General features: G+C 35.1%; 44 protein-coding genes. 15 read left to right on the top strand and 29 right to left on the bottom strand.

Annotated elements, in window-relative coordinates; genetic code table 11:
• The first annotated feature begins 389 nt into the window (after positions 1-389).
• The 4 genes from PL77_RS14015 (at position 390) to PL77_RS14000 (ending at position 9,565) form a co-directional block, all read left to right on the top strand.
• The gene (locus PL77_RS14015; RefSeq protein ID WP_044206376.1) at positions 390-4,259 is read left to right on the top strand and encodes a helix-turn-helix domain-containing protein; all 3,870 of its coding nucleotides are present in this window, start codon (positions 390-392) and stop codon (positions 4,257-4,259) included.
• Between the two features lie 236 nt (positions 4,260-4,495).
• Positions 4,496-5,647: a hypothetical protein gene (locus PL77_RS14010; RefSeq protein WP_044206374.1), complete on the top strand. Its 1,152-nt coding sequence runs from the start codon at positions 4,496-4,498 to the stop codon at positions 5,645-5,647.
• A 353-nt stretch (positions 5,648-6,000) separates the two neighbouring features.
• Positions 6,001-7,161, top strand: a complete 1,161-nt coding sequence (locus PL77_RS14005; protein ID WP_172665854.1) for an RHS repeat domain-containing protein — start codon at positions 6,001-6,003, stop codon at positions 7,159-7,161.
• Between the two features lie 196 nt (positions 7,162-7,357).
• Entirely contained in the window at positions 7,358-9,565 is a 2,208-nt protein-coding gene (locus PL77_RS14000; RefSeq protein ID WP_082026535.1) for a glycoside hydrolase family 3 C-terminal domain-containing protein, read from the top strand.
• A gap of 268 nt (positions 9,566-9,833) precedes the next feature.
• On the opposite strand, the gene PL77_RS13995 is transcribed toward PL77_RS14000, so the two are convergent.
• From PL77_RS13995 to PL77_RS13980, 4 genes are all read right to left on the bottom strand, one after another.
• Entirely contained in the window at positions 9,834-10,289 is a 456-nt protein-coding gene (locus PL77_RS13995; RefSeq protein ID WP_044206370.1) for a hypothetical protein, read from the bottom strand.
• Positions 10,290-10,480: 191 nt separating this feature from the next.
• The gene (locus PL77_RS13990; RefSeq protein ID WP_044206367.1) at positions 10,481-11,461 is read right to left on the bottom strand and encodes a polyprenyl synthetase family protein; all 981 of its coding nucleotides are present in this window, start codon (positions 11,459-11,461) and stop codon (positions 10,481-10,483) included.
• A gap of 9 nt (positions 11,462-11,470) precedes the next feature.
• The gene (gldF, locus tag PL77_RS13985) at positions 11,471-12,202 is read right to left on the bottom strand and encodes a gliding motility-associated ABC transporter permease subunit GldF (protein ID WP_044206362.1); all 732 of its coding nucleotides are present in this window, start codon (positions 12,200-12,202) and stop codon (positions 11,471-11,473) included.
• A gap of 77 nt (positions 12,203-12,279) precedes the next feature.
• Positions 12,280-12,906 (bottom strand): DUF4251 domain-containing protein, encoded by a 627-nt coding sequence (locus PL77_RS13980; RefSeq protein WP_044206359.1) that lies wholly within the window; start codon positions 12,904-12,906, stop codon positions 12,280-12,282.
• 277 nt (positions 12,907-13,183) lie between these two features.
• Between PL77_RS13980 and PL77_RS30575 the strand changes: the two genes are divergently transcribed.
• The 5 genes from PL77_RS30575 (at position 13,184) to PL77_RS13955 (ending at position 17,996) form a co-directional block, all read left to right on the top strand.
• On the top strand, positions 13,184-13,792 hold the full coding sequence (locus PL77_RS30575; protein WP_052444408.1) for a TetR/AcrR family transcriptional regulator: 609 nt from the start codon (positions 13,184-13,186) through the stop codon (positions 13,790-13,792).
• Between the two features lie 63 nt (positions 13,793-13,855).
• Positions 13,856-14,575 (top strand): TMEM175 family protein, encoded by a 720-nt coding sequence (locus tag PL77_RS13970; protein ID WP_044206356.1) that lies wholly within the window; start codon positions 13,856-13,858, stop codon positions 14,573-14,575.
• 63 nt (positions 14,576-14,638) lie between these two features.
• The gene (locus tag PL77_RS13965; protein WP_044206353.1) at positions 14,639-15,406 is read left to right on the top strand and encodes a ParA family protein; all 768 of its coding nucleotides are present in this window, start codon (positions 14,639-14,641) and stop codon (positions 15,404-15,406) included.
• Positions 15,407-15,426: 20 nt separating this feature from the next.
• Entirely contained in the window at positions 15,427-15,687 is a 261-nt protein-coding gene (locus PL77_RS13960) for a ribbon-helix-helix domain-containing protein (protein WP_044206350.1), read from the top strand.
• A 155-nt stretch (positions 15,688-15,842) separates the two neighbouring features.
• On the top strand, positions 15,843-17,996 hold the full coding sequence (locus PL77_RS13955) for an FG-GAP-like repeat-containing protein (protein WP_044206347.1): 2,154 nt from the start codon (positions 15,843-15,845) through the stop codon (positions 17,994-17,996).
• A 95-nt stretch (positions 17,997-18,091) separates the two neighbouring features.
• Here the strand turns inward: PL77_RS13955 and PL77_RS13950 are convergent, their stop codons facing one another.
• From PL77_RS13950 to PL77_RS13935, 4 genes are all read right to left on the bottom strand, one after another.
• Positions 18,092-18,343, bottom strand: a complete 252-nt coding sequence (locus PL77_RS13950) for a hypothetical protein (protein WP_044206344.1) — start codon at positions 18,341-18,343, stop codon at positions 18,092-18,094.
• A gap of 290 nt (positions 18,344-18,633) precedes the next feature.
• The gene (locus tag PL77_RS13945) at positions 18,634-19,275 is read right to left on the bottom strand and encodes a hypothetical protein (protein WP_044206342.1); all 642 of its coding nucleotides are present in this window, start codon (positions 19,273-19,275) and stop codon (positions 18,634-18,636) included.
• 221 nt (positions 19,276-19,496) lie between these two features.
• Positions 19,497-20,060, bottom strand: coding sequence for a DUF2911 domain-containing protein (locus PL77_RS13940; protein ID WP_044206400.1), 564 nt, complete (start codon positions 20,058-20,060; stop codon positions 19,497-19,499).
• A gap of 553 nt (positions 20,061-20,613) precedes the next feature.
• Positions 20,614-21,867 (bottom strand): NAD(P)/FAD-dependent oxidoreductase, encoded by a 1,254-nt coding sequence (locus PL77_RS13935; protein ID WP_044206339.1) that lies wholly within the window; start codon positions 21,865-21,867, stop codon positions 20,614-20,616.
• 210 nt (positions 21,868-22,077) lie between these two features.
• Here PL77_RS13935 and PL77_RS30570 point away from each other — a divergent pair, with 210 nt between their 5' ends.
• The gene (locus PL77_RS30570; protein ID WP_052444406.1) at positions 22,078-22,824 is read left to right on the top strand and encodes an STAS/SEC14 domain-containing protein; all 747 of its coding nucleotides are present in this window, start codon (positions 22,078-22,080) and stop codon (positions 22,822-22,824) included.
• A gap of 273 nt (positions 22,825-23,097) precedes the next feature.
• On the opposite strand, the gene PL77_RS13925 is transcribed toward PL77_RS30570, so the two are convergent.
• The 20 genes from PL77_RS13925 to PL77_RS13840 form a co-directional block, all read right to left on the bottom strand.
• A complete protein-coding gene (locus PL77_RS13925) occupies positions 23,098-24,495 on the bottom strand; it encodes a TolC family protein (protein ID WP_044206336.1) in 1,398 nt (465 codons plus the stop codon).
• On the bottom strand, positions 24,482-27,637 hold the full coding sequence (locus tag PL77_RS13920) for an efflux RND transporter permease subunit (RefSeq protein WP_044206333.1): 3,156 nt from the start codon (positions 27,635-27,637) through the stop codon (positions 24,482-24,484). The genes PL77_RS13925 and PL77_RS13920 overlap by 14 nt, the downstream gene beginning before the upstream one ends.
• 16 nt (positions 27,638-27,653) lie before the next feature.
• On the bottom strand, positions 27,654-28,766 hold the full coding sequence (locus PL77_RS13915; RefSeq protein WP_044206329.1) for an efflux RND transporter periplasmic adaptor subunit: 1,113 nt from the start codon (positions 28,764-28,766) through the stop codon (positions 27,654-27,656).
• A gap of 375 nt (positions 28,767-29,141) precedes the next feature.
• A complete protein-coding gene (locus PL77_RS13910) occupies positions 29,142-30,860 on the bottom strand; it encodes an AIPR family protein (protein WP_044206326.1) in 1,719 nt (572 codons plus the stop codon).
• Between the two features lie 108 nt (positions 30,861-30,968).
• Positions 30,969-31,700 carry a hypothetical protein gene (locus PL77_RS13905; RefSeq protein ID WP_156152368.1) on the bottom strand — a complete coding sequence of 244 codons (732 nt, stop codon included), beginning with the start codon at positions 31,698-31,700 and terminating at the stop codon, positions 30,969-30,971.
• Between the two features lie 293 nt (positions 31,701-31,993).
• Entirely contained in the window at positions 31,994-32,215 is a 222-nt protein-coding gene (locus PL77_RS13900; RefSeq protein WP_052444404.1) for a CPCC family cysteine-rich protein, read from the bottom strand.
• Positions 32,216-32,257: 42 nt separating this feature from the next.
• On the bottom strand, positions 32,258-33,670 hold the full coding sequence (locus PL77_RS13895; protein ID WP_044206321.1) for a hypothetical protein: 1,413 nt from the start codon (positions 33,668-33,670) through the stop codon (positions 32,258-32,260).
• Positions 33,671-33,856: 186 nt separating this feature from the next.
• Complete coding sequence (locus tag PL77_RS13890; RefSeq protein WP_044206318.1) at positions 33,857-35,305, bottom strand: hypothetical protein; 1,449 nt, start codon at positions 35,303-35,305, stop codon at positions 33,857-33,859.
• Positions 35,298-36,881, bottom strand: coding sequence for a hypothetical protein (locus PL77_RS13885; RefSeq protein WP_156152367.1), 1,584 nt, complete (start codon positions 36,879-36,881; stop codon positions 35,298-35,300). The genes PL77_RS13890 and PL77_RS13885 overlap by 8 nt, the downstream gene beginning before the upstream one ends.
• Positions 36,882-37,239: 358 nt before the next feature.
• Entirely contained in the window at positions 37,240-39,612 is a 2,373-nt protein-coding gene (locus PL77_RS13880; RefSeq protein WP_044206312.1) for an outer membrane beta-barrel family protein, read from the bottom strand.
• 663 nt (positions 39,613-40,275) lie between these two features.
• Positions 40,276-40,467, bottom strand: a complete 192-nt coding sequence (locus PL77_RS13875; protein WP_044206309.1) for a cold-shock protein — start codon at positions 40,465-40,467, stop codon at positions 40,276-40,278.
• Between the two features lie 164 nt (positions 40,468-40,631).
• Positions 40,632-41,093 carry a cold-shock protein gene (locus PL77_RS13870; protein WP_044206306.1) on the bottom strand — a complete coding sequence of 154 codons (462 nt, stop codon included), beginning with the start codon at positions 41,091-41,093 and terminating at the stop codon, positions 40,632-40,634.
• A 299-nt stretch (positions 41,094-41,392) separates the two neighbouring features.
• Positions 41,393-41,854, bottom strand: coding sequence for a hypothetical protein (locus tag PL77_RS13865; protein ID WP_156152366.1), 462 nt, complete (start codon positions 41,852-41,854; stop codon positions 41,393-41,395).
• Between the two features lie 189 nt (positions 41,855-42,043).
• The gene (locus PL77_RS31775) at positions 42,044-42,196 is read right to left on the bottom strand and encodes a hypothetical protein (protein ID WP_156152365.1); all 153 of its coding nucleotides are present in this window, start codon (positions 42,194-42,196) and stop codon (positions 42,044-42,046) included.
• 231 nt (positions 42,197-42,427) lie between these two features.
• Positions 42,428-42,580 carry a hypothetical protein gene (locus PL77_RS31770; RefSeq protein ID WP_156152364.1) on the bottom strand — a complete coding sequence of 51 codons (153 nt, stop codon included), beginning with the start codon at positions 42,578-42,580 and terminating at the stop codon, positions 42,428-42,430.
• A 244-nt stretch (positions 42,581-42,824) separates the two neighbouring features.
• Positions 42,825-43,712, bottom strand: a complete 888-nt coding sequence (locus tag PL77_RS13860) for a ChaN family lipoprotein (protein ID WP_044206301.1) — start codon at positions 43,710-43,712, stop codon at positions 42,825-42,827.
• A 504-nt stretch (positions 43,713-44,216) separates the two neighbouring features.
• Positions 44,217-44,960, bottom strand: a complete 744-nt coding sequence (locus PL77_RS13855) for an HmuY family protein (RefSeq protein ID WP_044206299.1) — start codon at positions 44,958-44,960, stop codon at positions 44,217-44,219.
• Between the two features lie 30 nt (positions 44,961-44,990).
• Positions 44,991-47,237 carry a TonB-dependent receptor gene (locus PL77_RS13850; RefSeq protein WP_044206296.1) on the bottom strand — a complete coding sequence of 749 codons (2,247 nt, stop codon included), beginning with the start codon at positions 47,235-47,237 and terminating at the stop codon, positions 44,991-44,993.
• 105 nt (positions 47,238-47,342) lie between these two features.
• The gene (locus tag PL77_RS13845; protein ID WP_044206294.1) at positions 47,343-48,773 is read right to left on the bottom strand and encodes an FMN-binding protein; all 1,431 of its coding nucleotides are present in this window, start codon (positions 48,771-48,773) and stop codon (positions 47,343-47,345) included.
• A 261-nt stretch (positions 48,774-49,034) separates the two neighbouring features.
• Complete coding sequence (locus PL77_RS13840) at positions 49,035-49,943, bottom strand: sirohydrochlorin chelatase (RefSeq protein WP_063769019.1); 909 nt, start codon at positions 49,941-49,943, stop codon at positions 49,035-49,037.
• Positions 49,944-50,324: 381 nt separating this feature from the next.
• On the opposite strand from PL77_RS13840, the gene PL77_RS30565 reads away from it, so the two are divergent.
• The 3 genes from PL77_RS30565 to PL77_RS13825 all read left to right on the top strand — a co-directional run bounded on the left by PL77_RS30565 (position 50,325) and on the right by PL77_RS13825 (position 55,104).
• Positions 50,325-51,272 (top strand): AraC family transcriptional regulator, encoded by a 948-nt coding sequence (locus PL77_RS30565; protein WP_052444403.1) that lies wholly within the window; start codon positions 50,325-50,327, stop codon positions 51,270-51,272.
• A 126-nt stretch (positions 51,273-51,398) separates the two neighbouring features.
• Positions 51,399-53,726, top strand: a complete 2,328-nt coding sequence (locus PL77_RS13830; protein ID WP_044206290.1) for a TonB-dependent receptor — start codon at positions 51,399-51,401, stop codon at positions 53,724-53,726.
• Between the two features lie 64 nt (positions 53,727-53,790).
• Positions 53,791-55,104 carry a PepSY domain-containing protein gene (locus tag PL77_RS13825; protein ID WP_052444401.1) on the top strand — a complete coding sequence of 438 codons (1,314 nt, stop codon included), beginning with the start codon at positions 53,791-53,793 and terminating at the stop codon, positions 55,102-55,104.
• A 150-nt stretch (positions 55,105-55,254) separates the two neighbouring features.
• On the opposite strand, the gene PL77_RS13820 is transcribed toward PL77_RS13825, so the two are convergent.
• Positions 55,255-55,581 (bottom strand): DUF6686 family protein, encoded by a 327-nt coding sequence (locus PL77_RS13820; RefSeq protein WP_044206289.1) that lies wholly within the window; start codon positions 55,579-55,581, stop codon positions 55,255-55,257.
• A 164-nt stretch (positions 55,582-55,745) separates the two neighbouring features.
• Between PL77_RS13820 and PL77_RS13815 the strand changes: the two genes are divergently transcribed.
• Both PL77_RS13815 and PL77_RS13810 read left to right on the top strand, forming a co-directional pair.
• Positions 55,746-56,048, top strand: a complete 303-nt coding sequence (locus PL77_RS13815) for a DUF6787 family protein (protein ID WP_044206286.1) — start codon at positions 55,746-55,748, stop codon at positions 56,046-56,048.
• A 64-nt stretch (positions 56,049-56,112) separates the two neighbouring features.
• Positions 56,113-57,603: a PP2C family protein-serine/threonine phosphatase gene (locus tag PL77_RS13810; protein WP_044206283.1), complete on the top strand. Its 1,491-nt coding sequence runs from the start codon at positions 56,113-56,115 to the stop codon at positions 57,601-57,603.
• Positions 57,604-57,671: the final 68 nt, after the last annotated feature.

Here is a 57,671-nt window from a genome sequence, read left to right as displayed (position 1 = left end):
TTTCATGAATTGAGCCGTTAAAAATGATTTTGTTGTCTGAGCGCAGCGAGTTTAAAATCATTTAGGCGAGAGGAATGAAATTTAGCTTTTGACTTCTAAGCCTAGATTTTTTGCTTCGTTTTTCATCAATGGAAAAATGAAGAAGAAGGAAGCTTGAAAGTAGATCCTATAAATGCTTGCAGAAAGGTTGATGATAATTTAGTTTACAATGTACTTAGTCTCCTGATTTCGAAATAAAGTATCACTATCGCTTAACACTATAGAAAATGGTGTTAGTTGCAATTAAATCAACCGATTCGTTGATTCCTTTTACTTAAATACTAACTTTACTAACCTAGATTAAATACTTGTTGGTCACTTACTCCATTAATTTTTACATCATTTCGAGTATGAATTTGAAGAGAACATTACTTATTTCTTTTATCCTTTTTATCAATTCTTTTATTGCATTGGCACAATGGGATGAAAACTTACTTTTTGACAACTATAATGTTCAAGATGGATTAAGTAGTCATATTGTCTATGATATTGCCAATGATGAAGATGACTTTACATGGGTCATATCACCCAATGGTATTCAACGTTTTGATGGGAAAAACTTTAAAAATTATACAATAAAAAACCCTGCAGGAGAAGATATTATTTTCTACAAAAACAACTCAGGGCTTTACATCGATCAACTCAAAAAATTATGGGTCTATTGTCAATTTGGACTCTACACCTACAACCCTACAGTTGACGCTTTTGAACCTTTTGAAATTCAAGGCATCAATAACAAAAGAGCTTTTACATCCATCACTGAACACAACGGGTTTTATTATTTTCTTTCTTGGAAAATGCTCGTTCGATGGGATCCTAAAAAAGATGCCTTCAAGAAGATATTTATCAAAAAAAGAATTACAGCCACCACTCCTTACGGTGCACAAGGACTTTTGATCGCCAGCCCTAATGGTCTTCAAATTATCAAAAAAGGAGAAGTCAAAGAGTTTCAGCTTTATGGTATCAACTTAAAAGGTGCAGGTATTACATGTCTTTATAAAAGTTCTGACAATGCGGTATGGGTAGGTACTTACAATAGAGGAATTTACTTGATCAAAGACAATAAAATTCAGCATATCAAGCAAAATGTAGATTATAAAATCAGTAAATTCAGTACTTACAAAAATAAAATTATTGCAGGGACAGATGGGCATGGTATTATGGTTTTTGATCATGACGGCCATGAAGTCAGCGGTAATAATTTAAAAGGCATTAATGGCTTACCAATTAACAGCTTGACAGTTGATCAGCACCAACGGCTATGGATTGCTACTTACGGAAAAGGGCTTTTCTTGCACAACCCTCACAAACCTTATTTAAGAAAAATCAATACCGATCCTGATCCCAATATGATTGCCGATCATGGCTACAGTTCTTTTAAAGATTCTAAGAAAAGAATCTTGTTGGGAACGAACAAAGGGATGGTTATCAAAGATAAAAACGGCAAAAAAAGATATTTAAGACCCAATCATTTTATTCAAAAATTTGATCGCAATGAGAGTTTTGTTATCAATAATATTGTAGAAGACAGGCATCACAATTTCTGGGTTTCAAGCTATGGTTTTGGTTTATTTTACTTGGATGGTAAAAACTTTAAAGTGTTGAAATCGATCAAAAATTTCCAAGTGAAAGATCAATACTACAATTGCAAATTTATTCTTCAACTAGAGCTTTACGGAGATAAATTGTGGTTTAGATTGGTAAAAGGGACTGTTTTTGAGATGAATATCAATGATCAATTGTTTAGTAAATATCCACTAAGCAGTACCTCCTATATTTATTACAGTCCTCAGCAAGGGAAAATGTATGCTGCTAACCATGATGGCATTCATGAAATAGATCAAGAGCAACCAAAACTGATTATAAAATCCTCAGATCTGTCTGTCAGTGCGATTATGCCGATTGACGAGAAAAATTTTATGTTGGGGACAGAATCTAAAGGAGTACTGATTTTTGATGTAATCAAAAAAAGCATTTCTCCAATCCAAGACAATCAAAAGAATTTATTACCTAGACGCATCAAACAGATCTTAAAAACAGATCTGAATAAATATGTGATTATTGGTGACAATGGGTTGTTTACTTTCCACTACAACAAAGGGAAAATTGCAGATATCCACGAACCGCTTCAGAAATTTGAATCCCATCAAGGAGCCTCTATTCTAAATAACAATCATATCATTCTAGGATCATACGATGGTTTTTATCAATTCCCTCTTCATTTTGAGGACAACATTACCACTGCTCCAAAAATCACTTTCAACCATTTTACAGTAGATGGAAAGAAGATTACAGCACTCAATTCTAAAATACTGGACAAAGACATCAACCTAGTAAAAGAAGTTATTCTTGACCACCCAGACCGTGGTTTTTCTTTGAATGTCATCTCCCCTGAATACAGAGGTGACCCCAACTTTTTTAGTTGGAAACTAGAAGGGTATGAAAACAACTTTAGTAAGAAAAGTACACTACAAGACATCAATTACCAAAACCTCCCTTATGGTAGTTATGTACTAAAAATCAAAATGTATTCTGGTAGAAATACAAGAGAAGAAGTGGAAAGAAGTTTAAAAATTTCCGTTGCTCCCCCAATCTGGGCTACCGTTTGGGCGAAGGTTTTGTATACTATTGGTGCTCTGATTTTACTTTGGTTGATTTATAAATCTTATGCCGATTATATTCAACAAAAGCACTTGCAGGCGCGAAATACTGTTTTTGCAGAGATAGCTCATGAGCTAAGAACGCCACTCACATTGATACAAGGTCCACTTCAAAAACTAGAAGAAGATACCGATTTGGACGCCTCAGCAACAAGATTAATCGGTATGATCCGAAGCAATTTGACAAGACTGAATAAACGTATCACGCAGTTATTGGATTATGAACGTATCAATCAAGTCAATGAAGAATTGGTGGTCAAAGAGTTTGATTTTGTACACCTCATCAAAGTGCTGATCCGTGATTTTGATCCACTATTACAGAAGAAAAATATTGAAGTACAGATCGATTCCTCCAAAGAACAAATCATGGTGGAATTAGATTTTGATAAGATTGAAAAAATCATCTATAACCTGGTTTCCAATGCTATCAAATACTCTAAAGAGAATGACAAAATCTTTATTGATATTAAAAAAGTGGAGGATCAAATCAAGTTCACCATTACTGATCATGGTTTAGGAATTCCGAAAGGGAATCAAAAACACATTTTCAAGCGTTTCTACAGAGCTGAAAACGTCATTAAGAATAAGAAAATTGGGAGCGGAATCGGTTTGGTCCTTTCTTATAAGTACACTTCCATGATGAACGGTAAACTCTTTTTTGAAAGCGAAGAAAACAAACAAACCACTTTCTTCTTAGAGCTTCCACTGAAAGTAAAAGGTATTAGAAATGATGCCGTTCCTCAAGAAATATCACATTATGGTGATGAGTTTGTGGAGAAAGATAAGGAAAAGTACGATTATCGAATTGCGGTGGCGGAAGATAATGAAGAGTTGAGAGCATTTATTAAAACCTCCCTTTCTGACAGTTTCGAAGTCGAAGTTTTTGAAAATGGCAAAGAATGTTTTGATGCTTTATTGGAGAAGGATTTCCACCTTGTACTCTCTGATGTCATGATGCCTGTCATGAATGGTTATGAGCTTTGTAATCAAATCAAAAGTAATGTGGCCACTTCCCACCTTCCGATCATTATGCTGACAGCACTCAACGCCTCTATGTACAAAGCGGAAGGCTATATGCACGGAGCAGACCACTATGTAATCAAGCCTTTTGACATCAGAATGCTGAAATATAGAATCATCAGTTTGATTGAAAATAGAAAGGCCCTAAGTCAGTTGTACAGAAAGCAAATTCATGAAGATGAACCGACCAAAGTACAGCCGGTGGTAGAAGAAACAATTGACAGTAAATTCCTCACTGAATTCAAACAGTTAATTGAAACCAACTTAACAGACTCTAACTACAATGTCTCTGAAATTTGTAAAGACATTGGGATGAGTAGACCCGTTTTATATCGAAAAATAAAGGCACTTACCGACCTCTCTCCAAAAGAGTATATTCAGACAAAACGTCTCAATCATGCCAAGAAGATGTTGATGGAATCAGATGAAAGTATCAGTACAATTGCTTATGAAAGTGGTTATTCTGATCCAAAATATTTCTCTACAGTATTTAAAAAACAGTTTGGGGAGAGTCCTAGTGAATTTAAGCAACACTGTTAAAACAGAATTGTGCACCTTAGTTCAAACTTTGGTGCACAATTCATTTTAAAAGAATAATACACATTTCATTTCATGGTTAATTGACAATAAAATCCTAATTTTGAGGCTCAATAAAGATTACTCTACTTTTTATCGAATAAAGGCAAACAATTTATTTATATACATGTGTTTCGTGAATACCTTTTCAATTACTTTTTACTGAAGCACTCTTTTCTTAAACTTAAACCTCTAGCATCATGCTATTCAAAAACAAACAATGGATCATATATCTATTAATATCCTCTTTATCATTCTTAGTTTACAGTTGTACTACCGAAGAAGTCACTCCTTCTAATGAAGTTGTTGATAAGGAAATCAGCCTTGGAGATGGAAAAGTATTTAATATGAAATACTTTATGATTTCTATTGAGCAGGTCACTTTTGAGCATTTCCATAGGTCTACTACGAAGATGACACATAATATTAATCAAAATGGTCAAGTAACTGAATCTTATTGGCATCAGATTAACATTGGTACATTTGGTGAAAATATAATAACTAGTAAGCACAAAATTGAAGAAAACGGAGTAATTTATAGTTCTACAGCTGAAGCAAGTGGAACTAAAGCGTATTATGAATACGAATACAACGAAAAAGGGCTTATCAACCAAATGACAGTCACTTATAATGATGGTACTGTTAATGTTGATACTTTCGAGTATAATGAATTAAATCAGTTAATTAAAAGAGTACCCGTTGACCGATATCGATATTATACTTTTACTTATGATTCAGAAAATAGGGTACAAACTTTGGAAGAACACTACGAAAGTAGTAGTAGTTCTTATCTGACAAAATACTATTATAATGAAAATGGTATGCCTATAAGAGAAGAAGGTGGTAATGGGGTAACCTACACGTATGACAATCAAAATAGAGTTATTGAAACTATATACGATTCAGGCTCTCGTGATGAATATATTTATAATGGTGATCAGCTATTGTTGAAATCATATCGTGAAGAAAATGGAGAACTTTCACTAAGTCAAGAAAAGTTATTTATAAATAAAATCACAAATCAGCAATATTGGCTAAGCTACTGGGATGAATATGCCATAAAAGGTACTTTTGATAGTGAAACACATAAAGTTGTCACTAAAGAATACTTCCTAAATAACAATTATAATTTAACATTAGAAGGAAAAAATATAATTGATGTTCGCTATGAAAGTGGACGTGGACGTAAAAAGCAAGAATCTTTTTACAAAGCTGATGGGACTAAATTATATGTTTTGAAGCATTCAGATGCTGATCGATTTGACAGAGAAACCACTTATTACAAAGCCGATGGAGTTACTGAGATATCATCGAAAGATATCACAGAAGAGTGGATACACAAACTTATTTAATACTCCTCAGATTTAGAATATTTCAATCACTTCTATAGTGATGCTTTTGAAACACCTTAATACTCAAATTAAGGTGTTTTTTTATTTTAAAATTCTTTTTGCAAACGGTTTCATGTTAACAATCAAAAGAAATAATACCTAAAACTTCTTCGATAAAAGTAAGTCCACCAAATTGAATGCACACAATTAAGTATTACATACTTTTTTGACAAAAACTTATATACGTAAACTTATTTTCAAACACTCTCACATGCTTCATTAGCAAACGCTTAGCAAACTCATAAATGAAGCATACTTTAAATTTAGTGCAAACTTTAATTCTTAACATCATGCAATTTACAAACAAAAAATGGATGAATTATTTACTAATTTTCTCTTTCGTACTCTTTATTTTCAGCTGTAATAATAAAGAAGCTGATCCTTCAAATGACCAAGACGCTATTGAACAACCTTCTGACGAAGAACTCGACAATGATGTCGAGATTGAAGAGGGAAAAGTCTTTAATTTGAAATACTTTAAAACTTCTATAGAGCAAATCATCTTTGACCCGGTAGAAAGAAAAAGAATGTATATGACACACTCTTTTGATGAAGAAAATATACTTCATGAATCGTATTGGAATTTCTCATTTATTGAATCGTTCGGTGAAAAAGTGATGATCATGCAGCATTCAAGAGATACCAATGATGTAATCATCAGTTCAACGATTGATATGGATGGTATTCCATTTACATTTGAGTATGAATATGATGAGCAAGGCCTGATCAGTGAAATGATAGAAAGTTCTCTAGGTTTTACTGTAAACCGTTATTCTTTTGAGTACAATGAAAAAGATCAACTCATCAAAAAACAAAATATCACTAATGATATAAGCTATACTTTCACCTATAATTCAGAAGGTAGAATTATTAGCCTTTCTGAAGAAGATCTTGGCGCCAACCCCACAACATATACTTATAGTTACGATGTACAAGGAAACTTGATCAAAGAAGAATCCAATAAAGGATTTAAGATGGAATACAAGTATGATGGTCAAGGACGAATCATAGAAAGTTTTGGTGGGTTAGATACTGAAACCCTGGAGGAATATGAATACCAAAGTAATCAACTTACAATTAAGGTTTATCCTCCAGAATCGAATGGGATGACGTACATCAGAAGAGATCAAGTATTTGAAGGTAATATTGCCAACCTGACATATTCTATCATCTATTTCAATGACTTTGCGGTCAAAAGTTTAATGAGTTCTCCTTTAAGAGTAGATGAGGTGCAATACTTCACTAATAATAATTTTAATCTTACGTTAGTAGGTAATAGCAAAATTGATGCTCGATACGATGGCATTATCGGTTTTAAAAAACAAGAATCTATTTATAATGCCAAAGGAGAGAAAATATATGTTATCACTTATAGTGAAAACAGACAGGCGACTTACTACAAAGGCGATGGAATCACTCAGATTTCCGAAGAAGATATCACCGAAATATGGGTTTTACAACTCATCAATTTCTAATCAAAATGCTTTGATAGGACTTCAATATTTAAAACATCTTAATTCTAATTAAGGTGTTTTTTTATTCAAAACTCCTTTTTGCAAACGGTTTCATGTTAATAACAGTAAGAAAAGTAACCCAGAATTTTGAAAGATAGATATGTGTCTGCGAAATTGATGAGGACAATTAACTACAACCCTGAATGAATGAATGAACATGAACAGACAATTTTTTATTATCTTAATTTTAAATGTATTTACCGTAACTTCACTAACATTTGCTCAACAACCATGGTCTAACACTTCCCTTCCTATGGAGGAAAGAGTCGACTTGTTGGTACAAGCAATGACATTGGAGGAAAAAATTGGACAGCTCGGCAATGCTGCTCCGGCCATTGAGAGACTTGGCCTTCCGGAATACAATTGGTGGAATGAAGCATTACATGGAGTTGCAAGAAATGGAAGAGCAACAATCTTCCCTCAAGCAATTGGTATGGCCGCTACTTTCGACAAAGATTTAATTCACGAAGTAGCTTCTGCTATTGGTAAAGAAGCTAGAGCAAAGTATCAAATCTCTCAGGCGATCGGTAACCGTACCATGTACTCTGGACTTACATTTTGGACACCAAATGTCAATATCTTCAGAGACCCAAGATGGGGACGTGGACAGGAAACGTATGGTGAAGATCCTTATTTGACTTCTCAAATCGGTATTCAATTTGTAAAAGGTTTACAGGGTAATGATCCAAAGTACCTACAAGCTTCTGCATGCGCCAAACACTATGCAGTACACTCAGGTCCTGAAGCACTCAGACATGAGTTTGATGTCTCTGTCTCTAAGCAAGATCTTTATGAAACGTATCTTCCGGCTTTTAAAGCATTGGTAACAGAAGCTGACGTTGAATCTGTAATGGGTGCCTACAACAGAGTGTACGGAGATCCTGCTTGTGGAAGTGACTTATTACTCAATGAGATTCTTCGAAAGGATTGGGGATTTGACGGGCACGTGGTGTCAGACTGTGGTGCCATTGAAGATTTCTTCAAATATCACAAAACCTCAAAAGGACCAAAAGAAGCGGCTGCTTTGGCTTTGAAAATGGGTACGAACCTCAACTGCGGTTGGGTTTATCAAGCACATTTGAAAGGAGCTATTGAAGACGGTTTGGTAGACGAAAGCATGGTAGATCAACGCTTGAAGGAGTTAATGATGACACGCTTCAAATTAGGTTTCTTTGATCCGGTAAATATGAATCCTTTCAATGCTGTAGACGAGTCAGTGATTGAAAGTGAAGCACACCAACAGTTGTCGTACAACACGGCAGTTAAATCATTAGTTTTATTGAAAAATAAGAATAATGTTTTACCACTGAACAAAGAAATCAGAAACCTCTACGTTGTAGGGCCGAATGCAAGTTCTACTGAAGTCCTTTTAGGAAACTACTATGGTTTAGCGTCCAATACTGTATCTATCTTAGACGGCATTGTGGGAAATGTAAGTAAAGGAACTACGATTGAGTACAAGCAAGGTATTCTATTGGACGAACCGAACAAAAACCCTATTGACTGGGCAACAGGTGCGGCTCGAAGTGCTGATGCTTGTATCGCTGTTATGGGGATTTCGCCTCTATTGGAAGGGGAAGAAGGGGAAGCCATTGCCTCTACAACAAAAGGTGATAGAATCGCACTTGGTCTACCACAAAATCAAATTGACTTCTTGAAAAAGATCAAAAAGGATAGCGACAAACCTTTGATTTTAGTACTTACTGGTGGATCTCCAGTGGTACTGCCTGAAATGGAAGAAATTGCTGATGCGATTTTATTTGTTTGGTACCCTGGTCAAATGGGTGGACAAGCTGTAGGTGATGTATTATTTGGAAAAGTTTCTCCTTCAGGAAAATTACCGATCACTTTCCCTGCTTCTTTAGATCAACTTCCGGATTATGAAGATTACACGATGAAAGGTAGAACGTATCGCTATATGACTGAAAAACCGTTATTCCCTTTCGGATATGGTCAGACTTATAGTACTTTCGAAATTGAAAGTTTGACAGCTTCTACTGAAAAAGTGAAAGCTAATGAAGACGTGGAATTAGAAGTAAAAGTGAAAAATACAGGTGACTTTGATGCTGAGGACGTCATTCAAATTTACTTGACAGAGTATCAGGCTGATTTTGATACACCTATTCAATCATTGAAAAAGTTTGAAAGAGTAGTATTAAAAGCAGGTGAAACTAAAACACTTCGCTTTACATTAACGCCTGAAGATCGCTCTGTTTTCAATAATAAAGGACAGCTAGTACAATCTTCTGGTACTATTAAAGTGATTGCTGCCGATGCTTCTCCAGGTACAAGAAGTGAGGAGTTAGGTTATGCTAAAAAGGAATTAGTATTAAAAATTAAAGGTGGTGGAAAAGTAATTCAGTAACACACTGTAAACTAAGTTTTCGTTATTTATTATATTTAGAAATCAGGAGATTTCTGATGATCTGAAGGACACGAATGACGCTAACGCTTAACATTCGCGCCAGTGAGCTTTCTACCCTTTTAGTTTGGTAGTATTACTCCGGCCTTGAAGGGAAAAGCGTGAAGAAGAAGGGAACTTGAAAGTTTTCGGTAATTTAGTTTACTTTATACACATCAGAATATAAAAATGCCGTTTTATCTGTGATTTTGATAAAACGGCATTTTTGCATCTACATATTTTCTTTGATCAAAGTGGCTACTTCTCTTTCAATAGGATCATAGATTACAATTTTGTCCTCGGACATCGAAACAACATCCACATTAAAGGTATCTCCCTCTGATACTACTTTCATCTTCTTTCCTAATTCTACCCACTCCCAACTGGCCACAATATCAGTGACCTCAACTTCACAAGAAATACCTACTTCTTCAGCTCCATCTAGAAAAGTAGTAATCACAAGTATGGATTGTGTAAGCAATGTACCATCTTCTTTAAATTGCATTGATGCAAAATATTCTTGATCATTACATTCTGCAATAGACTCTTCAACGATCCAAGTCGGGCCTATTAATAGGGCTGCTAACTCTTCTTCTTCAGAAGGTTTGACTTCATCATCGCTATCAAAACAAGATTGCAGTAAAAATAAATTAAGGGATAAAACAACAAGCAATAACAGCTTTCTCATAATAGTTAAAGTTTGGCTAAATAATAGTTTTAATTCATTTGTGATTGGTAGTTTTTGGGTTCGCTATAAATCACAAATTACGACCCAAAGCTAAACCTTTTACGGAAGAAGAAAAACAAAAAATCAATAAAAAAATCCTGATCAGACCATGCTCATCAGGATTCATATTATTCCTTATCAATTGTCAAAAATTAGTGATCTCTATTCTGCAAATAGATGCCAAACTCTTTCAATAATTGTTTTTTATCTTCTGTGATTTCTAAGCGTTCTAATGCTTTGAAACCTTTATCAAAATACTCATTTGCTCTGTTTGTAGCCATTTGTTTGATCCCCAAACGATCATAAATAGCGGTAACAGCTTTTACTTTCTCAGCCTTATCGAAATCAGTTTTATGCAGCCAGTAATTCAATTCTTCAGCATCTTTCCCTTCCGCTTGTTTTAATGCTTGAATCAACATCAAAGTCTTCTTATTGGAAATGATGTCTCCTCCTACTTGTTTACCAAACTTTTCCTGATCGGCATACACATCTAAAATATCATCATTCAATTGGAAACCTAAACCTACATTCACTCCAAACTCCTCAATCACGGCAGACTGCTCATCAGAAGCACCTCCAATCAAAGCCCCTAGTCGTAATGCAAAACCTACCAAAACGGCTGTTTTCAAACGAATCATATTGATATATTCTTCCTCTCCCACTTCATCTCTCTCCTCAAAGTCCATATCAAATTGTTGTCCTTCGCACACCTCTTGTGCACACTTATTGAAAAGTTCAATAGCTGATCTCAGAATCGAATCTTCCACTTTAATGATGTGTTCGTACGCTTTGACAAACATCACATCGCCAGAAAGGATACCAATATTGGGGTTCCACTTTTTATGAACAGTAGTATGTCCTCTTCTCAACGGAGCTTCATCCATAATATCATCGTGCATTAAAGTAAAGTTGTGAAACACTTCTACTCCAATAGCCGGTTCCATTGCTTTTTGATACTCCTCATCAAAAACATAGCACCCCAACAATGTCAATGCAGGACGAAGGCGCTTTCCGCCTAGCGATAAAATATAACGTAAAGGTTCATAAAGGTTTTCAGGTGTTTCACCAAACCTTTTCTTTTCCAATTCTTTTGCAAGTAGTACACCTGCGTCTTTTATATCAAATGATGTCATCTTTTATAATTATTCCCAGCGTCTGCTACCAATAGATAATTTTGCCAGACTTAAGGCGATTCCAATTAAACTAAAAAAATAAAGTATATCACGAGAATCAATCAATCCTCTACTTAATGATCTATAATGGAAGTCAATTCCCCATAATCCAATACCGTAAGCATAATCACCCAAAGCAGGAATAGAAGCTACTGACGAGATGCCATCATAGCAAATAAAACAAAAAACAACCGCTACAATAAAAGAGACGATTTGACTTGATGTAATGGATGATGCAAATACACCAATGGCGGCAAATCCACCCGATAAGAAAATTAGTCCAACATAAGATCCCATCACTGCTGCCGTATCAATGTTTCCTTTTGGAGCACCCAACTCATAAACCGAGAAGTAATAAATCACTGTAGGAATCAGTGCTAATACAGCTGTCATCCAAGCGGCAAAAAACTTACCTCCTATGATCTGAAAGTCGGTCAGTGGCCTTGTGAATAATAATTCCAAAGTACCTGTCTTTTTCTCCTCTGCCAATCCTCTCATAGTAATAGCAGGAAGTAAAAACATAAATACATAAGGGGCTACATTAAACAATGGATCTAAAGAAGAAAAACGGCCTTCTAAGATACTTGTCTGAGGAAAAACCCAAACAAACATTCCCATCATTACTAAAAAGACGGCCATTACCAAATACCCTAATACGGCACTAAAAAAACTACTTAATTCTCTTTGAAAAATTTGCCACATACATTAAAAAAATTTACGATAAACACATTAGTTTATCATGACTTTGTGAATAGGCGTATTGGCCTACCCGCTTTCAATTAGTACGGTGTATTTCCTTGGAATATACTCGATAAATTAGTAGGCATCACGTTGCCTCTAAACTTCACCTCCGTATTATTAGTCTGAGCTCTTACCGTAGCATCTGCCCAGTTATCGGCTCCATTCAAATTGATTCGAACAGCCGCCTGCATTATAGAACCTTGTACATTAAACGACATCTGCAATCCGCCATGTTCATTTTCTGTGACTTTAAGGTCCGATATTTTACCATCCAAAGTGATGCCACCCACACCATTATATCCTACAATTCCTTCAAAACCCAACTGCACTACACAAGAGTTCCCCTCCATTTTTATAAAGTTAATCGTGTTGGTTACCTGTGCAATATTACCATATCGATCATACACCTGATTGGCTTGAAGTACAAAATTTTGCGTTTTCATTGCTTCAAAGGCCATTTTATAACGTGCTTCTTCCTCTGCTTTTGCTTGTTTTTTGGCTAGTTGTTTTGCTTTCTTTCGTTCTTCTTTTGCCTTTTTACGGTCCAGTTTTCGTTGCTCTTTTTCGGTCAAAGGTTTCTCAGAAGTTTCCTGAGCAAAAGTGTTAGTAAAAGAAATACACATTACAACTAGTAATGCAAAAACATTGAATAAGATCTTTTTCATAGTAATTATTCAGTTATTTAAATAAAGGAATGGAGTTAATATTAGGTATTGATTTAATTCCAAAACCTGATTTCAGTTATTAAAAATCAGGTATAATGTTATTCATAATTGTTACGAAAAATAACCCATTAATTGATCTGTTATACTTTTTCATAACATAGTTAAATTAATTCCCACAAATATAAACTATTCCATCAACGAAATAGTTTTTTCACTTTATTTTTTATGTAAGATATGTAACTTTACATAGCATTATTCATACGATTAATTTACAATTATGAAGAACAACAGAGAACACGTTCTGAAGGTAGCCACCAAATTAATTTCCCAAAAAGGATTTGACGGTGCAAGTACTAGAGACATTGCACAAACAGCTAAAGTAAGCCAAGGAATGATCAATTATTATTTTGGATCAAAAGAGAATTTACTAAAAGAAATTATTGCCAATTATTCCAAGCAAATTAACGCTGTTGTCAGTGAATTAAATAACTCCGAAAAAGAAGGTATTGAATTTTTAAAGTTAGCCCTATTGAAGTTCTTCAAGATTGCTTTTGAAAACAGAGACCTTGCACGTATCATGAACGTGGAAGAAATGATGGCTATCCGAGAAGATGTTATTACAAAAAATGATGAGTTAGCCAATATCATCAACCTTCTTTTCATGGAAAAAATAGAAGAAGGAAAAGACAAAGGTATTTACAATCAAGAAGCAGATGGTGAATTAATCGTTGGTTTTTTGGTCAATGCCTTAAACGATTACATTATCAGATCTGAAAGAATTATTATTACTGAACCCATCAAAGGAGTATCGAACTACAATGATCATCAGCAAAAGAGAATTCTTGAGTTCAGTTACCTTTACCTTGAAAAAATGCTACTTCCATAAGCATTAAAATAAAGTATATTTTTGAATAGTTCGTGAGGTACAAAGCAGCGTTTCTCACGAACTATGGCACAAACATCTTCTATTCTCAACTTTGATCCATTCATTCACCAAAAAGCTACTTTTCTTTTTATGTCTCAGCAAAAAATTAAAAAGCCTGCTATAATTTCTGAAAGCTGGCTGTTTAGAATCAACAGGCTCTCCGATATCATCTTTGCCACTTCCATGACAATGCTACTTCTGGCCTTTGATTTTTCATCGATCGATGATGTAAAAAGTAATAAACAGCTTCTAAAAGCGTTATCTAAGCAACTACCCATATTGGGTATCTATCTTACTACATTTATACTTTTAGCAGTGTACTGGTTGAAACATACCACTACTACTCGATTAATGAAAGGTGCGGATAGCAAGTACATGTGGTTAGATATTATCACATTGGCATTTGTGGCTTTACTCCCTTTTTCAAATAGTTTGGCTACTGCATTTCCAGATTTTTATGCTGCAATTTTTCTGTATAGCGTTAATGTGATGATCATTGGGGGTTTCTCTTATTCGTCATGGCGTTATGCCACTCATTATGATCGATTATTGAAAGAGCCCCTTGAAAAAGAAATTGCAGATGAAATAAGTCAAGACAAATGGATGGAACCATTGTTGGCTTTTATTTCGCTAATTGTTGCTTATTTTTATATCGACTATGCTCAAGTTCCTTATATTCTTGTTCCAGTTATTTATGGATTAAGAACAAAATGGATTGAGTATAGAAGCACTAGAGCACGTTAATTGCTTATTAATTAAGTCGGATTTCAGTAGTAACAATTTTTTTATTTCATAAAATTACTAACAATGTCAGCACAAGTCATATCTATCAGTAACCACAAAGGAGGTGTTGGAAAAACAACTTCGGTCGTCAATTTGGGCGCAGGTCTTCATCAACTTGGAAAGAAGGTCTTGATGATTGATATGGATCCTCAAGCCAATTTAAGTCAATCGCTGGGCGTATTTGAGCCAGAAAACAGTGTTTACAAACTTCTTAGAGGAGCAACAAATATTGAAGATGCGATCATGGAACTAGAATTGGATCTTCATATGATCCCTTCAGAATTAGACCTTTCCGGTGCAGAACTTGAACTCAGCATGGAAGCCGGAAGAGAATTTATTTTGAAAGGACAAATCAATAAAGTAAAAGAAGACTACGATTATATATTAATTGACTGTCCTCCAAGTTTAGGGCTTTTAACCATCAATGCATTTACTACTTCCAATCAGGTATTTTTTCCGCTTCAAGCGCAGTTTTTAGCAACGCAAGGGCTTACAAAGCTTTTAGAGGTGATTGAAAAAGTACAACAACGTTTGAATGCTGATCTGGAAATAGGAGGTGTTTTTATTACGCAATACGATCAGAGAAAAATATTAAATAGAAACGTAAGAGAAGCCATCACCAAACATTTTGGGGACAAACTCTTCAAAACAGTGATCCGAGAAAATGTAGCTTTGGCCGAAGCTCCTTCTAAACAAACCAATATTTTTAGGTACAATGCCAAAAGCAATGGTGCTAAAGATTATTGGGACTTGGCACAAGAAGTACTCGAAAGAACAGTCATTAACGCATAAACCTTTACTACTTACTCATTATGGCAAAGAAAAATTTCTCTGGTGGATTGGATTCTCTTTTAGGTGGATCGTCCTTATCAAAAAGCAATGAAGCTCCTAAAGTTGAGCCTGTCAAAAAGGAAGAAAAAGTGATTCCTGCCACTCCAAAAAATCCAACGTTTGGACTAACAGAAGAACAACAAAATAAAATCACTGCTTTAGCACAAAAAGAAGGCAGAACGGAAGAAGAAATTATTCAAGAAGCAATTAGTTTCTATCTTGATTTTCAAGTAGATTTATAGAGAAGAGGAAATATTACATAAAGTAGTTCGTGAAAAGTAAATAAAATGCATTTCACGAGCTACAATTCCTTACGGCTTATGCCTTATACTACAAACCATTACCTTACTACTTTTTCCTCTTACTTATTTATATTTAAATCTAATAGACAGCCCTTATGATCAAAAAATTAATTCCATTACTTCTGAGCATCTTCATTACAAACTACTCTTGGAGCCAACATATTGGGCTCACACTTCAACATAACATCTCTATAAGTGAAAACGGAAATGAGATTACAGACCCTTGGAACGGCGGTATTAATGCCGTACAGTTCTTCGAAATTGATTTAAACCTAAATGGTCAAAATGAATTGGTTCTTTTTGATCGAGCCAGTCGAAGAATTATTCCTTATATGCATCAAGAGAATCAATGGGTTTATGCACCACAATTCATCTCCTATTTTCCCTCTTCCATTCGTTTTTGGTTACACCTCCAAGACCTTGATGGAGATGGCCAAAAAGATTTGATTATTGGGGAAGAAGACGGCATCTATTTTTATAAAAACACTTCAAGTGCTCAGCAATTTGCTTTTTCTGAAAATGGCTTATTGATAGAGACTACTTCGTTTTCGGGTGCACCTGCTCCTCTTTTGTCCTCACTTTTAGATACCCCTGCTTTTTATGACATCAATAATGATGGAGCATTGGATTTCTTCACCTTCGTACCTTCAGTAGGAGGTTCCATCGAATACCATCAACATGTTGGGCTCAATGACCAAGGTGCTCCAATGTATACAAAAGTGACCAACAACTGGGGTAACTTTCATGAATGTGGTGATTGTGCTACTTACATTTTCGATGGACAAAACTGTTCTTCCAATGGTAGAATTATGCACTTAGGGTCCGCCGTGACCATCTATGATATCAACAAAAATGGATTAGGAGATGTTTTAATCGGTGAAATGAGTTGTTCTAATCTGGTTGCAATTCCCAATAAAGGCAATAACGCAGCCCCTCTTTTCAACGAAAGTATTACCAACTTCCCTGCACAAGACCCTGTAAGTATTCCTATTTTTCCTGCAGCTTTTTTCATTGATTATACTCAAGACAATGAAAAAGAAATGCTGATTTCACCCAACCTCACTTCTAATGAAGGAGATCAAACCGATTTCAGTAAAAGTACATGGATGTACACGTTTAATAATGCAACGAAAGAATGGGAATTTGAAAAAACGCAGCTGTTTCAAACGTTAGATTTTGGGGAAAGAAGCAGACCTTTTGCGGTAGATGTGGATGAAGACGGAGTACTTGATCTTTTAGTGGGGTATAGAAATTCATTCAATGAGCAACTTGAAACTTATGGAGGGAGTATGGCTTTCTTAAGAAATACAGGTACGAATGAAAACCCTAGTTTCGAAATGGTAGAAAGAGATTATCTTGGGCTATCCGACTGGGGTAAAATTGATATTATTCCTTTTTGGGTGGATTACAACAACAACGGTACTAAGGAACTATTGGTGAGCGCTAGAACACCCAATTCCAATGAAGCTGGAGTCTATTTACTGCCCTTTGTAGGCGAAAGTATTGATTTCAATAATGTTTCAAAACTAGTCACACATCGTCCTGAAGAAAGTGTTTCCATGGTGGATGTTGATCAGAATGGACGCATTGATATTGTAGTAGGTACTTTTTCTGGGGAATTGAAAACATATTTACAGCAAGAGAATCAAGAATTTAAAGAAAGTAGTGAAAACCTATTTCCTCAAATTGAAGGGGATTTATTGAGAAAATATCCAAGTATACTTATAGAAGATTTAGACGATAACGGAAGCATAGATTTGCTTGTATTGGATGAAAGCGGCCTTCCTAGAATCTGGAGAAATTATACTGTTAACACTAGTGGTAATTATCAAAAAGAGGTACTATTTGATCCTGCAAAAAATGCATTTCAAATGATCAGCTTAGGTAAAAAAGGTACTGGAACTAAAATCGGAAATTATATCATTATAGGATCTGAAGGAGGTGGATTGCAGCTCTCGTCAATTGGAATACACGAATCTCCGACCAGCATCTCGCCCTTACCTTCTAATGAATTGGACCTAACTATCTTCCCAAATCCAAGTAGTACGGAAGTCACATTACAAAATAACAGTACGCTATTGTTGGATTACAAAATTATTTCAACTCAGGCAGTAACACTTGAAAGAGGTCAAATTACTCCTCAATCAAAAATTAAGTTATCAACAAATAGTTGGGTGAAGGGTGTTTATTTTGTCCAGCTTAGTGATGGAAACGGAAAGTTATTCACAAAAAAGCTACTTATTCAATAACTATTCACACTTATTCAAGTTTCTCTTTGAATACAAGAGAGACAATTGGGCATTTATCGGAAAAATGTGAATAAGTCGCTGTTTTTCATCTCACTTTATGAACAACAGCGATTAGAACGGAGCAGATAAGCGACATCAAACTTCAGAATGGCTCTAAAAGTATGCAGATAAGTATCTGTAATGACTACCTTAGAAGCATTTCCTTCTTGTAGTTTATCCAACATGCCCACAATATGTTCTTTGGGTAATTTTTCAACTTCGTCTTCTGACTGAATTCCTTGGTCATTAATCAGTAAGTCCGCAATTGTTAAGCTTAAATACTTGTCTTTCTTTGATAATTCTACCATAGTCTTTTGTTATTGAGTTATAAATAGAACAATTATAAGCAGTTGTACAATTAAATTCGGAAGTTTTGGATTTTCTTTTTTAGCCTACTCTGCGTTAGAATATCATCACGTAGCTTCGGCTATGCTCTTCATTTCTGCCTTGATTAGACTAAAAAATAATAATCCAACTTATCCCAATTTTAAATGTGCAACTGCTTAATTGAGTAAAATGAAGAGTGAAGAATGTTTTGGGTAACGTAATATCGATATACCGATTTTCTTCACTCTTTATTTAAAGCCCTGATAAACTATTAATGTCTATCTTGGACTAAATGTTTTCTTAAAATCCACAGTACAGCCGGTAAGTTATCGTATACTGTTTCTTGCACCTCAATGTTTTCCAAAACATCCTCGTCCATATATTCATCAACGAAAAACTCTTTTGGAGGTTCATACAAGGCATCTATAATATCATAAAAGTCATTTTCGTCTACTTCTCCTCTACCATTGAGGTAAGCAGCGTTGACAATACGAGTGGCAATATCATCCGCATCTTTTTGATCATATCCGTAGTAGGCTGAGTAAAGGATAAATTCTAAAATTTCTGGCACTGGCTCTTTTTCTACAGGCAATTTACCTGCAAACCTTCTCAAAGCAGAAATCAAATCTAGAATATCAATAGTGACATGATTTTCCTTTACTTCAACTTCAAAAAGCGATGACATAGCATACCTTGTTTCTTGAATAAGAATACTATTCGTTTCCTCCTCAAAGAACAGTGTAATGAAAACTTGTGAAGGATCACCTTTTTCTTGAAATTCTTCAATCCCCTCAATGGCTTCCCACATCGCCCCCATCACTCTAGAGCCTTCTTTAAAAAACTTAGGTAATCGTTTAAATGTTACCTCTTTACCATCTAAATATTCTTCTAAAGTGATTTTTGATGCTGTCATTTCTTTCCTATTAGATAAATTTTCGTTTATAGAATCCAACAGCAAAGTTATGAACTATTACTTAAAATTCTTTTGTCTTCATAGTTAAGTTAAACAATACTTTTGAGAAATGATAAAAAGAAAAGGCAATCCTATAAGAATTATTCAATTCCGTACTAAGATTGCCTTACTGTGCATTATTTTGTATTTCGAAATAAAACCGAAAATAGCTTTATTTGATCTTAAGCTTTATCTACATCCAGCTCGATCAAGGTCTGATCCCAACCTAACTTTAAGTGGTATTTATCCACATTTTCAGATTTTTCAATCCATATTCTTAAGCTTTCCATAATAGTATCACTATTGATCACATTGGTTTCTACTACTACAGTATCAAAGCTTTCATCTCTACTTGCTTTTCCTCCAAAACTTACGCCCCAACCGTATACTTTATTGTTGAAAATAATTTTCCATGTTTTGGATTCCGGAACCGTCCACAAAGTATATTGTCCTGCGGGTAAATTTTTACCATTGATAATTAATGGGACATTCGTTTTGAATGTTGTTGGTTCATTGGCGCCTGTTCTCCAAACTTGACCGTAAGGAACAAGATTACCAAAAATTACTCTTCCCTTTTTGAAAGGCGACGAATAATGTATGTTTATTTTAGTATCGCCATCAACAAAGTTTTGTTCTATTTCAGGACTGTGTTTTTTTGTCTCTGAAATCATCATTTTTTGACCGAAATAACCTAAAATACCTATTCCTAAAAGAACCCCTAAAACAATAACAAAAATCTTTCTCATCGTATTTTTTTTAGTGTTTAACATAGATGGTTTAAGTGCTGAAAAAATTAAGTACCAAACGGAGTACAAAATGGTAATGAGTTGGTAGATAACATACTACTCACTTATTATCCGTCTTCCTTGATTGTATTGATACTTATTACATTGTAAACTAAATTATCGTTAACTTTTAAATGATATTTATACAAGCTTTTTATATTCTACTTTCAAACTTCCTTCTTCTTCATTTTTGTCTTGAAACAAAAACGAAGCAAAAAATTCAAGGCTTAGAAGTCAAAAGCTAAATTTCATTGCTCTCGCCTAAATGATTTTAAACTCGCTGCGCTCAAACAGCAAAATCATTTTTAACGGCTCAATTCATGAAATTCTTAACGCTTTTCCCTTCAAGGCCAAGGGGCTTACTACCAAACGAATTGGGTAGAAAGCTAAAAAACTTATTGGTGCGAATGTTAAGCGTTAGCGTCATTCGTATCCTACAGATCAGCCGAAAACTTATTTTACAATGTACTTATAATGTTTTTACACACAAATATCAGATGTGATTAAACAAAAATCATACACTCTTTAAGTCAGGGAAATAATTATCGGCCAATTCTTCCGCTGTTTCCATCGCTCCATGTACTGTTGCACTGTGTCCATTTGTTCTACAAGCCTCTCCAATAAAGAATAATCTATTTTCTATCGGCTGCTTAAGATTTTCTCTTCCTTCTAAGGTTCCTTTTGTTGAATAAGAATAAGTTCCTTTTATAAATGGATCTTTGGTCCAGTCTTTTCCATGGTGACTCATGTACAATGACATCACCTCTATATCAGGATAGATTTCTTGTAAGTCATTTAATAAAACTTCCGCCAACTCATCATCTTCCAACTGATCCAATTCTTTTGATGCTTCGCCCATTAAATAGGCCACAATATGCTTGGGGTGAGAAGGACGTACTAGATAACTTGGGCACTTTTTGCCGCCTATAATTTCCACTAAATCTTCATCCCAGAAAGTCTCCGAAAATTCAATAAATAATTTACGCCCTTTTCCAAAACCAATATCTTCGATCGCTTTTTGTTTTTCCGCTGGAAGAGAAGGAGTGAAGTTTATTTTTTGCTCTTTTAAAACACCTAAAGGTACGCTGACAATTACTTTATCAAATGGGAGTGTCTCTCCTTTGTGCGTAAGAATCGAAATTTGCTCCCCTTCATAATTGACATCTACAATCGGGGTATTCAACTGGATTTTATCTTTTAATTTATCTTCAAAATAAGTCACTGCCGAGCTGTATCTGCCCCAACTAAAATAGTTTTTGTCACCCGATGACCAACGCCACTCTTCTTCCCCTAAGGTAGAGGCATGCACTTTTTCTACGTGAGCACTGTATTCGCTCAATATCCCTCTGATGATAAATTTTAGGTTGGGGTGATAGAGTCCTTTTTCTTTCAACGAATCTAGCACTGACCCATCATAATCTTCCTCTTCAATCGAATAAAAGTAATTTAATAATTTCTGTACTGTATCAGGCAAGTGTTCGGTGGCATCTAGGTCCGCTAATTTTTGATCATACCATATATATTCATTTCCGACTATCGGCTCTAACTTTTGATCCAGATGTTTCAACATTTCAAAAATGACACTTCTATTTCCGTGTATCTCAGCAGCGCCCATTTCTAAAAATAAATGTTCATGTATTGTTTGAGTGGCGATCCTGCCTCCTACTCTATTCGAAGCTTCAAAAAGTGAAACATCATAACCTAACTCCGTTAAAATGTGTCCGGCGTACAAGCCTGATATTCCTGCTCCAATTACTGCTACTTTCATAAGATTTATTTGGTTTTCTTCTACATCGAAAATACTCAAATCACTACTATATAAAAAGTGATTTTCATCGTAGTGTTATCAAAAAGAAATCACGAAATATCAATTTCTGGCTTTTTATGCCTCTGCTAGAAATTATTCGGTGATTATTACTAATTTAAACGTAACAATTCAGAAATGAGGGCGTATTAAAAACCCAAAAAAGAAAAAATTATGATAAAAATTAATTCAACATTAGGCTCCAATGTCATCGGCTTCACAATTAATGGTAAAATTGATGAGGAAGGACTTCAAGAGTTTTTCAAGGCAATAGAAGAAAAAACAAATGAAAATGGGAAAATAAAACTGCTCGGTGAAATTGAAGCCATCGGAGGAGTTGAAGATTTCAAAGCATTCATTGATTTATTAAAAACAAAAGCGAAAACCATTAAAGCACTGGAAAAATATGCTTTTGTAAGTGATACGGAATGGATGCAAAAAATATCGGGTGTTGTAGACTTTATGATTCCTAATATACCAATCAAGATGTTTAAAACGGAAGAGCGTGATGATGCTTTGGTGTGGTTATTACAGAAAGAAGAAGCTTTTGTTCCTGGGATTCATAAAATAGAAGTGGAAGACAATGACAACTTCCTAGCCTACCGTTTTACGGGTAAAATTAATCCTCAGGAGTATGTGGGGCTTGACAGTGAGTTTTCATCTCAAATCAACGCTGGCAAACCTTTAAACCTTTATATGGAATTTGCAGGTTTTGAAGGTTACAGCAATATCTTAGCAATGTGGGACGACTTTAAAACGGGCATTAAATATTACTCTGATATCAAAAAAGTAGCGATTGTAAACAGTGGGGAATGGATGGACTTTTTGGTGAAAATCGGTGATATTTTTACGCCTGGCATCAATATGGAACACTTTGAAGTGGCCGATAAAGAAAGGGCTAAAACTTGGTTGAATCGATAAAAAATAGAAAAGCACTGGTCCTTCAACCAGTGCTTTTTTATGCCAGTGGGCACAGAAGTTTAATATTGGAAACTAGATTTTTATTATCAAAAATGGACATTTTTTGTGGTTCGCGAGGACGTTTTAATAAAACGCTCCTACAATAACTGCAACTTAAAGATTCTGTTACAAAACCCACTAGCGCGAATGTTAAGCGATAGCATCATTCGTGCTTTAAAAATCATCAGAAATCTCCTGATTTCTAAACATCATAGACACTCGAATAAAACACTTTTAGCTCCACCCTCCACCTAACGCATTGTAAAGGCGAATCAGTTCGTTGATTTTCTCTAATTTATTATTAACTAAAACAAGCTCTGCTTGAAGGAGGTTTTGACGAGCAGTGATCACCTCCAAGTAGTTGGCCGATCCTGAAACTAAAAGGTCTTGAGAATATTCCACCGCTAAACGATACGCTTCACACTCTGCCTCTTGGTTAAAGATGACTTGCTCTTGCTTATCAATAATCAAAACAGAATTTGACACCTCTTGCCCTGCCAAAAGAATTTGCTTTTGGAAGTTCAATAATGCGATTTTCTCTTCACTTTGAGTGACTTCGTATTGTGTTTTTATCTGACGTTGGTTCCAGATCGGTTGTGTTGCCGAACCTAACACATTAAACAAGAAAGAAGAGGGATTAAACCAATCTTGTACTTGAATACTTTGAAGTCCCGCCGAGGCAGAAATCCTTAAAGAGGGATAGAAATTCGCCTTTGCAATATTTACGTTTTCGAAAGTCCTGATCAAGTTGTACTCTGCCGCTTTTACATCCGGTCGGTTTTCTAACAATTGCATTGGTAATCCAACATCCAATTTGAAATCAAAACGATCACTGAATACCGAATCTCTTTCAATCGCATGGTTATTTTCTCCCATAAGGAAAGAAATGGCATTTTCTGAAATCTCAATATTCTTTTCTGCCTCTACTAAAAGCACCTTGGAATTGTAAAGTAAGGCTTCCGATTGCTTTACGGCCACCAAAGTCAGTTCTCCGGCTTTATAAAGTGCTTCCGTTACTTCAAGGCTTTCCTCTCTTGACTTGATGGTTTTCAATAAAATCTCTCTTTGTTTATCAAAACCAATCAAGCGATAGTAATTGAACGCAACTTGACTTACCAAATCGGAAACAATGGCTTTCTTTACCTCTTCTTGTGTCAATAAATTCATTCTTGAAGCTTCCGTTGTGGCTTTCAATTTACCCCAAATGTCCGCTTCCCATGACATATCCACACCTACATTGTATTGCTGTTGATTACCAAAAGCATTTCCAATCGGTGTATTGGCTGAGTTTTGCGTATAACCCGCCGATACATTTCCGTTGATTGTAGGCTGATTGACACTCTTTCCTTGCTTGAATAACGACTTCGCAATCTCTACATTTTCTAATGCAATTCTTACATCGTAATTATTAGAAACAGCCCTATTGATATAATCAGTCAACAAACTGTCTTTGAAAAAGTCGGACCAAATGATCTGACCAAAATTCTGATCTTGATCTACATTTTCATTACTTATTCTATAAAGTTTGTCGTTGTCTATCTCTACTGTTCTTGTGTAGTCTTTACGGATCAAACAAGAAGACATAAGCATACTTAAGAGTACACTTGTCAGAATTATTTTAGTATACTGCATGTTCTAGTTCTTCTTTTTCAGGTTTTTGAGGAGTGTGCTTAGAGGATAGTTTTTCATGAATACCCTGGAACACTACAAATAATACTGGGATAAAAATTAACCCTAATAAAGTTCCGACCAACATTCCTGCTACGGCACCTGTACCAATTGATCGGTTACCTGCTGCACCTACACCAGTGGCTAATACCAGTGGCATCAAACCTAGAATAAAGGCAAATGAGGTCATCAAAATAGGACGAATACGCTCTCTTGCTCCTTCAATGGCCGCGTCATAAAGTGAATAGCCCTCGTTCCTTCTTTGCAGGGCAAACTCAATGATCAGAATGGCATTTTTCGCCAATAAACCTACCAACATAATCATGGCTACTTGGAAGTAAATGTTGTTTTCTAACCCTGCCCAGTTGGTAAAACTGTACGCTCCAAATACACCAAACGGTAAGGAGAACAATACGGCAAATGGAAGTACATAACTTTCGTATTGCGCCGCCAAGAAAAGATAAGTAAACAATATACTGAGCATAAAAATGTAGACCGATTGTCCGGAAGAACTGATCTCCTCTCTTGTCAAACCAGAGTAGGCAACCTCATAATTCAATGGCAATGTTTCTGCTGCAATTCTGTTGATCTCTGCGATAGCTTCACCCGAACTATGGCCAGGCATTACACCACCGTTGACTGAAACGGCATTGTACAGGTTGAAACGTTTGATGGATTGTGGTCCGTACGTTCTTGAGAGTTTGACAAATTCAGAGATCTGTACCATTGTCCCTTCACTGTTTCTTACAAACATATTGTCCAGGCTTCCTTCATTTTTACGGTCATCGGGCTTGGTCTGCATATTGACACGAAGTTGCTTACCAAACCTTGTAAAATCGGCTACGTAATATCCACCAATAAAACCTTGCATTGATTTGAAGATATCTCCTACCAATACTTTAGATTCTTTCGCTTTAGCTACATCAATTTCCATTTCTAATTGAGGAAAATCAACGTTAAATGAATTGGAAGCAAAAGCAATAACGTCTGACTTTTGAATTTCTGAAGTAAACTTCTTCGCCACTTCATCCAATCCTGACAACTGACCAGAAGCCTTGTCTAAAATCTGGAATTCAAAACCATCTGAACTACCAAAACCTGGAATACTTGGCGGTACAAAGAAAATCGTTTTGGAAGTTTTGATATGTGCAGTTCTACGTTTCAACTCTGCAATAATTCCCTTGATACTGGTCTCTGGAGTGGTTCTTTGATCGTAATCTTTCAAAAGCACGAAACCAGTGGCATAGGAACTACCTGCTCCTGAGAAGAAGTTGGAACCCGAACGCATAGAGATGGAATGCACCCCTTCTGTTCCTTTCATTGCTGCCAACATTTCCTCCGTCATCGCAAAAGTTCTGTCCATAGAAGAACCAATTGGCAACTCCATGTTGATGAAAATTACCCCTCTATCTTCTGAAGGTACAAAACCGGAAGGAGTGTTTGCATCGAAATAATAAATCCCTCCAAAACTGAAGATTAACGCCACCAACGTGAGCCATTTATGCTTTAAGAATACTTGTAATGTTCTTGTATATTTTTTTACACCTACATTGAACGCTAAGTTGAAAGCCTCATAAAATTTATCCATAAACGATCTCTTCTCCTCTCCTTCGTGTGATTTCAAAAAGAGTACACAAAGTGCAGGACTTAAGGTCAAGGCATTGACTGCTGAAATCAAGATGGAGATAATTAGGGTGACCCCAAATTGTTCGTAGAATACCCCTGATGGTCCCTTGATAAAAGTAATCGGTACGAATACGGCAGCCATTACAAGTGTAACTGAGATGATGGCTCCCGAAATTTCACTCATGGCCTTACTTGTCGCCTTGTGGGAATCTTTTTCACCACCATCCATTTTGGCATGGACCGCTTCTACTACTACAATGGCATCATCCACCACAATACCAATGGCCAATACTAATGCAAAAAGCGTCAGTAGATTCAATGAATATCCTAAAACACCTAAGAAAAAGAATGTACCGATAATCGCCACCGGTACGGCAATCGCAGGAATTAAAGTAGACTTAAAGTCTTGTAGGAAGATCAACACCACTAAAAACACAAGGATAAAGGCTTCTATCAACGTCATCTGTACTTTGTCCATCGAAGCCGTCAAGAACTTGTTCGTGTCATAATTGATCACATATTTTATCCCGTCAGGAAATGTCTTTTCTAACCTTTGAAGTTCAACATGCAAGTTTTCAATCACCTCTTGTGCATTGGAACCTGGTGTTTGGAAAATACCAAAACTCACACTTGGGTGGCCCAAAGTAATCGATTTTGTATCATAAGAAAATGCATCCAACTCCACCTCTGCAACGTCTTTTAGACGTAGGAAACGACCATTTCCTTCCGAACGGATAATGATATCTTTATACTCTTCTGGCGTTTTATAACGGCCTTTGTATTTAATCACAAACTCAAAAGGCGAACCTGAGTTTTGTCCTAATGCCCCTGCCGCTGCTTCTAAACTTTGCTCATTGATGGCATTTTGAACGTCCGTGGTCGTCACGGAGTACGTAGACATTTTTGCTGGGTCAAGCCAAATTCTCATCGAATAGTCTCGCATACCAAATACACTGACCGACGCTACACCTTTTACCCTTTGTATTTCAGGTTTCAGCTGAATATTAAAATAGTTGGAAACAAAAGTTTCATCGTAATCTTTATTTTCTGAATAAACCGCTGCATAAATCAGGGCTGAGTTTTCCTTTTTTTCCGTAATCACACCACTACGGATTACCTCTGCAGGTAATTTTGAATTGGCCCTAGCGACCCTGTTTTGAACGTTCACGGCCGCTACATCAGGGTCAACACCTTGCTCAAAGAAAACTGTAATAGCAGCTGCACCGTCATTGGATGCACTGGAAGTCATGTAGGTCATCCCTTCTACACCATTGATTTGCTCCTCGATAGGCACAATCACACTTTCAAGAATGGTTTGAGCACTTGCTCCCGGATAGCTGGCGGTCACCGCAACAGTGGGCGGTGCAATGTTGGGGTATTGAGATACTGGCAAGTCCATATAACCTAATATTCCCAACAATGTAATCACAATTGAGATTACTGTTGACAATACAGGTCTGTCAATAAATTTTTGTAACATGAAATTAGGGTTAATCTTATTTGAATGTCGCTTGGTAAGTTTCTAACACTTCATCAACAGTCGTTGGTTTCGATACGATTTTCTGTCCTGAACGCACAATGTTTACGCCCTCAGCAAGAATCTTATCACCTTTCTTGATGCCTTCATCAATCACCAATAAACGATCTGTTTTGATGGTTGAAGTCACTCTCTTTGTGTACAACGAATCACTTTCCGACACTCTGTACACAATGGTCTGTCCTTGTTGCTCAAACGTAGATTGGTAAGGAATCACCAATGCATCATTGACCTTGTTTTTCACCATCACACGGGCACTACTCCCATCTCTTAAGATACCTTCATGGTTCGGGAATTTTGCTCTAAATGATACAGAACCGGTCTCTTGGTTGATACTACCCGAAATCGTTACGATTCGACCTTCATTGGCATACATAGAACCGTCTGCCAGTTTGAGTTGTACCGGAGGCAAATTCTTGATTTTCTCTTCCATGTCTTTCCCTTTCACATCTTTGGTGAAGGAAAGGAAATCTCTCTCGTTCATGGAGAAATAGGCAAACACATTTTCAATGTCTGACACCTCTGTCAACGACGCCGTGTTAGGACCTACCAACGTTCCCTGACGGAAATTAATAGAACCGACCACACCATTCACTGGACTTGTGATTGTCGCATAACTGATGTTGGCATAGATCGTATTCAAGTTACTCTTCATCTCTGCCAATCTTGCCTCAGCAGTTTTCAATTGAATTTCCGAGATTACTTTCTTTTCTACTAACGGGCGTAAACGATCTACTTCTACCTCTGCCACTTCTACTTGAGCCTTGGCCGTTTCCACCTGTTCGCTCAGAGAAGCTGTTTCAATATGAAATAATTTCTGGCCTTTCTTTACTTTTTGGCCTTCGTCTACATACACCGCATCGATGTAACCACTGATTTTAGCACGTACTTCACTACTGACCTCTCCCTTCACACTTGCAGGGTAGGATTTTTCATAAGAAACATCTCTTATCTCCGCCTCTACGACTTTATAAGGATGTATCGTTTTTTTGTTTGTAGTCTGTTCATCTTTTTTATTACACGATAGTACAAGAAGTGATAATAAAAGAATTAAGCTTTTGTTGTTGGACATTATTATCCTGTTTGTTAGGGTTGATAATTAAGTTGTTGCAAAGGTCAACCTTTTAATTTAATTGTTTAAACGATAGTTGACTCATTCGTATTTATTAAGAATTAAGAGATGGGAAAGTGGGGTGTTTGTTTCGTTGCTATCAAAATTATCAACTAAAGTGCTGTAGGGATGTTATATTGCAACGTCCTTGTAAACCACAAGATTCCAACACCATAGTTTCGGGATCGATATATTTTCTCTTGAAAAAGAGAATAGGTTTGTCAATTCTTTTACAAGGTACGAAAAAGACTATTATATATTCGAAACAAAAAACTCAAGCCTCATAAAACGAAAGGCTTGGACTTTTTATTTATTACAAAAGTAATTCTTTATGATTCATAATTGTTTTTCTTTTTTCAAATAGTCGATTAGAATTTTAGTTTTAGATACAAGTTTCACATCTTGTTTATCAGTTTTATCAAAATCAGAGTTATCAATCACTTCTATACATTTATTAAATGCTTCGGTAGTTTTCATATCATCGTTTAATATAACCAAAAGGTCATTACAATACCTGTCTATTTTTTTACTATTAAAAAGAGGAAGATCATCTTTACCATGAATGATCCTAAAAAGCATTAATATATGAAACTTCACTTTTCGATAGGAAGTGTCAATACTTCCCCTTCTAAAAAAAGACTCTAGTTTATAATAAGCAAATGCACTTGTATAGTACGGAGAATACAGATGGTCAGGACTAAATATTTGCATCTTACCTTCATTTAACCTTCTGACAATGAGTCCAAAAAAACTCGTTACATTATGTGGTTCATTAAGGAACATTCCCGCAAATGATTTTATTTGATATGGTACAGTTATAATTCTAGATTTCAACACATTATTATCAGAATTATATTGTTTTGACCTTCTTTCGTAATATAATCTAGAGTCACCAGAATATGAATTGTAATACTGTTCAAGACTCCTTTGAAACCGAGTTAATGAAGCAAGTTGTTCTTTTTTAATTGGAGTTTGGTTATTTGTAGCTAAAGTAATTCTAGTTTTTACATCATCATCAGTAGTTGCAATTAACTTAATTGGAATATTTACTTTATTAATGTTTTTTGATTGTCTGTTATTATATAAAACGTTACTTGTCTGACAACCATTAACAATTTGATAATCTGTAATAGTAAATTGATTTCCTGTTGGTGAAATAGAACTCGCCACAATAGTTACTCCGTTATTTAATACACTAAATATTTCTGAATCACTACTATTTAGTGTTGTAGAAATCCCTCCATTTACATCATTGTTTTCTCCTTGGAAATCTCTTACGTTATCTTCGAAAACACTAAGTAAACTTCCTTCATCATCTGATACTATTTTGATAAATTCTTCATATGGCAATAAACCTATATATGCTTGTGAAATTCCATTAATCTCTGGCATTGTTATTCTATTATTGAAGCTAATAGTTGTATTAACAGATTCTTTAGTTTTTCTGTATGCTGTTGATAGTTCTCTCGCTCCAAAGGGAGTAAATAAAATTTTTCCAAATAAGTTTGTTTCTTCTAGAGATTCATTTCCGCTTTCAATTCTCCCCTTAAGATTTTCATCTTCAGTCCATTTACCTGTTGTTACATAAAATAATTTTAAAACTGGATTAGATTTAAATTTGGAAGCATTGTCATAAATATGGTTAGTAATTTCAACTAGTTTTTTAATACTTTCATTTCTTACAAGTTTAGGTTTTTTAGAAAAAAAGTCTAAAACTCCAAAAAAGAAAGTAGTTATATCACCACCAGAAAATTTGGGGGAAGTTTTAGCTTGTGTGAAAATAAATTCTACTTCTAAAAAGTTATTTTTTTCAATTAAATCATCTATTTCATCTTTTGATTCAATTAATTGACCATTAGTTATTATTGCCAATCCATCTATACCTGTATCATTACCTTCACCTATTGTTAAGTTTTCAATATCAAAGGTTTTGTTATACTCATTAGATACCACAGTATAATTTACAAGCTTTTCAAAATCCTTGGATTCACTTTTAGACTTTAACTCATGATTTGATAATAATTCTTTTATTAAGCTTTCTGTAATTCTATCCATGTTTTTATTGTTTACTAGTTTAATTACTGAACTGTGATCAGCAAGTTCGTCACGTTACCTTATAATTGTTTTTTTAGCTACAGTTACCCTCCATTTGTTTTAATCAATTCAGTTTGATAATCTAGCTTTATAAACATTGCTCTCTAGTTTTTTCAACCAATCTAAGCTATACTTAACTGGCCCCTTAATTCCTTTCATAGGTTTATCAGGTCTATCAGCAAGTACTCTAGGATTATTATCTAGCCTCTTTAGCATGACTTTGCACTTATTTAATTGTTCTTTAGATGGAATTGGTTTTACTCCATCACGTACAATCGAGATCAAGATCTTATGAATTGCACTTGTTAGCGTCCAAATTGTATTTAGCCTGTAACCACCTAAGTCTTCCTGTTTCGATAAATTATCTAAGATGTCAATTAAGTTTGGAAAAAGCGATACAGGCCTTTTTTCTCTGATTCCAACAGCAGCAGCATATAATTCTTCAGGAGTGGCTGACTCATTAAGATACTTACTCAAAAACTCTTCCTCATCAAGATTTCTCGCTTGAGCTTTAATTGACTGCCTTATTGATTTAAGATTACTTAGAGGTACATTGGCATCAAAACTATCTAGTAATTCTTCAAATTGCCTTTTTTCATTTTCAAGTTCTGTCTCTAATTCTATAATCATCTCATTGCCTTTTGCTATTTCTTTTTTCATCTCACTCAATTCAAGTTCAAAATCACCGATTTTAAACTTTGTTATTCTATTTATGAGATCAGGACGGAATAATAAATAAACAACAACTAAAAGCATGACTACTTCCCATAAAGATGTATTCTTCAGGATTTCTGACAACATTTCCATAACACATTAAATTGGTTTTCAATAATTTACAAATTACAACACCCGAAAATTCAGTGATTTTATAACACTATGGTGTATATCAATTAATAAAAATCCTTACACTACCACATCAAGTCTTTAGCTAAATTTCAAAAATAAGTTCGCTTGCTGTTTTAGTTTTTCGTAAGAGATGCTTGAATTTAAAAAAATATTAAATAACAAAAAACAAAACGATTTAAAAATTGTATTTCATTTTCAAACCTCATCTATATGAGCATATTTTATTTTACCTTCTGGATCAATATCTTTTAAAAAAGGTTTATCCATAGCACCAAATATTTTAATTTTTTTTGTGCTTCTTCTAATGTTATATGATTGGGGTCGTCTCCTCCATTCTCCCAAAAGCAAACTGGGCAAATATCATAAAAACCTTCTTCTCCAAATCCTATAGAATAGTATCTACAACAAGGACACAATCCCTTTCCTTCATTCTCACCTACAACTGAATATTTATTTTCTCTGTTATCCAATTGTAATTCTAAATATTCATTTGTAACACTATGCTTTTATAACTATTCTATTACTTTAAAAGCTTCTTCTTTTAAAATATCTTTAAGGCTTTCTGTTGTAACTTTATCATTTAAATCGGTTGCCTTCGCAAAGTTTCCAATCCTATTATTAAAATCTTCTTCTTTCAAATATATTTTCAAAATATCTTTAAGGCTTTCTGTTGTAACTTTATCATTTAAATCAGTTGCCTTCGCAAAGTTCCCAATCCTATTGTTAAAATCTTCTTCTTTCAAATATATTTTCAAAAAATCTTTAAGACCTTCTGTTGTAACTTTATCATTTAAATCGGTTGTCTTCGCAAAGTTCCCAATCCTATTATTAAAATCTTCTTCTTTCAAATATATTTTCAAAAAATCTTTAAGACCTTCTGTTGTAACTTTATCATTTAAATCGGTTGTCTTCGCAAAGTTCCCAATCCTATTATTAAAATCTTCTTCTTTCAAATATATTTTCAAAAAATCTTTAAGACCTTCTGTTGTAACTTTATCATTTAAATCGGTTGTCTTCGCAAAGTTCCCAATCCTATTATTAAAATCTTCTTCTTTCAAATATATTTTCAAAAAATCTTTAAGACCTTCTGTTGTAACTTTATCATTTAAATCGGTTGTCTTCGCAAAGTTCCCAATCCTATTATTAAAATCTTCTTCTTTCAAATATATTTTCAAAAAATCTTTAAGACCTTCTGTTGTAACTTTATCATTTAAATCGGTTGTCTTCGCAAAGTTCCCAATCCTATTATTAAAATCTTCTTCTTTCAAATATATTTTCAAAAAATCTTTAAGACCTTCTGTTGTAACTTTATCATTTAAATCGGTTGTCTTCGCAAAGTTCCCAATCCTATTATTAAAATCTTCTTCTTTCAAATATATTTTCAAAAAATCTTTAAGACCTTCTGTTGTGACTTTATCATTTAAATCGATTGTCTTCGCAAATGATTTAGCTTGTTGATTAAAACTACTTTCCTTAAGGTAAAGTTCTAAATTTGCTTCTAGGGCATAAGGTTTTAAATAACTTTCGATACTATGAATAGATATATAGCCATCCAAATCAGATTCTGTCACTATATTTTCATACTTTTCGATTTTTTTTAACAATACTTTAACGTCACCTTTCATTGACTCTATTTCTACCTGAGATTCAGTTATTTCAGTAGCACCTATTTTCGATATTTCTTCCCAGCCTTTTATTCCTGATACTGAAAGCAGCAAAGCAAAGATAGGGCCTACTATATAGATAACTTGAAGACTAGACTTCAAATTAACAATTTCTTCTGTTAATTTATCCGGTTGCAATTGAAGTACTTTTTCTCTATTTCTTTTTACCATTATATAATAAATAAATGTACTAGCAGTCAAACCACCTAAAATTGCAGACACTCCTAAAAAAAGTACAATTTGCCATATTGATAATACCATAGATACGAACAGTTTGTTTTAATTGATTAATGTAATATAACTAACAACCAAAAGAAGGGTTGTATTCAAACAAGTTTGTATAAGCCCAATAAGGAATTTGTAGGTTTTTATTTTCGGTTTGCAAAAACAAAATGACCTTTTGCTTTAGCCTTAAAACCTTATTGGACTTATACTATGTGTAGTGCACTAGTTATTATTGCCTCCAAGACTTTTAAATAACTGTCCTGCTACTCTTGTATCTATTACCACTCCAACGTAAAATCCTACTCCCCACTCTTGTTTTACATTAAGTTCAGGTAAATCAAAAATATCATTGCCAAAATCAAAATTTCTAGCTCCCGCCACGTAATTTCTTCTGCCGTAATGCAATCCATAGGAAAAAGTTCCACCACGAGCAAAATCGTGTGATAAACCTGCAAAGAAATTCTCTGCTGCCTTAGAATCTAATCTAGTACCTACTTGTATACCAAATCTTGATTTGTCAAAAACTCCGCCTTCTGGAGGAAATAAAAAGCTTCTGCCCCAAGGGTAAAAAGTTGCCATAATAGTCAACATCCCCCTGTCTCTAGGGTCGTCTGCTACAAGTGTGGTTTCTCCGTTCGCTTTGGTAAAAGTTTCTATATTTTGAGGGTTTCTCAAACTACTAAATAATAGACCAGTTGAAATAGAAACGTGATAGAGTTTGGCAACATCTATTTTATGATTTAGTAAAACTCTATCTTTTTTACCTGTCACTTTTTTCACTATCTTGATATCAAATTCATCTGTAAATGGTCCAATTACAGCAAACTCTATCTCCTTAATTACTGGTTCTGTATCATCATCTTCTGAATTCAATTCTGCAGTTTCTTCTTCTCCAGTGTTAAGAATGCTAAATTTAGGACTATATGCACCATCATAAGTAAATTCATACACGGCAAAATCACAGTAATTGGCCTCATATAGCAGGTGTACCTGATAGAGGTAACTTTCTTTAGCTGTGGTAGGTATTCCTGTTTTGATGAGATTCCCATTTTCATCTATATAAATATGTACAATATTATTTTCCAAAAATAGATTAGTCTTTTTGGAATGGTGTTTTTTGTAACCTGTTTTACTTGTAACATAATCCACCGCTTGCTTCTGTATTTCTACCGAAGTGAATGTTTTACAATCTCCACCACCTATGTCATCTTCATCTGAATTATTACCAACTTCATCTGAAATATTAATAACTAAATCAAAATAATCTTCAGTACTGCAAATTACAGGTTTATTTTGTCCTTGATACCTGACTTTTAATTTAATATTACTTCCTCCCTCATTCACCTCAACTCTATCTAATGATGTAAGATTGAAGATAAGTGCTCTATTACTAATTGAAAGATCTTGATTAGATAAGTTCAACAAATTATCTGAATCAGTAAAGTTTCCACCATCTAATACATAATCAGTAGCCCTATCTGAAGCGTGTAAATTAGTTAATTTAAGATATAATCCATCCTCCAGTTGGCTTCTTGATAAATTTGTTATAGCCCCATCTTGTTCTATTGCTATAGAAACATCAATGATTATAGTCTTGGAATCGATTGCTAATACATTTGATGAACCAAAACAAAATAGTCCAAAAATGATTGTAGTTAAAATGTTACGCATAATAAATTTTAATTCTGAAGTGAGTAATTATTTCTAGTATGGGTACGACATAAGAAGTTTTGCTATCAGAGGCGAATATGATACCGATTATTTTCCCCTTATCATCCACAACCATAGCACCTGAATCACCTTTTACAGAAATTTTTGTAACAGGAATGACATTTTTAAATCGTACTTTTTTACCATTTAACTTAATATTTGGGCTCGCTACTCTAGATATAACTGTACCGCTTATTGCTTTTTTAGTCCTTGCTCCATAAGTAAAAACCGTAGTTTCGTCTATTACTTCTTGATTAGTAATTAGACGTATACCATATTTGGGTATACCTAAAAAACCTTTTAAATGATTATCAACAGATACATTGCTATTGATTTCAGATAAGGCTGCATCTAACTTTGTGTTTAATTCACCTTCTACTACTTTAGCAATTTCAGTGGTATTCCCATTTATTTTAGCAACAATAGAACTATTAGAAGTAGATGTATATTTTTTTGTTCCATTGCTCAATTCGGAACTACAAAACACGTGATAACAACTCAATAAAAAATCAGTTTTAGAACCATCAGCATTATCGCGATAAACTTTTATTCCGAGCGTACCTTTCGCTGTTGTTCCTTGCCTCCATACGGCATCTCCTACTTGTATATCACTTGTATCAATACCTGCTCCGTCTTTCTCTACTACATCTGTAGGAATATTATAATTTTGATATGTTATGTATTTTGGAATAATTTGCGTGTCTAATTGGTTGGATTTACATGCTACAATAAACTGAATACAAGGAACTTTCTGTCTTAGTTCACCTTTTACTTTTAACGCTGCCAGAATATCTTCTGCACCATACATTTTCAACCACATTTCCTTATTTTCTATTAGAGCTTCATCAATTAAATTTAAAGTAACTACCTTTTCGTTCAAACTTGTAGTTTCATTCCCTGAAATAACGACTACATCGGTTGGTATACTATAATTTTTCGAATCAGCGGTGAAATAAACAAACACAGGTATAGCACTTTTAGTATTAACGTATGTTAACTTTGACTTGACTAAAAACTGTAAACAGTTGACATCAAACTGAGTATTGGCAGATTGTTTCTTCCCCAGTTTTACATCTTCAGATTGGTATTGTTGTTTCCATAATTCTTTGTTTTGAGCAATGGCTTTTAGGATTATTTCAGGTGGTACGTTTTGGTTTTCAGATTTAGAGTGATCACTTAAATCTTTTAGAGTGTCTTTAGCAATTTTACTACCTTGCTCAGTTGCTTTTATACCAAAATAGAATGAGGAAACGGCGATAACCAATGTTCCGAGAATAGTAAGAGTACTCTCTGCTAATTCAGCTTTTTCAAATGTACTATCGTTGTAAAAGAATAATGCAATGAGTATAAAAAATAGAATAAGTGAAATAGATAAAACTGCTCTAACTGAACCTTGTGGTAGCCCAAGAGCATAAGGGTCATCCTTTTTCGCTTTTTTCCCCGATGAGATAAGAAAACGTATTATGTTAATCCCCACAACTAGAACTCCTAAAATGAGGAGTATACTAATTATCATAGATCCATCAGATTTATCCATTCGATTAGTTTGTTTAATACTCGATAAACACCACATTAAGTTTATTTCAAAAAAGTAGCAGTGGCATATATCCATTAATAATAACCTCTTACTATTCTCTATTACACCAAGTAAGTATTTAGCTAATTTTCAAAGTAAGTTTGCTTGCTGCTTTTAGTTTTATTGTAAGAGATACCGCAATATAGACGATTTGTTAATAACATCAAATAAACTGAATATTAAATTTGTATTTCATTTTCAGTCTGTTAGCACAAAAAAAATCTAAGCCACGATTGGATACAGTTCTTCTGCTCCAATACGTGGCTTAGATTTTTTTATTGAAGTAGACCCCAAAAACAGTCCTACCTCTTACCTCAAATTAATTCATACCGCCTGAACTATGTAGTTTTCTTGCTTTTCTACCTTGGAACTGCCCTCCAAAGGCATAAGAGAATGACAATCTATAGACAGGGCGTTCTTGTAAGTAGTAGGTTTGTTCTTGGAAGTCTCTACCAAATACATCTTTCGTAAAACCGCTGTTGATAATATCATCAATTTTGAAGGAGATATTACCCTTACGTTTTAAGACGGCTTTCTTCACGGCTAGATTGAGGGCATAGGTGGGTTGGGTGATATTTTGAGCGTCATATTGTTGACCGGCATATCTGCCCATGATCTGTAAAGTGAAATTTTTCGGTAACGTAAACCTCGTGTTCAGTTTCGCTGTCCAGTTAATAGGGTTCGCATCTGTAGGTACTGTAAACTCTTCGTTGTCATCTTGGATATCCAAGTAGAAGAAATTCAAATTCGCATCAATATTCCACCACTTTGCAATCTGATAATTGGCTGAAATCGATGCACCACCTGTCATCGAAGAACCTAAATTGGCCCAAGTATAGACCGTTAGATCTTGTAGAGAATCATACCTCGATACATTTCTGATAATGTCAGTACTGTGTCTCAAGTAAACGCTCGTATTCAATCCTAGCTTTCCTTTGTTATAACTATGATCCAAACTGATCGAATTAGTATAGGAAGGTTGAAGGTTGGGATTACCTACAGAGACCGTTGAGGAGTTAGAACGTTGTTCGATAGGCAACATATTAAAAATACCTGGACGGTTGATTCTTCTTGAATAACTCACCGCAAGCGTATTGAATTCTCCCAATTGTCTTTGGATATGAAGTGTTGGGAATAAACTTGCGTAATTGATACTATAGGTAGTGTCTTGGCCGCTTTCCGTTTTTACGGTACCGTCAATGGTTGCCACCTCTCCTCTTAGGCCGGCTTTAACCGCATAGTTCCCCAACGCAATATTGTAGGAGCCATACAGAGAATTGATATACTGATCATAATCGTAACTGTAATTTACAATCTCGCCAACCAAGTTATTGGATATTTGTGCGGAAGCATCCAAAAGTTCACCTTTATATCCCGTTTCCAACGATGACTTGTCATTGATCTGATGGGAATAATCCACTTTCAATGATGCATAATTCCAACGTGCATCGGTGTTGACAGAGGAATTTCTATCGGTATCACTTTCTAGTATTGATGCGGTAGAAAACTCTGATTCTCCTCCATTAAAATAGCCGTCGCTTTCTAGTATCCCTTTTTTAAACTCTTTTCTATGATTTAAACTCAATGAATAACCTTGAGCTTCATTCTTTTGAATTCCTATTTCTTGTTGAGAAGAAACGATCTGATCTCCTATTAAATTCGTGTTGGTGTAGAGGTTATCCTCACCGCCTCTCCAATTCCAAATCTCGGCAAATAGCGTAATTGTATTGGTGGAATCTAAAAAGTAATCTGCACCAAATTTTGTATTATAATAACGGCCATTTCTAATGTTATCTCCTTTTTGATCAAAAGTAGGAATGGTCTCGTCAGCATAAATACGTTTTAAGTCTTTTTGATTTTCAAATCTATTCTCACCATAAGAACCTTGTCCAAAGAAGTTGAACTTTTTGATTCTATAGTTTAAGCCAAGGTAGCCATTGTATTTTTCTCCAGTACCGGCACCAATATTTGCACTACCATTGAGCCCTTTCATTTTGTCTTTTTTGGTGATCACATTAATGATCCCCGAAAGGCCATCGGGATCGTATTTCGCAGAAGGGTTGGTGATCACTTCAATTTTTTCAATAGAACCTGCTGGTAATGTTTGAAAAATCTGAGCTGGATCAATTTGTGAAGGTTTCCCGTCAATCAACACCCTGACGTTACTTTCTCCCCTGAGGCTGATGGCTCCATCTGAACCTACACTAATTTCTGGAATGGTTTGAAGCACCTCAGAGACAGAATTGCCTTCAGCAATCATGGCGTCGCTGACATTGACTACTTTTTTGTCAATGGAACGTTCAATACTTGTTTTCTCGGCACGAACTTCTACTTCCTCCAACTGTTCTACATTTTCTCCAATTTTGATCTGTCCAAGATCCGTATTAGGCGTAGAAATCTTAATCTGCTGTTGTAAAGTAGTGTACCCCACAAATTGTACTACAAGCGTATAATTTCCATAAGGGATGTTTTTGATTCTGAACCGGCCTTCGTCGTCCGTTAAGCCTCCACCGATAGAGACATTGTCTTTGTTGTTTAGAGATACAGTGGCGTACCCTACAGGACTACCCTCTTTCTGATCAATGATCTGACCTTTAACGTTACCCTTTTTGTCCAAATTGTCGTTGGCAAAAGTGATAATGGAGATGAATAGTAGTAAAATTAAATTGACACTAAAATTTACAGTTTTCATTGGTATTGTATTGATAATAAAACACCTAATCAGTTACAGACAAAGCGTAAAAATATGCACTTGGATTTTGAAACCAGCATTTATAATGGATACACTTAGGCATTATTTACTTGTAAAATCCGAACGATAAATGAGCTTGGATTAAGAGTAATTAAAATTCTGTAATGAGTTGAATAGATGATTTAGATGAAAGTTATTCCGCTAATTTAATTTTTTTAACCAATAAATCAGCATAGAAGTGTTAAGGCGTAAGGTCTTAATAGGTTTTATTAAGAATTGGAGGTAATTATTAAATGGGGTTTCTACAAGCTTTATGGTATTTAGAAATCAGGAGATTTCTAGTGATCTGTAGGACACGAATGACGCTTTCGCTTAACATTCGCGCCATTGCATTCTTAACGCTTTTCCCTTCAAGGCCGGGGAAGAACTGCTCAATGATGTCTTTGTACACAACAGAGGTTTAGTCTTTTGCTATAGTAGATTCAATTAGAACGAAAAATCACCCACTTTCATTTATTTCGAAGTCGGGAGACTTCGCCAAATGTCATCACAAGTGACGCCTACCGGCTTAACCCTTGCGATAGGAAGTAGAACATAGAAAAACAGGTACAAAAAAAGGCTACTCACCATGAGTAGCCTTTCATTTCAAGAACTTGAATCAGCTTATGAAAGTTGAACGTTTACCGCATTCAAACCTCTTCTTCCTTCTTCAACTTCAAATTGTACTTGATCGTTTTCTTTGATCTCATCGATACAACCTGAGATGTGTACAAAAATTTCGTTGTTTGTCTCGCTATCTACGATAAAACCAAAACCTTTTGTAGCGTTGAAAAACTTTACTGTACCTTGTTTCATAACTATATGTAATTAAAAATCTTCTTTTCAGAATTTATATATAAAATATACCTCTTGTCCTCACATTGCATAAAACACAATGATCCAACAAAAAAGTATTACAATACTAATTTTATGATTTTATTCCTACCGGATAGTTGGTAGATTTTCAATCTCAACAAAAACTAATCTTTAGGACTTTTTACGATATCCACGCAAGATCTTCCTCTAGGAGTATCTTGCAAATCGAACGCTACAAAGTCTTTTTCCTTAATATCATAGTTTTCGTCTACATCACTGATATGGAAAAAATAACGTTCTCTTGATCCTTTTTCGATGATAAAACCAAATTTCTTTTCAGGATTATAATAATCCACACGACCTTGTCTCTTCTGATCTTCAAGATCTTCTTGTTTAGAAACCGAAATCTGAATATCTTCTAACTTGACTTTCTTCTTTGGTTTATCTGGATCTGGTGGTGTTGAAGTAATGTTTCCAAACTCGTCAACATAAGCCATCATGTTTTCAAGATCGCCTTTGACTTTGTTCTTTTTTTGTTCTTCTTTCTTAGCTAGTTTTTCTTCACGCTTTTTTTTCTTCTTTTTGTCCTTTTCTAACTTGTTAAACGTTTGTTGAGATCTTCCCATATTGAATATCTAAAAGTTCCTGCCAAGTATAACTTGATAAGTATTAAACATTCAATAAATAAGTTTTCGAAAAAAGATTATATCTCAAATGAAAAGTAAATACAAAGTTATGTGTATCCAAAAGCGGATACCTCATGCACCACAAATGTAGGTCTTTTATTTCTCAATAAAAATATTTCCAAGTAATAGTAACCATTAATAACAAATAAACTTTTTTCTTAATAAACTGAATTTCAATAAAAAAGCCACCCAAAGTGGGTAGCCTTATTGTATAGAATAGCGGGTAAATAAACACTGTATTATTTCTTTTTGGCCATCACATTGATGGTTATTTCCTGATTTTTAGGGTCATTGCGTTCATCATTGACATAAAATGTGAATTTATGTTGCCCCACTTCAAGATCATTTAAAACGTTCTTCATAAGGTAAACGGTTGCTTCTGTATTTCCTTTGACATGATAATAATATTTATCATTTAATAGTGAAGCATGGATTTGCTCTTCATAATGTGAATTGGTCTTTTTCGCTAAATCAATGTTCCATTCCTCACTCTGCACTAAAAGGCTTGCTATTTTTCCTGGTGCATAAATCCAAACCTTAACGGTATCTGTAAATGACCCTTGCTGTTTCGTTATTGAAGTTCCATGCGATAATTCAAAAGTGGTAGTCTTTGGTATCGCTTCATTGAGTGTCCTTTCCTTACATGCACTACTACTTACCATTAGCAACAGACCTAAGAAAAACGATAATAACTTTTGCATACCTTATTATTTTATTAGTGGAACAATAAACGAAACTGAGTTTATTGTAGAATTACAAACAAGCTTCAGTTATTCATACGATCGATTAATTTTTAAAGTTTATACTATTATCATCTATTAAAATATCACAGACAAAAAAGGCTATTACATACGTAATAGCCTCGTTTTCAACCTAAACTTAAATCTTGGTTATTTTTTTACTGAAACCAGTGTGTCAGCTTCCACATTAGATACTTTTACCTCTTTTTCTTGGTATCCAGGAGAGGCAGTGCTATACATCATTGTGGTCACAGCAGCAATAGCAATGATTATAACAGCGATAATTGCAAAAACAGTTTTCATAGTAATAGTAAATTAATTTTTATTTTGAGCTAATTTGAAAAACGTCGTCACTCTTAAGCAATAGGCATAGGGTTGACAGACTTCTTAGAAAATTTTCCATGACGATTTGTGTGGACGTTGCAAAGCAACGCCCCTAGAGCACTACTTGAAAAATAATCTAAAACTCTCCGTTAACGTTTATCCTAGTACTTCTTTAATTTTATGAGCGAAATAATTTTGAGCGACAAATAATTACTTCTGCATTGATACAGCTGTACCAACATTGGCCTTTGTGATTGTTACCGCTTCATCATCTAACCCCGGCAAAGCCGAAGTATACATCACTGTCGTAGCAGTGGCGATAACAATAATTAGGGCAGCAATAATTCCAAAAACAGTTTTCATAGTAATGGTAATTTAATTTTTGTTTATCAATTCAGATCAGCCTTTGAGCGAAAAAGACTGAGCTATTTAAAAGTTTCAATCCAATAAAGGACCATAACCTTCCGGTGTACTCAGTTTTTTTATATTTTTTTCAAAAAAAAGTCATTTTACCTAAAAAGAGCATGTTTAACCCCTTATTTTCATCAAAACAAAGTGCTAAACATGCTCTTCTTAATTCTTTTTTAATACTATATCTACTCTTCTTTTAGAAGGTTTTTGTCATATTGCTATTACATATAATGGTAAATTCGTTGGTTCCTTTGTTTTCATCAGACAGTTTTGAAAGGTCAGTTTGCTGTCCAAAAGCAATAACACCTGCTTTCAAATTTTTATTATAATGATTGACATACCATACTGTTCCTTCATGATTTTTGGAGTGGAAGTCTCCGTTATAATGTAAGAATAATTTACCCTTATTTTTCTTTTTTAATCCTTCCACAATAGAATATCCCATCGTTGCATCTTTGATGGCTTGTGCTTCTACAAATTGCTTTGCTTTTCCGGTCATGCCGTGCCCTGCCATCATTTGCTCCATTTCTTTGTAAGATGGATTTTCGTAAGGTACTTCGATAGGCAAAGGGGCGATATAGTTTTTCTTCGCTTCCTTACTCAATGTCTCCAACTCTGCCAATCCCTTTTTAGAAACAAGACTCGCGTATCTTCTTGGTACGTTAGTGGCAATAAATGGGATGTTATGTGCTTTAGCAAAATCTACTAAAGGGGCATAATCCGTTTTATAGTTGTCCCATGCTTTGCCGTCTTTGATTAAAACAGCTTCTTTGATAAAACCTTGTAAATACTCGTCCAATACTAATTGATTGTCCTTTTCGAACATTTCTGCTCCAAGCACAATCTCATTGTTTTTTTGTTCTGCTAATGATTTTGTTAATTCAAATTGTAACCAATGGGCAATTGGGTTGTTGTGCAATTCTCCAAAAAACACAACATCATAGTTCGAAAGACTTTCGGCCATTTCCTCAAAAGTGACTTCTTTTCCTTCTTTGTCAAAGATTTGGTAAGCTTTCAATGGCGTTTGTGAAAATGCTGCTATTGTATAAAAGGTCAATAGCAAGGTGATAATATTTTTTTTCATGACTTTAAGTTAAAGACTTTTTATGAAATTCGACGAGTTTAATTTGAATGTGATACAACTTATTTTCTGGTGTGAAAAGTGGCTTTTCTCTTTTCTAAATTGTGATGGTTTCAATAGAAAATACAGAATAAACTACGTTATCATCAACTTTTAAAAAAGTATTAAACACTCAGGTGTTTCGTGCACCATAGTTAAAACTATGAGCAGGTGATAGTTCAACCTCATCAAGACTGAAGCCTTGAAGGTTGATAACATAAGTAACACTTTAGTGTTGATGGAGGCTGTATCACTTGCCCATGACTTGAGTCATGGTGTGCGATATTTTGTCAATTTACTTTTCCAGATACTCAAAAACGAAACTAAAAATGACTTACAATACACTAAACCATTCAATTAACCGTATTGTTTTTACAGAATGAAAACCGTAACCTCATACGAGGCTACGGTTATACACACTTCTAAATTAGCTTCGTAAGGATTTTAACCTTACAGATATCAATAAAATTATTCTGCTATCAAACGTTGGAATTTGAAGGCAGGATAACCTTGCTCTAAATCATCGTTGTAAAAACCTGTAAATGCTAATTTGAAGAAAACACCATCAGTTGTTTCAATAATATAGTATTGGTTTTCAACAATCTTATAAGTGAATGTAGCAAAATCTAATGCTTTCCAGTCAGAACCAATTGCATCAACTTCTGATGACAATGTTAGGTTCATTGCATCTGCGTAAGAAACTTCATCATAAGAGATGAACGTTTCTCCTCCTTCTTCCAATTCTTCTTTGTTTAAACGGATCGCTTTTGTTTCTCCTTTGTTGACCAATGCTCCTGTCATCATGTAAGGCACATACTCTGTACCGTCATGTGCTTTACCATTGTAGTAAGCCAATACGATGTCCCAACCTTCGCTACCTTCCGCATGATCTTTTTCAGTATCCCAAACATCAAATTTCACATACTCTTCGTCGTTGTAATGGTATCCAAGCGTATCTGCATTTGAAGTTAATGAAGCAGCATCAAGATCCACAAATACTTGGCGGTTGTAGCTCAACTTCACTTCTTCAACTTGTTGTGTGTGGTGATTAAAACCTTCTTCATATACATCTGGAGTACTGTATAATGGTACTTGCAATGTGTAAGATGAACCATCCAACGGTGGTATTGATGGAACTGTTACTGTATCTTCTTCAGAACATGAGAATAATGCAGCTGATAATAATAGACTAGCGAAAATTGACTTTTTCATCGTAATTAGTATAAAAATTTGTTGTTATAATTAAATCTTGTTGAGATGATACTTTAGAGAAATAAAATAAGTTCTTCCCCAAGCAATCAACATATTTGATGACCCTGTATGTGCCCCACCTTGTGTTGTGTTGGTCACATCATTGACATCCAGGATATTTTTCACACCTCCATTGAGTGAAAAACGTTTATTCTTAAAGTTTTTAGTTACTGAATAGTTCAGCATATTGTAAGCATCCACGGATCCCTCACCTACTTGATCTCCTTCTTGATCAACGATCAGCTGTAACCTCTTTCCTGTATACTTGTAATCCAATTGCATAGAAAGATCAAGGTTAGGCCAGAAGTAAGATGCCGTTGCTACAAAGTCTGTAGAGTAAACGAAATTGAATTTCCCCGAATCGTTAAAATCATAACCTATCCCTGTCAATGTTACGCCTGCATTCATTTTCAGGCGATTGTTATTATTGTAATTGACAGAAAATGTACCTCCATGCGTTCTCTTTTGAGAAAAGTTGTCATAATAATACGATACCCCATCAGTACTCATTATAAGATCTATAACATCATAGAGATGATTATTAAACCCTGTCAGGTCTAACTTCAATGCTGAATGATCTGCGACATCAAAAGTTTTAGAAACGGTAGCAGTTGTACTCAGTGATGTTTCGGGACTTAAATTTTCATTTCCATAAATCTTATGGTTAGTATCGACAAAATCCATGTAAAGCTCCTTCATACTTGGTGCTCTAAAACCTTTAGCAAACGATATTCTACTAGACCAGTTGTTTTCGGAGTTCCACTTCAAGTGAGTAGAGTAAATTAGCGGAGCGTTATAAGTATTATGATTGATATACCTCAACCCCGGTTGTAATACTAATTGCTTCGTTAGATTAATTTTCAAATCCGACCATAAAGAGTTTTCGATCAATGCAGTGCCAGACTCAATTTTATCGCCTTCACCTGTTTCATGATTCAGCTCATAGCCTAATTGCCAATTCAACCAAGAATTCAACTCTTTTCCGTAAGATAATCGAGCATTGAGAGTCGCAAACCGATCTACAGTTGCGTCTCCTCTTTTATCTTCTTCATTAAGATCTTCCTTCACAACATACTCTTGGCCTGTTCTTTTGTAAGTATTGTAAGAAACTTGCCCAACCAAAGAGGAACTATCTCTAAATTTTTTATCAAACTGACCATAATAGGTCACTCTTTGAGTAATAAAGTTTTGATCAATAGCACGATAAGGCTGAAGATACTCTCCTTTGATCGTAAGATCATCATTACTTAATCTCACCCCAAACTTTGTATTCCACCCTGATAATTTAATACCATAATAGGCGTCTGCATTGATTTGGTCTTTAGGATTCCAATCCATATTACGACTAGATGTACTAAGATCATGTCCATTGAAATACCTATACCCTCCAGAAATCCCAAATTTTGATTTTCCTTTATTACTTTGAACACTTACATTTCCATTCAATTGCCCTATAGACTCTGCGTAAGTTCCTGCGTCAAGAGACCAGCTGTAATATTTATTTTCTTTAGTGATGATATTAATTGTACCTGCTAGTGCATTAGATCCATACACTACAGACATAGGTCCTTCAATCACTTCAATATGATCTACCTGTGTCATATCAATTTGAGATAAATCAATATTACCATCCTGTCTTCCTACGATTGGCATTCCATCAATTAGAAACTTTACATGCTGCCCTTCCAACCCTTGCATAATGATTTGAGTACCTAAAATAGCATCCTCCCTCAAATTGATATTGGGTTGAAAACGTAAGGCATCTCTAATGCTTTGGACACCTTGTTTGTCCATTACATCACCTGTAATAATACCCACTCTATAGATGGATTGGTCCACACGTTCAGGCTCAACGCTTGCCGTTTTCACCACTTGATCAAGCATTAATAAATCCGGCTTTAACTTTATCTTTATCGACTGCCCTTCATCCAAGTACAGCTTTTTGGTTTGGAATCCTGTATAGGAAACGATGCATTGCATTTTCTCTTCCAGAGAAATAGTTACTTTTCCTTCTCCATTGGAAGAGAAATACTGCTTTTCTCCTGATGCTGAAATCAGACAAACGTGTGCTCCCACTAATGGAAGGCCTTCTGTGGAATCTACAATTTCAAGTTCGACTTTAGGAACTTGTGCCAGTGTACTGATTGCATAACACAACATCAATACACAAATCGTAATTTTATTTTTCATATCTATTTTCCATTTTTTCATGGACTGCTTTCCCACGATTGAAATCATGGACTATTGATGTTATTAGAAAGGTCGATGTCTCTACCTTTTTGGTACGTGGATAGACCTTTCAGACTACCTTTTTGGTACATGGGTAGACACATAGGTCTACCCCTACGACGCACGGCGGGGGATTGCGATTTTCTTTCCTGTTTTCTTTGTATTTTTGACCGTCGAGAGCTCTTTCAATCCATCTAAAACACATCCTGTCGGACATGCCACTCTACACCATAGCATAGGGTATTTGATCGAAATACCTATAAATGCTAAAGAGACATAAAACCAATACGATGAAAGTTCTGTACTGAATAAATCCGGGAACAATTCGTAATTGCCAAACTCCTTATAACCGTAGACAAAACCTCCAAAAAGAACGATTGTCAAGGCATATCGGATGTATTCAGCTTGTTTGTTAGTGATAAATAATTTCTTTGATTTGAATGGTGAATATTTCAAAGAGATCATTTGTGCCGCACCGAAAGGACATACATAAGAACAATAGGCATTTTTGCCCCAAATTGCTGATAGTAATGTCATCAATGCATATATACTCAAGAAAAGAGAGACTTCTGTTCCCATAAATGGCATCAGGTAAGTGATGTACGTGAACGAAGAGTTCATTCCAAAACCAATATAAGCCATTGTGAAAATAGAAACTGCCAATCTAGTTTTCTTTGTTTTCTTAATCTGTGGCAACATTGCGAATAAGAATATTGCTCCGATGACAATGATGTGTACAATCCACCAATAAGTCAGTTCGGCCTTCACTTGGAAACCGTCCAAATCATAGTCATAGTAAGTGGATAGCACCTGAGGGGCAGTGACCGCAAAGGCCTCTGTCACCCCATCTGCCATTGCTTTTGTTGTGATAGTAGCACCGGAAACAGCATCAATGATATGGTCATCATTTCTTGTACTTAAGTGATGGTATTGCTCTAAATAAGAGCTTCTTAATACCTTTCTCAAGTAGCTTTCTGTTTCTTTCGATGTAATGTAAGTTACTTCTTCCAGCATTCCTCCCAAGGTCATTTCCATACCCAAATAAATAGGTCCTGAAAACCCTTGAACGGTGTTATGAAGCATATTTTCAAAGTACAGTGATTTTAATTTTCCGCTTTGATAAATTTCTGCATAGCAGAGATCACCTTTCATTTTCACGACCACCTCTGCATCATCTTCATATTTTTCTTTTAGTCTTTCCGCTATGTTCTTTGCCCATTCCTTGTTGTGAAGGGATTCACCCATACCAGAATGAAAAGAAAGCATCCCTGCTTCTTTTGTTCGTTTTTTCGCAATTGGTCTTACCATACCGTATTCTCCCAAAACATAACTTTTCCCTTCTGAAATCATTCCTGCCTGTACTGTATGTTTCACTGCAAAATCTGTCACCAATTTTGGAGCAAAGAATTCATTCTCGATGGTTGAGATATGTTCATTCAGATCCGATCTTTCTAACGGACCGTAATAAGCAAAGAACCCAAACACACCAAAAACGAGGAGGGTAAGTATAGACTTTCTATAATCTATTTTCAATTGCTGTTTCATCAATCTACTTTTACAAAACCGATATTACATTTACGAATAACGGATTTATATAAACTTAATCATTTTATTCTGTTTCAAGTGTTAAGCGATAGCATCACTTGGAACTGTTTTTTGGCGAAGTCTCCTGACTTCGAATTTTATTTTGATTTGTTTCGAAGTCGGGAGACTTCGCCAATATTGAATCACAAGTGACGCTTGTCAGCTTAACACTTGCGATATAGAAGTGCACGAAGCACTTATTACATTTATTAATGCTTGTTACTATTTCGCAGCAACCGTTTTTCCTTTTACCTCAGCAACCGTTTCAGCAACGATTTTTACTACCCATTTATTGATGTTCGCATCTGGAAGAATCGCATCTTGTTTGTATACTACACGCTTTTGGTCTTCTACCATATCCACACCTTTCTGAATGATCTCACCTTGGAAATGCTCATCATTAGCTACCAATACCGGGATAACAATCGCTCTTTCTTCCAATTCTAAGATTTGGTCAATTGCTTTTTTAGTAGGCTCAGAAGAGTATCTGACCAAGTGACCACACCATCCGTAAGAGATAGAACCAATACCCGTTTGTGCTTTCAAATAACGTCCGATATCCTCTACCATTTCTTCCCACTGTTGGTTAAACTCCTCATCACCATAAGCGATTAAAGCGACACCTTCGTCTCCAGAACCATTTGATAATGCTTTGGCTCTACGTGTGATATTTTTCTTCAATACTGTAGGGAAATCTAAAAGTGGTGTTACAATTACTCTAGCTTTTGAAGTATACGTCTCAATACCTTCTTCTTTTAAGCTCGCTTTCACTTTTGGATCGTTAGCCAATCCTACAATGTTAGGAATGTCATTTGATGTGTGTGATGAAATTGTCAAGAAAATAGGTACTACAATTACTCTATCGTAGTTTTCTTCATCAAATTTCTTCATTTGAGTAGCAATTGATGGTTCTGTATATTCCATAAATGCTGTACGAACGTCTGTGATTTCACCACTTTTCATGATGTCATCTTTCACATCTATCTCAATATCTTTCAACATCTGTCTCCACCCTTTTGAGTGAGAACCGTGATTGACTAACAACACACCAATTTTCTCACCTGTGTTTGAATTGGCTGTTGATGCACTGTCTTGATTTTTCTTCTCTCCTGTTGTACAAGAGAACATCATCAATGATGCTAAAGCGAAAAGGAACGAGTTGAATAATTTCTTCTTCTATTTATAATTAATCTAAATAAGAACAACACAAATGTAGGGGGAAAGGACCTTAAAGGTTTATCGAAATCGGAAATGATTTTTTCGAAATGAGAAAAACATTGCTTACACAATTCAACAAACCACCTTAGCAACATCTATAAAAACCTGATTACATGACACTTACACTTTATTTAATTTTCCACAAACAGAATTACAACATTTCATCTATTTTTAATTAATCTAAATTAAACTACTTTTGTGATAGAAATTATTAGAGCAATCTATAATAATTCGACACTACAACTAATCAATTTAATTAGGTTATCAGATTTTTTCCGGTAAGAAAATAAAGCAATGCTTCACTTTTTTAATAAAATAAATAAGCAGAATACAGTCATTATTTCTTCGAAAGAAGAATTTGGATTATTAAATGAACATAGGCAGTATTTACCTCACTTCGGAACGGGTGATGTAAAAGCTATCTCTTATGAGTCATGGGCTATTTATTTAATTCAACTTGAAAAATGTTTATTTAAACATGAAGCACTTCATGTAGCCACAAAGAGTAAGTGTATTGTATTTAATTTAGATCAAAAGAATGAAGTGGAATGGTCTACTTATCAAGAAAAAGCACATAAGATAAAGCCTCAAACCGCTACTTTTTTTAATACTATTGATAAGAGTTTTGAGCTAAACCTTACAAAACCGATCAATATTCTGATCATTGAACTAAGAGAAAATTACTTTGAACAAGGGCTGTTCCATCCTTCTTTAAAGCAACTTATTCTAGCAGTGTTTAATGATAACGATCGATTGTCTTTTTCAATTTCTAAACAACTTTCTGTTTACATAGAAGAAATCAATCAATCAACCAAAAGGGGTGTTTGTCAGTTGATGTTTCTGAATGCAAAGATATTTGAAGTGCTTTCTGAAATTACCGATGACCTTGAAACGTTACCTGATATTGACTCCATTCACCCCTACCAAGAACAATTGGATCAAATCAAAAGACTTATTGACTCAAAGCTTCATATTCAATTTTCGATTACAGAATTGGCTAAGAACGTAGGGTTAAACACCTCCTACCTTAAAAAGTATTTTAAAGAAGCTTTCAATGAAACGATCTTTGAATATGCTACCAGAAAGAGAATTGAATACGCTAAGGAACTTTTAGAAACAACAGACCTACCAATATCTTCTATTTCTGAAAAAATAGGCTACCAACAAGGAGCACACTTCTCTTATGCCTTTAAGAAAAATACAGGACAAACACCGAATCAATATCGAAAAAACTTCAATTAACATCTTTTAAACCAACCACCTAGCATCTGTTAATTTGGAATTATTAAAAAAGTAACAATCTACAAAATGGAATCAGTCTAAATAAAGGATTATGTTTGCAACTGAAACAATTCACTTTATTAGACCATGACTATTTTAAGGCTTACCCTAATTTTATTACTATCTCCTATTGTTCTGTTAGCTCAACAATCCGTGTCAGGTAAAGTAACAGATCAAAACGGGGAAGCACTTCCGAGTGTAAGTGTGGGTATACTCAATACAAGTATCAGTCAAACAACCACTGATGATGGTTTGTTTACTTTAAACAATGTCCCTGAAGGAGAACATCAGTTGGTCGCTTACTTTGTAGGCTACGAAAAGTCTATCACCAACATTCGGGTTATCAAAGGGAAAGAAATCAATCTCTCACTTTCTCTAAAAGAAAATACAAGAGAACTTCAACAAGTAGAGATTCTTGGTGTAGAAGAAGAATCCTATAACAACTCCTATACTTTTAGTGCAACAAGGACAGGAACACTGATTAAAGACGTACCTCAGTCCATTTCTACTGTCACTAAAGAATTGATCATTGATCAGCAAGCTTACTATTTAAGTGATGTTGTGAGAAATATTGCAGGGGTCAACCAACATACCATCTACAATGATTTTACGGTAAGAGGCTATAGAAATCAAGATGGTCAGTTAGTGAATGGTCTTAAGACTTCTTTCAATATGTGGACGCAGCCTATTATTGGTTTATATGAAAGAGTGGAAGTGATCAAAGGACCTGCTTCTGCTTTGTTTGCCAATGCGAACCCTGGAGGAACCATCAACTTTGTCACGAAAAAACCTTTAACTACGCAACAAGGAACAGCAACCGTCTCTGCTGGCAGTTTTAATACTTACAGTGCCAATGTAGACGTTACAGGCCCGCTTACTAAAAATAAAAAAGTCTTATACCGCTTAAATACAGGCTATCAATCCACTGATTCTTTCAGAGATAATAGTGGTGGAGAATCCTTCTATGTGGCTCCTTCCATTTCTTATATGCCATCTGATAATACTAAATTCAATGTGGACATGGTCTATATGAAAAACAATACCGTTTTGGACCGTGGAAAGCCCAATTATGAAGGTAGTAAGGACTTAAATCAGACACCCATACATCTTTCTACTTCCCAGCCAGGAGATCACCTCAATAATGATAATTTATACATTACATTCTCTTGGAATCAGAAAATTACGGACTGGCTGTCTTTCAACTCTTCCTACCTCATGTTTAGGTCTGAATCGGACCTTGCCGAGCACAGAACTAACGGAAAATACATTTCTCCTAGTGTATTAGAGATGCGTTATGTGGAAAGAGAGGAATATCAAAATTCTGATAACATCACGAACTATTTTGTCTCAAAATTCAATACTGGACAGGTAAAACATACTGTAATGGTAGGAATGGATTACAGCGAAAAAGTGTATGATAAAAACGAGAGACAAGCTCGTGGTGAAGCGCAAGGTGTTCCTAATTTTGATTTGGATAACCCTCAATACGGAAATAGTAACCCTTCGGATTATGATTTCGATCCAAAAAGAACTATCCACATGGGAACTACAGCATATACTAAAAACTACACCACTGGTTTTTACATTCAAGAACAACTCAATTACAAGAAATTAAATGTCTTGGTGGGGCTCCGTCAAGAGTTTTACAAAGATGTGCGTTTAGAGAATGGTAATACACAAACAAAAGAACAATCAGCATTACTGCCCCGTTTAGGCATCACGTATGAGTTGACCAATACCATCAACTTATACGGCACGTACACTGAAGGTTTTGAACCACAAGACTTTGGTATGAATGCTGAACAAAATGGAGGACCTTTTGATCCGAGAATCTCCAGCATGTGGGAAACAGGTTTGAAAGGAGAGTTTTTTGACGGAAAGTTGTCTGCAACTACCTCTGTCTATTGGATCACGGTCAACAATATTTTGGTACAAGACCCTAATGATGTGGATCGTCTGATACAAAGAGGCCAAGAGCAATCGAAAGGTTTCGAAATTGAGGTCAACGGGCAAATCACAAAAAACTTAAGTTTAACGACAAATTATGCCTTCAATAATGCCATTATCACCGAGTCAGATAATCCTGATGAGATCGGGAAACAAAAGGAAAATGCTCCTCAAAACCAAGCAGGTTTCTGGGCTAAATATGATTTCCTAGAGGGTACGCTAAGAGGATTTGGTGTTGGTTTTGGTGGTCAATATATTGGTCAGAGAAATACGAATACCACAGACCTTGTCTTGGACGATTACCTGCTTTGGGATGCGGCTATGTATTATAATTTTAAAAACTTCAGAATCTCAGCCAACCTAAAAAATATTACAAACGAAACTTATTATGTAGGTGGTTACAGTTATGATAGAGTTTTCCCTGGTGCACCAAGGAATTTCACAATTGGGTTAACTTATAAATTCTAATACCTCTTCGGGGTACACAAAATATACAGCGGGCAGTCACATAGGACTGCCCCTACGGAACAACATGATGAATAAAAAACAACTTTGGAAATGGCATAGCTGGCTGGGACTGTATAGCGGTCTTGTAATCTGTATATTGAGTTTTACAGGTGCTTTGGCGGTTTTCAAAGTTGAAATAGATCATTCATTAAATAAGGAATTATTTTATGTTACTCCCCAAGAAAAGGTAGGTAACATCAATCAATACATTTACGCTATTCTTGATACATACCCCGAACATAACGGTTATATAGTTGAACCCGCCGAAGCTGTTGATCGCTCATGGAAAGTATCATTTAGACTTAAAGAAGAGGGACGTAACATTGCAAAAGAAGTTTTTTTCAATCCCTACAATGGTGAAGTAGTAGGAGAAAGAGACATGTATAAAACTGTGTCGTTTTTTATTAGAAATATCCACGTTAGACTATTTGATCACTGGTATGGAAGACAGTGGGTAGGACTGGCAGGCGTATGTATGCTCATTTCACTTGCCGTGAGTATTCCATTGTATTTTGATTTTACGAAAAAGCAAAAGTTTGGTAAAGTCAGAACCAAAAGAAGCCGTCAGAAATGGGCAGACCTTCACAAGTTTATTGGTTTGGCCACCATTGTTTTCCATTTGATCATTGCCATTACTGGGGCTTGGCTGGGATTGCAACCCAAAATCCAAAAACCTTTAATGGGTGACCGTCCTGGTATCTACAAACCTACCGAATTTCCTTTATCAAAATCAGAAGATAACCGAACAGCGATTGATTTCATCCACCTTCAGACACAAGTCAAAAAAGAGTTTCCTGAGTTGACTTCCTTAAAAATCAAATCCTCTGCCGACGGTAGTCGAACAGTTTCTGTTTTTGGTAATATACCTAGGATGCCCTATGAAAGGCAAACCAATTTCGTCGTCTTTGATAAAGGCGATTTATCACTGGTTTATAAACTTGATCTACGAAAAACAGGAATAGGAAGTCATATTTTCTATATGCAAGAAGCCCTACATTTTGGAGATTTTTGGGGTATAGGATTGAAAGTGATCTACTGCTTTTTGGGATTGATTGGAGGCTTTTTAGGGATTAGTGGTTTCTTTGTTTATTACAAAAGAACGGAGAAAAAAAGAGTGCAAAAATATCCTCTCTTGACGACCTCCAATATCATTTATGGTTTTACTTTAGGAAGTGTATTGATCATGCTATTGATTGCTTACTCAAGTATTACTTTTGGTGCCGACTACCCTACAAGTACTATTACTACTCCTGCTTTTTATGGACTGATCTGCATCTATATTCTATACCGACTTATTCGGTACTTCAAAACAAAAAACCTCAACCATATAAATAGTTGAGGTTTAAATGTGATTAAGATTTTCTAATCTACATAAAAAATTATAGGAAACTTCAACGAAGAATCATCGTTGATCGACACTTTATCATGACTAGAACCTCTAGCCGATAGGGAATTTTATAAACTTATCTCATATAGCAAGTTTATTGGGTTATGATGCTTTGCTCAAGATCTTTTCTGTTTCAATCATTAATATGGCTATCTGCATCCCTGTCTTCAGGTCTTCAAACTCCTCATGACTCAAACAGTAATTCACTTGTTTATCTTTTGTCTTCAAAATCAATCTTCCTTCTCCATCATCAAATTGAAATGAATGTTGATGAAAATCGATACTTGATATCTTTTTAGCGTAATTGAAAAATTCATTTTGTTCAAAATTGAATAATAGGCCTTTCAGATGTATACCTACTTTTTTACAATCCTGACATTGACTTATAATTAGTTCTTTTTCTGAGTATAATTTCTTTGCTCTACACATTTCACAATGCTTTTTTATGACTCGATTGAGTGTTTGTTATTTTTATTTAGATCAAATATAAATAACAAATTTTGATTTACAATGAAATGCTCATAAATTATATGAGAATAAACATATCTTAATACTTTTTTCACTAACTTTGGTTTACAATTTAAGTCGATAATATGGGGTTTATAGATACACTAAAAAAGAGGTGGAACGTTAAAAGTGGTTGGCAAGTAGGTGTTATATTACTTGTCTTTGCACTCACTGGTACAACATTTATGTACACTGTAAAGCCTTATGTTTATCCATTATTTGGCATTACCAGCGAGACCAGTACTTGGATCAGAGTACTTGCATTTTTCTTTATTGGTCTCCCTTGTTATCAGGTGCTTCTTCTTGTTTGGGGAACACTTCTGGGACAGTTTAAATTTTTCTGGGAATTCGAAAAACGAATGTTTAGAAGAATGATTGGCAAAAAATAGCTCTTGTCACACTCTTGTTCCTTCAACTTTCATATTATTATTTTCTGGGCCAGCAATTTTATTTATGCTTCTTCCATTTACTGTATCTAAAGAGGATGACCACTTACTAGCTTTATACCGTCAAGAACGTATCAGAAAGTGCTATTCTGCCATACCTTTTTTCTTTATAAGTTATCTGATGATCATCTCCTACTATGTATTAGATGACTTTAGAGTATTTGAACCTTCCTCTCTTTTTACATTCAGTAGAATTCCTTCTATCATTTTCTCTTTAGTTTTGATTGTTCTTCGTTTTACAAACTCAAAAGACGGAAAACTAAAAAACTATTGGATTCCGATGTATACTGTCACCATTACCTCTATTATTTATAGTTTGTATGCCGTGGCTTTTCTCGCTTATGAGCAACCTGATTATTTTCTTTCAGGCCTATACGTTATTACTGGATTTCAATTTACGGCATTAATCTATAGTATAATGCCCACTTCTGTTGCCATCGGTATTATCGGTGTTGGTGCCTCTACTTTTACAGCTTCTATTTATTATCAATACGGTGCTTTTACCTCTTCCTATGACATTCCTAATTTCATTGCCGTCAGCATTATCAGTATTGTTGTACTTTTTGTCAAATACAACAATACCTTCAGGCACTTTAAAAGTCATATTTTACTGAAGGAAGAAAAAACAAAATCGGACTCGTTGTTCCAATTGACTTTAGAGCAAAACGAGAAACTCCAATCACAAAAAGAATTTATTAATCAACAAAAAGATATTCTTTCCAGCCACTATAATGACATGCAAGAAAGTTTACAGTATGCTCAGCGTATTCAAAACGCAATGCTACCACTGCCTTTCTACGACATTGAGAAAGTAACGGAATATTTTAACTACTCTGCTCCCAAACATATTGTAAGTGGTGACTTTTACTGGTTTGGAAAATCCGAAAATGCTCAAGTCATTGTGGTTGGTGATTGTACCGGACATGGCGTACCCGGTGCCTTAATGAGTATGTTGGGAATTTCTATTCTGAACCGCCTTGTCACACAAGAAAATGTAGATGACCCTATTCATATTATTGAGAAAATGCATCTACGCCTCAATACTTTATTACAACAAAATTCTACTCATAACAATGATGGCATGGCCTTGTCAGTCATTCGTGTACCACTTTACCATGATGAAAACAGTATTACTTTCTGTGGTGCTAAAAGCCCTGTTTTATTTGTAAAAAAAGAAGGGATTGAGTTTTACAGAGGTGGCCGCTACTATATTGGAGGTAATATTTCTCCCATTAATAAATGTAGAAATATTAGTATTGAAATGGAGGCAGGTATGATGATGTACCTCTACTCTGATGGATTTAGAGATCAATTTGGAGGTGTTTTGGATAAGAAATACACTGGTCATCAATTTAGATCATTCTTACAGCAAATCGCCCATGAACCAACTGCGATACAAAAGCAATTGTTGGATTCAGAATTCCTCAAATGGAAGAATACTAAAACTGAAGAGAATGATCAAGTCGATGATGTATTGGTTGCTGGGTTTCGTTTTTGATAGCAATAGTTCATAAAACTGAATACATTGTAAACTAAGTTTCCGTCAATTCATTTAATTTCTCTTAT

The sequence above is a fragment of the Flammeovirga sp. OC4 genome (assembly GCF_000812565.1).
Classification (GTDB): domain Bacteria; phylum Bacteroidota; class Bacteroidia; order Cytophagales; family Flammeovirgaceae; genus Flammeovirga.
The sequence above is the reverse complement of the archived record's forward strand: the minus strand, read 5'-3'. Positions and strand labels throughout refer to the sequence as shown.

Coding starts and splice junctions, on each gene's coding strand:
- PL77_RS14015 (WP_044206376.1), top strand. CDS start 390: ATGAATTTGAAGAGAACATTACTTATTTCTTTTATCCTTTTTATCAAT.
- PL77_RS14010 (WP_044206374.1), top strand. CDS start 4,496: ATGCTATTCAAAAACAAACAATGGATCATATATCTATTAATATCCTCT.
- PL77_RS14005 (WP_172665854.1), top strand. CDS start 6,001: ATGAATTATTTACTAATTTTCTCTTTCGTACTCTTTATTTTCAGCTGT.
- PL77_RS14000 (WP_082026535.1), top strand. CDS start 7,358: ATGAACAGACAATTTTTTATTATCTTAATTTTAAATGTATTTACCGTA.
- PL77_RS13995 (WP_044206370.1), bottom strand. CDS start 10,289: ATGAGAAAGCTGTTATTGCTTGTTGTTTTATCCCTTAATTTATTTTTA.
- PL77_RS13990 (WP_044206367.1), bottom strand. CDS start 11,461: ATGACATCATTTGATATAAAAGACGCAGGTGTACTACTTGCAAAAGAA.
- gldF (WP_044206362.1), bottom strand. CDS start 12,202: ATGTGGCAAATTTTTCAAAGAGAATTAAGTAGTTTTTTTAGTGCCGTA.
- PL77_RS13980 (WP_044206359.1), bottom strand. CDS start 12,906: ATGAAAAAGATCTTATTCAATGTTTTTGCATTACTAGTTGTAATGTGT.
- PL77_RS30575 (WP_052444408.1), top strand. CDS start 13,184: ATGAAGAACAACAGAGAACACGTTCTGAAGGTAGCCACCAAATTAATT.
- PL77_RS13970 (WP_044206356.1), top strand. CDS start 13,856: ATGGCACAAACATCTTCTATTCTCAACTTTGATCCATTCATTCACCAA.
- PL77_RS13965 (WP_044206353.1), top strand. CDS start 14,639: ATGTCAGCACAAGTCATATCTATCAGTAACCACAAAGGAGGTGTTGGA.
- PL77_RS13960 (WP_044206350.1), top strand. CDS start 15,427: ATGGCAAAGAAAAATTTCTCTGGTGGATTGGATTCTCTTTTAGGTGGA.
- PL77_RS13955 (WP_044206347.1), top strand. CDS start 15,843: ATGATCAAAAAATTAATTCCATTACTTCTGAGCATCTTCATTACAAAC.
- PL77_RS13950 (WP_044206344.1), bottom strand. CDS start 18,343: ATGGTAGAATTATCAAAGAAAGACAAGTATTTAAGCTTAACAATTGCG.
- PL77_RS13945 (WP_044206342.1), bottom strand. CDS start 19,275: ATGACAGCATCAAAAATCACTTTAGAAGAATATTTAGATGGTAAAGAG.
- PL77_RS13940 (WP_044206400.1), bottom strand. CDS start 20,060: ATGAGAAAGATTTTTGTTATTGTTTTAGGGGTTCTTTTAGGAATAGGT.
- PL77_RS13935 (WP_044206339.1), bottom strand. CDS start 21,867: ATGAAAGTAGCAGTAATTGGAGCAGGAATATCAGGCTTGTACGCCGGA.
- PL77_RS30570 (WP_052444406.1), top strand. CDS start 22,078: ATGATAAAAATTAATTCAACATTAGGCTCCAATGTCATCGGCTTCACA.
- PL77_RS13925 (WP_044206336.1), bottom strand. CDS start 24,495: ATGCAGTATACTAAAATAATTCTGACAAGTGTACTCTTAAGTATGCTT.
- PL77_RS13920 (WP_044206333.1), bottom strand. CDS start 27,637: ATGTTACAAAAATTTATTGACAGACCTGTATTGTCAACAGTAATCTCA.
- PL77_RS13915 (WP_044206329.1), bottom strand. CDS start 28,766: ATGTCCAACAACAAAAGCTTAATTCTTTTATTATCACTTCTTGTACTA.
- PL77_RS13910 (WP_044206326.1), bottom strand. CDS start 30,860: ATGGATAGAATTACAGAAAGCTTAATAAAAGAATTATTATCAAATCAT.
- PL77_RS13905 (WP_156152368.1), bottom strand. CDS start 31,700: ATGTTGTCAGAAATCCTGAAGAATACATCTTTATGGGAAGTAGTCATG.
- PL77_RS13895 (WP_044206321.1), bottom strand. CDS start 33,670: ATGGTATTATCAATATGGCAAATTGTACTTTTTTTAGGAGTGTCTGCA.
- PL77_RS13890 (WP_044206318.1), bottom strand. CDS start 35,305: ATGCGTAACATTTTAACTACAATCATTTTTGGACTATTTTGTTTTGGT.
- PL77_RS13885 (WP_156152367.1), bottom strand. CDS start 36,881: ATGGATAAATCTGATGGATCTATGATAATTAGTATACTCCTCATTTTA.
- PL77_RS13880 (WP_044206312.1), bottom strand. CDS start 39,612: ATGAAAACTGTAAATTTTAGTGTCAATTTAATTTTACTACTATTCATC.
- PL77_RS13875 (WP_044206309.1), bottom strand. CDS start 40,467: ATGAAACAAGGTACAGTAAAGTTTTTCAACGCTACAAAAGGTTTTGGT.
- PL77_RS13870 (WP_044206306.1), bottom strand. CDS start 41,093: ATGGGAAGATCTCAACAAACGTTTAACAAGTTAGAAAAGGACAAAAAG.
- PL77_RS13865 (WP_156152366.1), bottom strand. CDS start 41,854: ATGCAAAAGTTATTATCGTTTTTCTTAGGTCTGTTGCTAATGGTAAGT.
- PL77_RS31775 (WP_156152365.1), bottom strand. CDS start 42,196: ATGAAAACTGTTTTTGCAATTATCGCTGTTATAATCATTGCTATTGCT.
- PL77_RS31770 (WP_156152364.1), bottom strand. CDS start 42,580: ATGAAAACTGTTTTTGGAATTATTGCTGCCCTAATTATTGTTATCGCC.
- PL77_RS13860 (WP_044206301.1), bottom strand. CDS start 43,712: ATGAAAAAAAATATTATCACCTTGCTATTGACCTTTTATACAATAGCA.
- PL77_RS13855 (WP_044206299.1), bottom strand. CDS start 44,960: ATGAAAAAGTCAATTTTCGCTAGTCTATTATTATCAGCTGCATTATTC.
- PL77_RS13850 (WP_044206296.1), bottom strand. CDS start 47,237: ATGATTTCAATCGTGGGAAAGCAGTCCATGAAAAAATGGAAAATAGAT.
- PL77_RS13845 (WP_044206294.1), bottom strand. CDS start 48,773: ATGAAACAGCAATTGAAAATAGATTATAGAAAGTCTATACTTACCCTC.
- PL77_RS13840 (WP_063769019.1), bottom strand. CDS start 49,943: ATGATGTTCTCTTGTACAACAGGAGAGAAGAAAAATCAAGACAGTGCA.
- PL77_RS30565 (WP_052444403.1), top strand. CDS start 50,325: ATGCTTCACTTTTTTAATAAAATAAATAAGCAGAATACAGTCATTATT.
- PL77_RS13830 (WP_044206290.1), top strand. CDS start 51,399: ATGACTATTTTAAGGCTTACCCTAATTTTATTACTATCTCCTATTGTT.
- PL77_RS13825 (WP_052444401.1), top strand. CDS start 53,791: ATGATGAATAAAAAACAACTTTGGAAATGGCATAGCTGGCTGGGACTG.
- PL77_RS13820 (WP_044206289.1), bottom strand. CDS start 55,581: ATGTGTAGAGCAAAGAAATTATACTCAGAAAAAGAACTAATTATAAGT.
- PL77_RS13815 (WP_044206286.1), top strand. CDS start 55,746: ATGGGGTTTATAGATACACTAAAAAAGAGGTGGAACGTTAAAAGTGGT.
- PL77_RS13810 (WP_044206283.1), top strand. CDS start 56,113: ATGCTTCTTCCATTTACTGTATCTAAAGAGGATGACCACTTACTAGCT.